Annotated in this window: 56 protein-coding genes (1 of these 56 running past the window's edge); 31 read left to right on the top strand and 25 right to left on the bottom strand. The window is 31.3% G+C overall.

Annotated elements, in window-relative coordinates; genetic code table 11:
* The 9 genes from GN138_RS00275 to miaA all read left to right on the top strand — a co-directional run.
* Positions 1-923, top strand: partial view of a Gfo/Idh/MocA family protein gene (locus tag GN138_RS00275; RefSeq protein ID WP_157361319.1) — the 3' portion only. 37 nt of this gene lie to the left of the window's left edge; 923 of the gene's 960 nt are visible here — the last part of the coding sequence; its start codon lies beyond the left edge, outside the window; its stop codon occupies positions 921-923.
* 213 nt (positions 924-1,136) lie between these two features.
* The gene (locus GN138_RS00270; protein WP_157361318.1) at positions 1,137-2,027 is read left to right on the top strand and encodes a 3-hydroxyacyl-CoA dehydrogenase family protein; all 891 of its coding nucleotides are present in this window, start codon (positions 1,137-1,139) and stop codon (positions 2,025-2,027) included.
* A 59-nt stretch (positions 2,028-2,086) separates the two neighbouring features.
* Positions 2,087-2,731, top strand: a complete 645-nt coding sequence (locus tag GN138_RS00265) for a M23 family metallopeptidase (RefSeq protein WP_157361317.1) — start codon at positions 2,087-2,089, stop codon at positions 2,729-2,731.
* Between the two features lies 1 nt (position 2,732).
* A complete protein-coding gene (locus GN138_RS00260; RefSeq protein WP_317162685.1) occupies positions 2,733-3,971 on the top strand; it encodes a DUF1015 domain-containing protein in 1,239 nt (412 codons plus the stop codon).
* A gap of 55 nt (positions 3,972-4,026) precedes the next feature.
* Positions 4,027-4,689, top strand: coding sequence for a YggS family pyridoxal phosphate-dependent enzyme (locus GN138_RS00255; RefSeq protein WP_157361316.1), 663 nt, complete (start codon positions 4,027-4,029; stop codon positions 4,687-4,689).
* A gap of 58 nt (positions 4,690-4,747) precedes the next feature.
* Entirely contained in the window at positions 4,748-6,118 is a 1,371-nt protein-coding gene (locus GN138_RS00250) for an exonuclease domain-containing protein (protein ID WP_317162702.1), read from the top strand.
* A complete protein-coding gene (locus tag GN138_RS00245; RefSeq protein ID WP_157361315.1) occupies positions 6,118-8,064 on the top strand; it encodes a DUF3857 domain-containing protein in 1,947 nt (648 codons plus the stop codon). Before GN138_RS00250 ends, GN138_RS00245 begins: the two co-directional genes overlap by 1 nt.
* A 24-nt stretch (positions 8,065-8,088) precedes the next feature.
* Positions 8,089-8,964 (top strand): ion transporter, encoded by an 876-nt coding sequence (locus GN138_RS00240; RefSeq protein ID WP_157361314.1) that lies wholly within the window; start codon positions 8,089-8,091, stop codon positions 8,962-8,964.
* Positions 8,957-9,868: a tRNA (adenosine(37)-N6)-dimethylallyltransferase MiaA gene (gene miaA, locus GN138_RS00235; RefSeq protein ID WP_231743007.1), complete on the top strand. Its 912-nt coding sequence runs from the start codon at positions 8,957-8,959 to the stop codon at positions 9,866-9,868. The genes GN138_RS00240 and miaA overlap by 8 nt, the downstream gene beginning before the upstream one ends.
* Here miaA and GN138_RS00230 read toward each other — a convergent pair whose 3' ends face one another.
* The 15 genes from GN138_RS00230 to GN138_RS00160 all read right to left on the bottom strand — a co-directional run bounded on the left by GN138_RS00230 (position 9,869) and on the right by GN138_RS00160 (position 26,826).
* Entirely contained in the window at positions 9,869-10,276 is a 408-nt protein-coding gene (locus GN138_RS00230) for a VanZ family protein (RefSeq protein WP_157361312.1), read from the bottom strand.
* Positions 10,277-10,353: 77 nt separating this feature from the next.
* Positions 10,354-11,061 carry a response regulator transcription factor gene (locus tag GN138_RS00225; RefSeq protein ID WP_157361311.1) on the bottom strand — a complete coding sequence of 236 codons (708 nt, stop codon included), beginning with the start codon at positions 11,059-11,061 and terminating at the stop codon, positions 10,354-10,356.
* A 10-nt stretch (positions 11,062-11,071) separates the two neighbouring features.
* Positions 11,072-12,604 carry a sensor histidine kinase gene (locus GN138_RS00220; protein ID WP_157361310.1) on the bottom strand — a complete coding sequence of 511 codons (1,533 nt, stop codon included), beginning with the start codon at positions 12,602-12,604 and terminating at the stop codon, positions 11,072-11,074.
* A gap of 108 nt (positions 12,605-12,712) precedes the next feature.
* The gene (gene coaE, locus GN138_RS00215) at positions 12,713-13,303 is read right to left on the bottom strand and encodes a dephospho-CoA kinase (RefSeq protein ID WP_157362616.1); all 591 of its coding nucleotides are present in this window, start codon (positions 13,301-13,303) and stop codon (positions 12,713-12,715) included.
* A 1-nt stretch (position 13,304) separates the two neighbouring features.
* On the bottom strand, positions 13,305-14,267 hold the full coding sequence (locus GN138_RS00210; RefSeq protein WP_157361309.1) for a YbbR-like domain-containing protein: 963 nt from the start codon (positions 14,265-14,267) through the stop codon (positions 13,305-13,307).
* 7 nt (positions 14,268-14,274) lie between these two features.
* Positions 14,275-15,276 (bottom strand): glycosyltransferase, encoded by a 1,002-nt coding sequence (locus GN138_RS00205; protein WP_157361308.1) that lies wholly within the window; start codon positions 15,274-15,276, stop codon positions 14,275-14,277.
* Between the two features lie 170 nt (positions 15,277-15,446).
* Positions 15,447-19,181: a fibronectin type III domain-containing protein gene (locus GN138_RS00200; RefSeq protein WP_157361307.1), complete on the bottom strand. Its 3,735-nt coding sequence runs from the start codon at positions 19,179-19,181 to the stop codon at positions 15,447-15,449.
* Positions 19,182-19,448: 267 nt separating this feature from the next.
* Complete coding sequence (locus tag GN138_RS00195; RefSeq protein ID WP_157361306.1) at positions 19,449-20,267, bottom strand: enoyl-ACP reductase FabI; 819 nt, start codon at positions 20,265-20,267, stop codon at positions 19,449-19,451.
* A 42-nt stretch (positions 20,268-20,309) separates the two neighbouring features.
* Positions 20,310-21,962: a DNA repair protein RecN gene (gene recN / locus GN138_RS00190; protein WP_157361305.1), complete on the bottom strand. Its 1,653-nt coding sequence runs from the start codon at positions 21,960-21,962 to the stop codon at positions 20,310-20,312.
* A gap of 116 nt (positions 21,963-22,078) precedes the next feature.
* Positions 22,079-22,966, bottom strand: a complete 888-nt coding sequence (gene porD / locus GN138_RS00185) for a type IX secretion system protein PorD (RefSeq protein WP_157361304.1) — start codon at positions 22,964-22,966, stop codon at positions 22,079-22,081.
* On the bottom strand, positions 22,959-24,170 hold the full coding sequence (gene coaBC, locus GN138_RS00180; protein WP_157361303.1) for a bifunctional phosphopantothenoylcysteine decarboxylase/phosphopantothenate--cysteine ligase CoaBC: 1,212 nt from the start codon (positions 24,168-24,170) through the stop codon (positions 22,959-22,961). The genes porD and coaBC overlap by 8 nt, the downstream gene beginning before the upstream one ends.
* 3 nt (positions 24,171-24,173) lie before the next feature.
* Complete coding sequence (locus GN138_RS00175; RefSeq protein WP_197429314.1) at positions 24,174-24,500, bottom strand: DNA-directed RNA polymerase subunit omega; 327 nt, start codon at positions 24,498-24,500, stop codon at positions 24,174-24,176.
* Positions 24,501-24,514: 14 nt separating this feature from the next.
* Positions 24,515-25,315 carry an outer membrane protein assembly factor BamD gene (locus GN138_RS00170; protein WP_231743006.1) on the bottom strand — a complete coding sequence of 267 codons (801 nt, stop codon included), beginning with the start codon at positions 25,313-25,315 and terminating at the stop codon, positions 24,515-24,517.
* A gap of 108 nt (positions 25,316-25,423) precedes the next feature.
* The gene (dapA, locus tag GN138_RS00165; RefSeq protein WP_157361300.1) at positions 25,424-26,308 is read right to left on the bottom strand and encodes a 4-hydroxy-tetrahydrodipicolinate synthase; all 885 of its coding nucleotides are present in this window, start codon (positions 26,306-26,308) and stop codon (positions 25,424-25,426) included.
* Positions 26,308-26,826: a DUF6913 domain-containing protein gene (locus tag GN138_RS00160; protein ID WP_157361299.1), complete on the bottom strand. Its 519-nt coding sequence runs from the start codon at positions 26,824-26,826 to the stop codon at positions 26,308-26,310. The genes dapA and GN138_RS00160 overlap by 1 nt, the downstream gene beginning before the upstream one ends.
* A gap of 71 nt (positions 26,827-26,897) precedes the next feature.
* On the opposite strand from GN138_RS00160, the gene GN138_RS00155 reads away from it, so the two are divergent.
* Positions 26,898-27,656, top strand: a complete 759-nt coding sequence (locus GN138_RS00155; RefSeq protein ID WP_157361298.1) for a 5'-nucleotidase C-terminal domain-containing protein — start codon at positions 26,898-26,900, stop codon at positions 27,654-27,656.
* Between the two features lie 4 nt (positions 27,657-27,660).
* Positions 27,661-28,572, top strand: coding sequence for a bifunctional metallophosphatase/5'-nucleotidase (locus GN138_RS00150; protein WP_157361297.1), 912 nt, complete (start codon positions 27,661-27,663; stop codon positions 28,570-28,572).
* Positions 28,573-28,592: 20 nt separating this feature from the next.
* Here the strand turns inward: GN138_RS00150 and GN138_RS00145 are convergent, their stop codons facing one another.
* The 4 genes from GN138_RS00145 to GN138_RS00130 form a co-directional block, all read right to left on the bottom strand.
* Entirely contained in the window at positions 28,593-29,339 is a 747-nt protein-coding gene (locus GN138_RS00145) for a hypothetical protein (protein ID WP_157361296.1), read from the bottom strand.
* A gap of 102 nt (positions 29,340-29,441) precedes the next feature.
* Entirely contained in the window at positions 29,442-31,436 is a 1,995-nt protein-coding gene (gene ligA / locus GN138_RS00140; protein WP_157361295.1) for an NAD-dependent DNA ligase LigA, read from the bottom strand.
* A gap of 27 nt (positions 31,437-31,463) precedes the next feature.
* Complete coding sequence (gene prmC, locus GN138_RS00135; protein ID WP_157361294.1) at positions 31,464-32,336, bottom strand: peptide chain release factor N(5)-glutamine methyltransferase; 873 nt, start codon at positions 32,334-32,336, stop codon at positions 31,464-31,466.
* Between the two features lie 3 nt (positions 32,337-32,339).
* Positions 32,340-32,831 carry a GNAT family N-acetyltransferase gene (locus GN138_RS00130; protein ID WP_317162684.1) on the bottom strand — a complete coding sequence of 164 codons (492 nt, stop codon included), beginning with the start codon at positions 32,829-32,831 and terminating at the stop codon, positions 32,340-32,342.
* A gap of 49 nt (positions 32,832-32,880) precedes the next feature.
* Between GN138_RS00130 and GN138_RS00125 the strand changes: the two genes are divergently transcribed.
* Genes GN138_RS00125 through GN138_RS00105 form a run of 5 tightly spaced genes read left to right on the top strand, consistent with a single transcriptional unit; the run spans position 32,881 to position 36,401 of the window.
* A complete protein-coding gene (locus tag GN138_RS00125) occupies positions 32,881-33,339 on the top strand; it encodes a hypothetical protein (protein ID WP_157361293.1) in 459 nt (152 codons plus the stop codon).
* Positions 33,340-34,344: a bifunctional diaminohydroxyphosphoribosylaminopyrimidine deaminase/5-amino-6-(5-phosphoribosylamino)uracil reductase RibD gene (ribD, locus tag GN138_RS00120; RefSeq protein WP_157361292.1), complete on the top strand. Its 1,005-nt coding sequence runs from the start codon at positions 33,340-33,342 to the stop codon at positions 34,342-34,344. It abuts the gene before it with no gap.
* Positions 34,331-34,948 (top strand): HAD family hydrolase, encoded by a 618-nt coding sequence (locus tag GN138_RS00115; protein WP_157361291.1) that lies wholly within the window; start codon positions 34,331-34,333, stop codon positions 34,946-34,948. The genes ribD and GN138_RS00115 overlap by 14 nt, the downstream gene beginning before the upstream one ends.
* Positions 34,945-35,796, top strand: coding sequence for an EamA family transporter (locus tag GN138_RS00110; RefSeq protein WP_157361290.1), 852 nt, complete (start codon positions 34,945-34,947; stop codon positions 35,794-35,796). Before GN138_RS00115 ends, GN138_RS00110 begins: the two co-directional genes overlap by 4 nt.
* Positions 35,796-36,401, top strand: coding sequence for an IMPACT family protein (locus tag GN138_RS00105; protein WP_157361289.1), 606 nt, complete (start codon positions 35,796-35,798; stop codon positions 36,399-36,401). Before GN138_RS00110 ends, GN138_RS00105 begins: the two co-directional genes overlap by 1 nt.
* On the opposite strand, the gene GN138_RS00100 is transcribed toward GN138_RS00105, so the two are convergent.
* The gene (locus tag GN138_RS00100; protein ID WP_157361288.1) at positions 36,396-36,803 is read right to left on the bottom strand and encodes an acyl-CoA thioesterase; all 408 of its coding nucleotides are present in this window, start codon (positions 36,801-36,803) and stop codon (positions 36,396-36,398) included. The two genes, GN138_RS00105 and GN138_RS00100, sit on opposite strands and share 6 nt — an antisense overlap.
* A gap of 199 nt (positions 36,804-37,002) precedes the next feature.
* On the opposite strand from GN138_RS00100, the gene dnaA reads away from it, so the two are divergent.
* From dnaA to GN138_RS00085, 3 genes are all read left to right on the top strand, one after another.
* Entirely contained in the window at positions 37,003-38,430 is a 1,428-nt protein-coding gene (dnaA, locus tag GN138_RS00095) for a chromosomal replication initiator protein DnaA (RefSeq protein WP_157361287.1), read from the top strand.
* 12 nt (positions 38,431-38,442) lie between these two features.
* On the top strand, positions 38,443-38,898 hold the full coding sequence (locus tag GN138_RS00090; RefSeq protein WP_157361286.1) for a low molecular weight protein-tyrosine-phosphatase: 456 nt from the start codon (positions 38,443-38,445) through the stop codon (positions 38,896-38,898).
* A 101-nt stretch (positions 38,899-38,999) separates the two neighbouring features.
* Positions 39,000-39,716, top strand: coding sequence for an SAM-dependent methyltransferase (locus tag GN138_RS00085; protein ID WP_157361285.1), 717 nt, complete (start codon positions 39,000-39,002; stop codon positions 39,714-39,716).
* 17 nt (positions 39,717-39,733) lie between these two features.
* Here the strand turns inward: GN138_RS00085 and GN138_RS00080 are convergent, their stop codons facing one another.
* The 5 genes from GN138_RS00080 to dapF all read right to left on the bottom strand — a co-directional run bounded on the left by GN138_RS00080 (position 39,734) and on the right by dapF (position 43,758).
* A complete protein-coding gene (locus tag GN138_RS00080; protein ID WP_157361284.1) occupies positions 39,734-40,390 on the bottom strand; it encodes a peptidoglycan-binding protein LysM in 657 nt (218 codons plus the stop codon).
* Positions 40,391-40,508: 118 nt separating this feature from the next.
* On the bottom strand, positions 40,509-41,411 hold the full coding sequence (locus tag GN138_RS00075; RefSeq protein WP_157361283.1) for a DUF2279 domain-containing protein: 903 nt from the start codon (positions 41,409-41,411) through the stop codon (positions 40,509-40,511).
* Positions 41,412-41,414: 3 nt separating this feature from the next.
* Positions 41,415-42,458, bottom strand: coding sequence for an endolytic transglycosylase MltG (mltG, locus tag GN138_RS00070; RefSeq protein ID WP_157361282.1), 1,044 nt, complete (start codon positions 42,456-42,458; stop codon positions 41,415-41,417).
* Positions 42,459-42,460: 2 nt separating this feature from the next.
* Positions 42,461-42,985 carry a GNAT family N-acetyltransferase gene (locus tag GN138_RS00065; RefSeq protein WP_157361281.1) on the bottom strand — a complete coding sequence of 175 codons (525 nt, stop codon included), beginning with the start codon at positions 42,983-42,985 and terminating at the stop codon, positions 42,461-42,463.
* Entirely contained in the window at positions 42,979-43,758 is a 780-nt protein-coding gene (dapF, locus tag GN138_RS00060; protein WP_197429293.1) for a diaminopimelate epimerase, read from the bottom strand. Before dapF ends, GN138_RS00065 begins: the two co-directional genes overlap by 7 nt.
* Before the next feature lie 159 nt (positions 43,759-43,917).
* Between dapF and GN138_RS00055 the strand changes: the two genes are divergently transcribed.
* From GN138_RS00055 to GN138_RS16115, 12 genes are all read left to right on the top strand, one after another.
* Positions 43,918-45,327 (top strand): trypsin-like peptidase domain-containing protein, encoded by a 1,410-nt coding sequence (locus GN138_RS00055; RefSeq protein WP_157361279.1) that lies wholly within the window; start codon positions 43,918-43,920, stop codon positions 45,325-45,327.
* A gap of 150 nt (positions 45,328-45,477) precedes the next feature.
* Positions 45,478-46,926, top strand: a complete 1,449-nt coding sequence (locus GN138_RS00050) for a glyceraldehyde-3-phosphate dehydrogenase (protein WP_157361278.1) — start codon at positions 45,478-45,480, stop codon at positions 46,924-46,926.
* A gap of 255 nt (positions 46,927-47,181) precedes the next feature.
* Positions 47,182-47,790, top strand: coding sequence for a tRNA (guanine-N1)-methyltransferase (locus GN138_RS00045; protein ID WP_157361277.1), 609 nt, complete (start codon positions 47,182-47,184; stop codon positions 47,788-47,790).
* 130 nt (positions 47,791-47,920) lie between these two features.
* A complete protein-coding gene (trmD, locus tag GN138_RS00040) occupies positions 47,921-48,601 on the top strand; it encodes a tRNA (guanosine(37)-N1)-methyltransferase TrmD (RefSeq protein ID WP_157361276.1) in 681 nt (226 codons plus the stop codon).
* 6 nt (positions 48,602-48,607) lie between these two features.
* The gene (locus GN138_RS00035) at positions 48,608-48,934 is read left to right on the top strand and encodes a hypothetical protein (RefSeq protein ID WP_157361275.1); all 327 of its coding nucleotides are present in this window, start codon (positions 48,608-48,610) and stop codon (positions 48,932-48,934) included.
* Between the two features lie 138 nt (positions 48,935-49,072).
* Positions 49,073-49,423 carry a 50S ribosomal protein L19 gene (gene rplS / locus GN138_RS00030; protein WP_157361274.1) on the top strand — a complete coding sequence of 117 codons (351 nt, stop codon included), beginning with the start codon at positions 49,073-49,075 and terminating at the stop codon, positions 49,421-49,423.
* Positions 49,424-50,140: 717 nt separating this feature from the next.
* Positions 50,141-50,713, top strand: coding sequence for a pentapeptide repeat-containing protein (locus GN138_RS00025; RefSeq protein WP_157361273.1), 573 nt, complete (start codon positions 50,141-50,143; stop codon positions 50,711-50,713).
* Positions 50,714-50,862: 149 nt separating this feature from the next.
* On the top strand, positions 50,863-53,082 hold the full coding sequence (locus GN138_RS00020; protein WP_157361272.1) for an NADP-dependent isocitrate dehydrogenase: 2,220 nt from the start codon (positions 50,863-50,865) through the stop codon (positions 53,080-53,082).
* 141 nt (positions 53,083-53,223) lie between these two features.
* Positions 53,224-55,599: a TonB-dependent receptor gene (locus GN138_RS00015; RefSeq protein ID WP_157361271.1), complete on the top strand. Its 2,376-nt coding sequence runs from the start codon at positions 53,224-53,226 to the stop codon at positions 55,597-55,599.
* Positions 55,600-55,601: 2 nt separating this feature from the next.
* On the top strand, positions 55,602-56,417 hold the full coding sequence (locus GN138_RS00010; protein WP_157361270.1) for a DUF4249 domain-containing protein: 816 nt from the start codon (positions 55,602-55,604) through the stop codon (positions 56,415-56,417).
* 40 nt (positions 56,418-56,457) lie between these two features.
* Complete coding sequence (gene murQ / locus GN138_RS00005) at positions 56,458-57,270, top strand: N-acetylmuramic acid 6-phosphate etherase (RefSeq protein WP_157361269.1); 813 nt, start codon at positions 56,458-56,460, stop codon at positions 57,268-57,270.
* The gene (locus GN138_RS16115) at positions 57,257-57,490 is read left to right on the top strand and encodes a DUF6095 family protein (protein WP_231743005.1); all 234 of its coding nucleotides are present in this window, start codon (positions 57,257-57,259) and stop codon (positions 57,488-57,490) included. The genes murQ and GN138_RS16115 overlap by 14 nt, the downstream gene beginning before the upstream one ends.
* Positions 57,491-57,671 lie beyond the last annotated feature (181 nt).

The raw sequence follows: 57,671 nt of genomic DNA, 5'->3' as shown, positions 1-57,671 counted from the left end.
GTAAAATTCATTTAAGGTTACTTAACCAATCTAATAAATATGATCTAGTCGGTTTTTACGATGCAGATCCAGAAAACGCAAAACGTGTTGTTGAAGAATTTGGTTATACATACTATGATTCTATAGACGATTTAATTGAAGCTGTAGATGTTGTAGATATTGTTACACCTACCCTTTCTCACTATGATTGTGCTAAACAAGCCATTAAAAAAGGTAAACATATTTTTATTGAAAAGCCAATAACCAATACTGTTGAAGAGGCTGAAACTATTAGGACGTTAGTTGCAGAACATGGTGTTAAAGGACAAGTGGGTCATGTAGAGCGTTTTAATCCTGCTTTTATTGGTGTAAAAGACCAAATTAACAACCCAATGTTTATTGAGTGTCACAGATTGGCCGAGTTTAACCCTCGTGGTACAGATGTGCCTGTAGTTTTAGATTTAATGATTCATGATATTGATATCATTCTTTCTGTTGTACAATCGCCTGTAAAGCATATTTCTGCTAGTGGAGTTTCTGTAGTAAGTGAAACACCAGATATTGCCAATGCTCGTATTGAATTTAAAAATGGCTGTGTTGCCAATCTTACAGCAAGTAGAATTTCATTAAAAAATATGCGTAAAACGCGTTTCTTTCAAAAAGATGCTTACATCTCTGTAGACTTTTTAGAAAAAAAATGTGAAGTTGTTAAAATGAAAGATGCACCAGATAATCCTGGCGATTTTGATATGATACTACAGAATGCAGAAGGCGTAAAAAAACAAATCTACTTTGACAATCCAGAAATAGCCAATAACAACGCTATTTTAGATGAGTTAGAAACTTTTGCAGATGCTATTAGTAACAACACTAAACCTATTGTAACATTGCACGATGGCACTGAGGCTTTGCGTGTGGCTAACATGATTATTAATCAGTTTTAATAGTCCATCTCTAGCCCTTTCAATAAGCAAGTGAAAACGGTTACGGCTAGAAATTAAATTTGAAACCATAAAATTAGTATTAACATAAACGCTTCAGTTTTCCCCTTTGGGGAATTAAAGTGGCTTTTCTTATTCCGCCCAAGTAAGAGTTCCTTCCTAAAGCTTGTGCTGAGCGCAGTCGAAGTAGGAAGGTTAGGATGGGCTTTTTTAATTATGAAAAACATAGCAGTTATAGGTGCAGGAACCATGGGAAATGGCATTGCACACACATTTGCACAATCAGGATTTAATGTTCAACTTATAGATATTAGTGAAGCGTCTTTAAAACGAGGCATGGATACCATTTCTAGAAATTTAGATAGAATGGTCGCCAAAGAAAAGATTACTGAAGTTGAAAAAACTGAAACTTTAGGAAACATTTCTACATTTACCACTACTGAAGATGGTGTAAAAAATGTAGACTTAGTCGTTGAAGCGGCAACCGAAAACCTAGATTTAAAACTTAAGATTTTTAAGCAACTAGACGCTATTTGTGCTGAAAACACTATTCTCGCTACAAACACATCTTCAATTTCTATTACACAAATTGCAGCAGCAACCTCTAGACCAGAAAAAGTTATTGGTATGCACTTTATGAATCCTGTACCAATTATGAAATTAGTAGAAATCATTAGAGGGTACAGTACAAGTAATGATGTAACTTCTACTATAATGAATCTGTCTAAAACTTTAGGTAAAGTACCAACTGAGGTTAACGATTATCCTGGCTTTGTAGCTAACCGTATTTTAATGCCTATGATTAACGAATCTATTGAAACCTTATACAATGGCGTTGCTGGTGTTGCAGAAATTGATACGGTTATTAAATTAGGAATGGCACATCCAATGGGTCCATTACAGTTGGCCGATTTTATTGGTTTAGATGTTTGTTTATCTATTTTAAATGTGATGTATGATGGTTTCAAGAATCCTAAATATGCACCTTGCCCTCTACTTGTTAATATGGTTATGGCTGGAAAATTAGGTGTAAAATCCGGAGAAGGTTTTTACGATTATTCTGAAAGTCGAAAGGCTGAGAAAATTGCGACGCAGTTTATAAAGTAAAAAGTGTAAAGTGTAAAGTGTAAAGTGTAAAGTGTAAAGTGTAAAGAAAGTAATTGAAAATGATAAAATATCAAATAATATACTGTCTTTTCTACATTTTACTTATTTCTTGTAATAATAAAACGAGCAATACACCAAATAGCTATATTGATGTCAATGTCTCAGAGGAACTTAATGATTTAACATCAGAAATCGATTTACAGAAAGATTATAAATCACTAATAGAAAAGGATTCTTCTTTCATATCAAATGGTTTTGATTTCCCTGTTGGTAAACCCAATGGAAGTGGTTATTATAACGCTCAAAAGTTTCAAGAAAACAACCATTTAGGCGACGATTGGAATGGTGTTGGTGGTGGAAATTCAGATTTAGGCGACCCAATTTATGCCATAGCAAATGGATATATAAGTGAAGCTAAAGACTATAAAGGAGGTTGGGGAAATGTAGTAAGAATAGTTCATTTACATAATAATAAATTATACGAATCTCTTTATGCGCATTGCGACTCTATTCTAGTAAAATCAGATAGACTTATTAAAAAAGGAGAACAAATTGCAACAATAGGTAATTGTAACGGTACATATTTTGCACACCTTCATTTTGAAATTAGAAATGACGTAGATTTAGATATTGGAGGAGGTTATTCTAAGGATACTACTGGTTATTTAAATCCTACCGAATTTATTAATAAAAACAGAAACTAGAGTGGTAAATATTATTCCGTTTAAAGCTGTAAAACCAACCAGAGCTATTGTTGGTCTTGTGGCCTCACGACCTTATCAAAGTTATACTTTAGATGAACGCGAATCTCGTATGGCTTATAATCCATATAGTTTTCTTCATGTTATAAATCCTGGTTATAAATATGCCCAAGAAGTAACTGGCGAAGAACGCTATAAACTTGTAAGAAATAGATATTTAGAATTTAAGGAAGATGGTGTTTTTGTACAAGATGAAAAGCCTTCTTTCTATGTTTATAAAATTGTAAATAGACAAGGTCAAGAATTTTGTGGCATCATTGCTGCAACAAGTGCCGAGGATTATGAAAAAAACTTCATTAAAAAACACGAAGACACCATAGCAAAACGCGAAGAAACCTTTAAAAAATATTTACAAACTGTAGGTTTTAATGCAGAACCTGTGCTACTTACCTATCCTGATAATTGCGTTATTGCTGATATAATAACTGAAACTCAAAAAACGTATGCGGAATTTGAGTTTACTATGACCTATAGAGACACACATTATTTATGGAAAGTAGATGATGAAGAAACCATTGCTACAATTCAAACAGAATTTAGTAAAATGGATACGGTTTATATTGCAGATGGCCATCATAGATCGTCATCCTCTTATTTACTTTATAAAGATGAAAAGGCGAAAAACCCAAACCATAATGGTAGCGAGTCTTACAACTATTTTATGTCTTATTTAATTCCGGAATCGGATTTAGTAATTCACGAATTTAATAGACTCATCAAAGATTTAAACGGTTTAACAAAAGAAGAATTTTTAATAAAGCTAGATACTTTTTATCGTATTGAAAACAGAGGCATAATGCCTTATAACCCATCAAAACCACATCATTTTAGTATGTATTTAGATGGCGAATTTTATTCATTATATTTAAGAAAAACAAGCTACGACTTTAAAACAGCATTAGATGAATTAGATGCACAATTATTGTACAAAACTATATTGCAACCTATTTTGGGCATTGAAGATTTACGACAAAATAATCGGATTTCTTATGTTAACGGTAAACACGAAATGATTACCATTAAAAGTAGCGTAGATAGTGGCGAATTTAAAGTTGGTTTTGGTATGTGTCCTTCAAATGTTGAACAAATGAAACAAATTGCAGACGAAGGTTTAACCATGCCACCAAAAAGTACTTATATTTTACCTAAATTACGAAGTGCTATTACTATTTATGAGTATTAAATACTTTTGCATTTCTAAATCTTTAAACAGCGTTAAAATAAAAGCAAGCAGATTAATGAGCATAGAACAAAACCTTCAGCAAATAAAATCAACCATTCCAGAACATGTAACCTTGGTTGCTGTTTCTAAAACAAAACCTGTTTCAGACCTAATGGAAGCCTACAATGCTGGTCAGCGTATTTTTGGAGAAAACAAAATTCAAGAAATGGCAGACAAACATGCAGAAATGCCCAAAGATATTGAGTGGCATATGATTGGTCATGTGCAGCGAAATAAAGTTAAATATATGGCTGAGTTTGTAAATTTAATACATGGTGTAGACAGTTTTAAACTATTAAAAGAAATAAACAAACAAGCCAAAAAATACGATAGAACCATAGATTGTTTACTTCAAATTAAAATTGCTGAAGAAGATAGCAAATTTGGGATGTCTGTAAATGATGCTTCTCAGTTACTTCAATCTGAGGAATTTTCAGAATTAAAAAACATAAAAGTTGTTGGCCTAATGGGAATGGCCACTTTTACCGATAATATGAAACAGGTTGAACAAGAATTTAAATTTCTAAACAACACGTTTTCAGACCTTAAAAACTTCAATCCAGATTTAAAAATTAAAAGCATGGGAATGAGTGGAGATTATCAGTTAGCAATTAACTGCGGAAGTACTATGATTCGCGTAGGAAGTAGTATATTTGGTGTAAGAAATTACAATATTTAGTTGCTATTATAGTTTCAGTACATACAACTAACTTAAAAACTCCAAATACCCTAACACTATATACGCAATTGTAGACATAGAAACCACTGGTGGAAAGTTCAATGAAGAAGGTATCACAGAAATTGCGATTTATCGTTATAATGGTCATGAAATAACAGACCAATTTATTTCTTTAATTAATCCGCAACGCGAAATTCAACCTTTTGTGGTTAATCTTACTGGCATAAATTCTAATATGCTTAGAAATGCGCCTAAATTTTACGAAGTTGCCAAACGTATTGTAGAAATTACAGAAGATTGTATTATAGTCGCTCATAATTCTGCTTTTGACTATAGAATTCTTAAAACCGAATTTAAACGTTTAGGCTTTACATACAAACGGAAAACCATTTGTACGGTTGAATTATCTAAACAATTGATTCCTGATATGGAATCTTACAGTTTGGGTAAATTAACAAAGGCTCTTGGTATACCAATGAGTGATAGACATAGAGCAAGTGGTGATGCTTTAGCTACTGTAAAGCTATTTAAAATGTTGTTGAACAAAGATTTGGACAAAACTATAATTAAAGATGCTGTTAAAATAGAACAGAAATCTAAAATGGCTCCAAATCTTAACAATATAGTAGATGAAATGCCATCAGACACAGGTGTTTATTACATACATAATGCAGATGGTGAAATTATATATATTGGTAAGAGCAAGAATATAAGAAAACGGATTATTCAGCATTTTACTGGAACTAATTCTAAATCTAAGAAAATTCAGAAGTTAGTGAGTACAGTAACTTATGAAAAAACGGGAAGCGAATTGGCTGCATTACTTAAAGAAAGCGCAGAAATAAAAAAGAATAAGCCTATTTTTAATAGAGCTTTGCGTAGAAGTATTTTTACACATGCACTGTATGCTTTTACAGATAGTAAAGGTTATATTAATTTACAAATAGATAAATCGGACCGCGACGATGCACCAATTACCACGTTTACAACCAGAGCTAGTGGTAAACATTTTTTGTTTAAAGCGGTTGAAGATTATAATTTATGCCAAAAACTTACAGGTTTATATAATACCAAAACTAGTTGCTTTAAATATGAAGTTAAAGAATGTGAAGGTGCATGCATTAACAAAGAGTCTGCCGAAGACTATAACAAACGTATAGAGCAGCTAAAGGATAAATATAGTTACGATAATAAAAACATGCTTATTATAGATAAAGGAAGAGAAATAAGCGAAAAGGTAGTATTCTTAATTGAAAATGGGATTTTTAAAGGTATGGGATACTTTAACCTAAACCTTCAAATAAATAATAGCAAAATTTTAAAATCTGTTATTACACCAATGCAAAATGATAGAGATTCTCAACATATTATTCAAAGTTATCTTAGAAGAAATAAACGTTTAAAAGTAATCGATTTATATAAAAACTAATGAAACACCATATACTAATTATAGCTTTAATTAGTTCATTTTTTAGTTTTTCACAAAGCTACGTAGCAGATATGTTAATTAGAAAAAGTGAACTCCAAGCAACAACGTATTCTAAAGATTCTACAGCCAATGCTTTGGTAATTTACGACTATGGAAATAGCTTTGTAAACAAAAAAACATTTTGGTTAAATTCTCAGTTTAAGCAAAAAATAAAAATATTGAAACCCGAAGGTATTGACAGAGGTGAATTTGAAATTATCCTTTACAAAGGAAAATCTACTGAAGAAAAAATTGAAGACATAAAGGGCACAACATACAATTTAGAAAATGGTAAAATTGTAAAAACCCATTTAACAGAAAAAGCCGTTTTTAGAGAAGAAAATGAAAAATTTACACGTGTTAAGTTTGTTTTACCAAATGTAAAAGTAGGCAGTATTATCACTGTTAGTTATGAAAAGCAATCACGTTTTATGGCAAAATACCAACCATGGTATTTTCAGGGGCAAGATCCTGTTTTATACAGTGAATATAATACTAGTATTCCTGGTAATTATATCTATCATATCAAATTGGTAGGAAGTATTCCGTTTACAGATCACAAAACGAGTTTAGAGAAACATTGTTTAGAAACAGGTCGTGGCGCAAGTGCAGATTGTGGTGTTTCTAAATATGTAATGGAAAATATACCTGCATATAAACCCGAAGATTATACAACCACTTCTCTTAATTACACCTCTAGAATAGAATATGAATTAAGTGTTTTTAATGGCTTTGATGGTAGAATTGATAAAATAACCAAAACTTGGAAAGATGCTGATAAAGAATTAAAAGTTGACCCAGATTTCGGTAAACAATTAAGTAAAAATAGCCTTGTAAAAGATGTATTACCAATGTCTATAACTTCTATTACAGATCAACTAAAAAAAGCAAAAGCTATTTATCAATTTGTTTTAGACAACTACATTTGGAATAGGAAAACTGAACGCTATGATGTTTCTGTAAAAAATTTAATAAAAGAAAAAGTAGGCAGTGTATTTGAAATTAATATGTTATTAGAAAACTTACTTACTAGCCAAGGAATTGAGACCTTTCCGGTTTTAATGTCTACAAGAGGAAATGGCTTTGCCACCAAAATTTATCCTGTTCTTACAGACTTTAATTACCTCATTTTAAAAACAACAATAGATCAGAAAAATTACTTTATAGATGCAACAAATAAGTATCATACCTTTGGAGAACTACCCTTTAGAGCACTTAATCAATATGGACGACTAATAGACTTTGAAATTGGTAGTTATTGGGAAGATATTGAGGTTAAACCGTACTCTAGCCAAACCCATAGAGTAGAAATAAATTCGTCTTTAGACAATGAGTTTACAGGGAGAGTGCAAAGCAGATATACTGGCTATCATTCTCATCAGCCAAAACAAGACTATGATGAAAACCCTACAAGTTATTTAAACGATAAAATAAATGATTTAACCGAAATTACTATTGAAGATCATGAAGTCATAGATTTTAAAACCAGTAAATCTAATTTTTCAGAAACCTACAATATAACTATAGAGCCAGAGTTTATTGGAGATAAGATTTACTTAAATCCATTTATAATTAAGTTCTTTGAAGAAAATCCTTTTAAATTACAAGAACGATCATATCCTATTGATTTTGGATATAAAGATATCTATAGTTACAATATGCAAATTAAAATAGATGAGGGATTTAAAATACTAGAAATCCCAGAAAAAATCAACTACTCTTTACCAAATAGCGCAGGTAGTGTTATTTTTAATTTAGAACAAAAAGATAATACGATAATTGTTTATTTTAAAGTTAAGTTTAATTTACCTATCTATGCACCAGATTATTATCCTTATTTAAAACTGTTTATGGATAAAGTAGTAGAGCTTCAAAACAACTCCGTTATTGTATTAGAAAAACAATAATTTTACTTTTCGTATTTTTATACCTTGGAATCAAATCAAAAACATAACTGGAAAACTAAACTCCATGAAATAATCTATGAAGCAGATACACCTTCAGGAAAATTATTTGATGTCTTACTTTTATTTTTCATTTTAATAAGTATTGTTTTAGTAATGCTCGAAAGCGTTTCTAGCATTGATAATAAATATCATGATTTTCTTTATTTCTGTGAATGGATTGTTACCATCTTATTTTCAATAGAATTTATATTACGAATCATTACTGTAAAAAAACCATTTAAATATCTATTTAGTTTTTTTGGTGTTATTGATTTTCTTTCTACCATACCAATGTATCTCACTTTCTTTTTTGGTGGTGCCCAAGCGTTAGTTACTTTGCGAGCATTGAGATTGCTTAGAGTTTTTAGAATTTTAAAGTTAGCGCGCTATTTAGGTGCGTCTAACCAGTTAAAAGATTCTATTATTGCGAGTCGTGTAAAAATTTTAGTCTTCTTATTTGCTGTTATGGTTTCATCTGTTGTGTTTGGTACCATTATGTATTTAGTAGAAGGCGAAGCTAATGGCTTTACAAATATTCCTAAAAGTGTTTATTGGTGTATTGTAACACTTACCACGGTAGGCTTTGGCGATATCGCACCGCAAACACCTTTAGGACAATTTATTACTACTATTATTATGATTTTAGGTTATGGTATTATTGCAGTTCCAACAGGCATTGTATCTGCAGAATACGCAAAAAGCAGTTCTAAATCTAATGAAAGTAATAACAATAATGAGTCTTATTCAACAGAACAAAAATTACATCTTAATTCTCAGTGTTGTATTAATTGTTTAAACACTACGCATCAAGATGGTGCCGAGTATTGTCATAATTGTGGACATAAAATGCATCATGATTAATAAAAAAATTCTCATTTCTATTGTTGGTCCTACAGCAATTGGTAAAACGGCATTGAGTATAAAACTTGCTCAACATTTTAATACCGAAATAATTTCAGCAGATTCTCGTCAGTTTTATAAAGAAATGTCTATTGGTACAGCTGTACCGTTTAAAGAAGAATTAAATGCTGCACCACATCATTTTATTCAAAATAAATCTATTGAAGATTATTATAACGTCGGTGATTTTGAACGAGATGCCATTTCAGAACTTAAACAACTACATAAAAAAAATCCTATAGCCATAATGGTTGGTGGCTCTGGTTTATATGTTAAAGCCGTTACTAAAGGTTTAGATTATTTCCCAGCAGTTGATGACGAAATAAGAACACAACTAAATGAAGAATTAGAAAATAACGGATTAACCAAGTTACAAAACAAGCTTAAAGACTTAGATTCAGAAACTTACAATACAATTGCAATAGACAATCCGCAACGCGTTATAAGAGCATTAGAAATTTGTATTGGCACTGGTAAACCATACTCTTCTTTTCTTACTAATCCTGAAAAAAATAGAGAGTTTAAAACAATTAGTATTGGTCTTAATGCTGAACGTTCTATAATCTATGACAGAATTAATCAGCGGGTAGATTTAATGATGGATAACGGGTTGTTAGATGAAGTAAAGTCTCTTATACCTTATAAGCATCTTAACGCGCTTAATACAGTTGGTTACAAAGAACTATTTAAATATTTTGAAGGTGATTGGACCTTAAATTTTGCCATTTCAGAAATTAAGAAAAACACCAGACGTTTTGCAAAAAGACAACTAACCTGGTTTAGAAAAGATGAAACAATTGAATGGTTCGATTTTAAAACAGATTTTAAAGATATAGTTACATATATCAATTCTCAGATAAATTAATTAAAGTAAATCTTCTGCTTTATTCTGAGTGAAACAACCTTTATTATTAAAATAAATTCCTATTAACGTAAACACTGCAATTCCTAAACTGTCTGCTATTAAATCTACAAAATCTAATGTTCTATTAGGAAAATATGCCTGACTTAATTCTTCTAAAATCAAACAAATTAAAACTAAACATGTGCCTAATGGTATAGATTTAAAATATTTAAATGGTTTAAATTTTAGTGCAATATTAACCACAAGACTAAAAAAACCAAATAGAAAAAAGTGCCCCATTTTATCTCCAAAAGGCAGGTAATTTACAAACTGAAATACTATAATATTGTGTCCTGTATTTGCAGAATACACAATGTACACTATAAATAAGAGAAATATTAATGCCACCCATTTAAACCAATTTTTCATCTATTAAAATGTCTAAATAACAAAATCCAGCTCATATTAAGAACTGGATTTTTTAATATTTATAAACTAAAAAACTACTATTGGTTATTAACGACTAATCTAAAGCCTTCACCATGTATGTTTAATATTTCTACGTTAGTATCTGGTTTTAAATACTTACGCAATTTAGCTATATATACATCCATACTACGTGATGTAAAGTAATTATCGTCTCTCCAAATTTTAGTTAATGCTAATTCTCTTGGCATTAAATCATTTTCGTGTAACGCTAATAAACGTAATAATTCATTCTCTTTTGGTGATAATTTTGTAGGCTCACCTCCATCAAATTTTAAGAATCTAAGTTTAGAGTTTAAATCGAAACGGCCAATTTTAAATTCAAATTGTTTACTATCAGCAACTGTATCTGTTGCTTTACGTTGCATAATCGCTTTAATCTTCATTAATAAAACCTCACTATCAAAAGGTTTATTTAAATAATCGTCTGCGCCTACTTTGTATCCTTTTAACACATCTTCTTTCATTGCTTTTGCAGTTAAGAAAATAATTGGCACTTCCGTGTTTTTTTCACGAATCTCTTTAGCTAATGTAAATCCGTCCTTATATGGCATCATAACATCTAGAATACAAAGATCGTAATCATCTTTTTTGAATTTCTCAAAGCCTTCCATACCGTTTTTAGCATGTACTACATCGTAGTCATTCATCATTAAATAATCCTTTAAAACGGTTCCGAAATTTGGATCGTCTTCAACTAATAGTATTTTTTTATTTTGCTCTTCCATAAGTCGCTTTTTATGATATTAATGGCATCTTTATAATAAAAGTACTGCCTTTCCCCTTTTCACTTTCTACTGATATATGACCATGATGGTCATCTACTATTCTTTTTACATAGGCTAAACCTAGACCATGACCTTTTACATTATGCACATTTCCTGTATGCTCTCTATAAAATTTTTCAAAAACTCGTTTTGCAACTGCTTTAGACATTCCGTTACCTTGATCAGCAATTTTTACAATTATATTATTACCTGCATTTTCACTATAAACATCTATTTTAGGTTCATCATCCGAGTATTTGATAGCATTATCTAAAATATTAACCAACACATTTGTAAAGTGTGTTTCGTTAGCTAAAACCGATGAATGCTCTGCATTTAAATGTGTTTTAACATAACCTTGTCTATCTTCTACTATAAGTTCTACATGTGTAATAGCGTCTTCTATTAAGTCGTGTAACTCATGTCTTTCCTTACTAATATTTAATTCGTTTTTTTCTAATTTAGAAATACGTAATACATTTTCTACTTGCGCATGCATACGTTTATTCTCATCTTTTATCATACCTAAATAACGTAATACCTTTTCTTGATCTGCAATTATTTTAGGATTTTTAATAGAGTCTAATGCCAAATTGATTGTTGCAATTGGTGTTTTAAACTCATGCGTCATATTATTTATAAAATCTGTTTTAATCTGTGATATTTGACGTTGTTTAATTAATTGATAGATAGCACTAGCATATGCAACTATAATAATACTTGTAAATACAATAGAAAGTATAATCATTCCTAAAATGGATCTATACAAGTACTTTTTACGCTCTGGAAATTCTACCCACAGGTTAAAGTCACTTTCATTATTGTTATCCAAAAAAATGGGCACACCTCTCGCTTCATTCATCATTTCAAAATTTGGAGACATTACCTTAGTTGCCAAATCTTGATCGTATATAGCAAACTCAAAATTTAAATCTATTCCTTCTTTTCTAAGCTCTCTTCTCAAAAGTGTTTCTACCTGTTGTACTGTAATTCTTTTATAAACAGGTTTATCTTTTAAGATTGTTTTAATTGATTCTTCATAAACTTGTTTATCTAAATCTCCTAGAGTAGAATATTCTTTTAGACTTGTTTCTGGGTCTGTTCTTTTGATACCATCAATAGTTGTTTTATTGTAGTATTCTGTAACTCGCTCACTATATAGTTTGCTTATATTAAAACTATCTGCATCAATTTCAATGAACATTGAGGGCACTTTGTAAAGCTCTTCAAAAACCGTATTACGATGTATTATAGTCTTATCATTAATATCGTCTTCTGTAGCTATAAATAACTCTTTTATTATTGAAGAACTGGCCTTATTATCATCTTTTAAATAAGGTTTAAGTTTGTTAACGTAATCTCTAAACTCATTTTCTTCAATAGTATTTGATACAAAGCTTAAAGAACGTTTTACACTACGCGAAAAGTTCTTCTTTTCATTTTCTAAACTATTGTTTATAAAATAAGATTGTACAAAAATAATCCCTAAGAGAGATAAACTCATAAGAACTACCAATAAGACGAATAGCTTTTTACCCATCAGCCAAATTTAACATTTTAACATATAGCACTAATTAGGTTTAACCAAACGTTAACATTAGATAAGTAATAATTAACTTTTTATTTTTTGAAGAATTTTTTTATGTACTTTAACTGCCTGTTTTTTAGCGTCATCTAAATCATTATTGATAATTACAAAATCTGACATTTTAACTTTTTCGGCATCCAATAATTGGTTTTTTATTACAGATTTAACCTTTTCTGCAGTTGTTTGGTCACGATTTATTACGCGTTGAATTCTTAAATCTTCATCTGCAACCACTGTGATGATAAAATCATATTGATTTTGAAGCTGATTTTCAAAGATAATAGCCGCTTCTTTTATAACGTAGTCGGCATTTTGTTTTTTTAACCACCTTTTAAAATGAGAGGCTACTTTTGGATGAACTATAGCGTTCATTTTAGATAACAATTCTCTATTATTAAATATTTTTGAAGATAAATAAGGCTTATTCAATCGATTATTTTTATAAGCCTCTTCTCCAAATAAATCAATTAACTTTCGTTTTATAATTTTAGAACGATTCATTAATGCCTTGGCTTCAACATCTGCTATGTAAACCGGTATTCCTAAGGTTTTAAAATATTCTAAAATAGTGGTTTTTCCGCTACCAATGCCTCCTGTGAGTCCAACTACTACCATATTACAATCTAATATAATCAATTCGTTTTTGCCTAATATTTACACGTTTTACAAAAGATGGTTTCTTTACCACTTTTGGTTGTAGATACGTTAGGTTTTTATTTAAATCTTTATAATTACATTCTACTCTAAAATCTTCGGGTTTTACGGCATTGTAATTTTCTAAATCTACATAAAAAGAAACACTAACGGTTTTAGGAAAGTAATTAATATTTACACTCTTAGGCTGATTAGTTATTACAACTGGTATATCTAAAGTACCTTCGGTAAACCTTGTTACTTCACCAGCAACTTTTACTGATTTAGGAAATACTTCAATATCATCAAATTCTGAGATATCTATATCAATTGTCTTATCAATAGATTGGTTAACGTCTGTTAGTTTTAACTCTTTTGTAGATAAAGATGAAATATTATCTACTACTGCAGATGACCCAACGATTTTTACGCTATCTATATTAAATTTAAACGCATCTTTTAAATCATAGCCAACGGCATAAGTAATGTTTTCAACCAATTCTAATGGTACTATTTTAGATGCTCTTTTTGAAAATGAAATTAAAAGTGTGTCTGGTCTAACAGACAACAGTTCATAGGCAGTACCTAATTGGTCCTCTAACAAATACTTTTGTTTTTGAGCATCAAATATAAACTGATTGTCTTTTATGGTTACATCATCCTTAGAGTTTAGTATTAACTCTTTACTATTCTTAAAAAGAAAAGGTACCAAAGCAAAGCCTTTAGCTTTAACATAAGCCTCTATATAATTGGATGAATCATTTTTAATTATAATTTCGTCTTCAACATTTATTAAACTCACTTTCAATTTAATGGTTTCCTTATAATCATTAGAAAGTTTAGAAAAAATAAGCAACACAAATGCTGCAATAAAGAATAAACCAAAACGCTTGTAGTTTTTCTTTTTTACATAGTCAAAAATGTTTGTATTCTTATTTGATTTCATTTGTTAACTAAAAAAACAATTTCGGAAATGCCTCCTTAGGGTTTTCTCTTAAAATTATAATACGAAATGTAGCGACTAAGAACCCAACTCCATATCCAAAAAATTGTATGATTATGGCTAATAATGCTTGTACTGCAATTACAATATTTTTATTTGAAACTAAAGCTAATACAAATGCTAACAAAAAGTACAAACTGTATAAATAGATAGGCAAATAAAAATTCACCAACATTAATAGTAAAGAAACTAATAGACCTAAACTAAATACTGAAGGAAACCAATAAATAATACTCTTAGATTTAGGATGCCATTGATTGAGTATTGGTCTTACCATACCAAATTTATTAACCTGTTTATAAAATTTAGACCAAGACACACGCCTTTTATGATATACGTACGCATCTGCTATTAAAGTTGTTTTAAATCCTAAATTATGCAATCTTAAAGACAAATCTGGATCTTCACCAGGATGAATTTTTCCAAAACCACCAGAAGCTAAAAATGCTTCTTTAGACAAACCCATATTAAAACTTCTTGGTTGAAAATTGTCTATTTGTTGCTTACCTCCTCGTATTCCTCCTGTTGTTATGAAAGAAGTCATAGCAAAATTTATAGCTTTCTGTAAATTTGAAAAGGTATGATGTGCAGCATCTGGACCTCCAAAACAATCAAAATAACTCTTCTGTAAAAAACTCTTTACTTCTTTTAAATAATTTGGAGGCATAATAACATCAGAATCTAAAATAATAAAGTAGTTTCCTTTTGCTTTCTGCATTCCATAATTTCTAGAATCTCCAGGGCCAGAATTTGGCTTAAAATAATAAGAAATATTTAAATTATTTTTAAAATTTTCTACAACATGCTCTGAAGTTTCGGTAGAACCATCTTCAATAATCACAATTTCGAAGAGGTCAGTACCTTCAAAATTTAAAAAACTATTGAGTAGCTCTTCAATTTCTTCAGGTCTGTTGTAAACGGGTATTATAAAAGAAAAATTTATTGCCTTCATAAGTTACAAAGGTAAATAAACCAAAGACAAAAGTTACTTCTTTATTACATCATAAATAAAAATTATAATAGGGCAATATTATGAGTGCAGAACACCGAAATTATACTTAAATTTATAAATGAAAAAAGCCGCTAAATAGCGGCTTTTTAAATAAATATTGGGTTAAGCTATTACTGCTTAATCACTTTAATAGTTTGTATACTATTTGCAATAGTAACTTTTACAAAATATGCTCCACTTTGCAACTGAGACATATCTAATTCGCTATCAATAGCATTAGGTGTAGCTCTTAATACTTCTTGTCCTAGCATATTATACATTGCAACATGCTCTATAGTATTTTGAGCATTTAATGTTAACGTATTTTTAACTGGATTAGGGAAGTATGAGAATGCTGTTTCGTTATCAAAACCTGTAGTACTAAGATCCTGTGAACAAGATACATCAAAATCTAAATTAGTATAACCTTCTGTTCCACAATCTACACTACCATCTGGCGTAATTTGAATAAATAACGATGAACCAGTTGAATTAAAGGTTAAACCAGTTAAATCACCTGAGTTTCCATAACCATTATATAATTCTGTAGCGGTTGCATCTGCACCATCATAAACAATGAATTCATCCCAAGAATTTTCAACTTGACCTGCATTTACTGTAATATTTAATGAACTTACTCCGTCAGCACTCGTAAATAACCATTCTTCGGTGACACCACTTGTATAACAAACACCACTAACATTTGAAGGAGTACCACATGTAACTATTGTAGGGCATAAATTAGGATTTACTAAACCTGTTTCTAATACGTCGCAAACAGAATCATCTGGGTGTACAAGTAATAAATCTACTGCAACATCATTTGTAAATGGACCCACTGTAGTTACGCCTGTAGTTGTAATTGTACCCACGCTTACGCCATCACTTTGTACATCATAAGATGCTCCACTTCCTAAATCTGTTACATCAATATCAACTGAAAAACCTGCTGTACAATCTTCAACAACAGTGAATGTTGCTACTGGAGCATCACAAGTTAAACAATTCACATCAAAATCTAAATTAGTATAACCACTAGTTCCACAATCTACACTACCATCTGGTGTTATTTGAATAAATAACGATGTACCTGTTGAATTAAAGGTTAATCCTGTTAAATCACCTGAGTTTCCATAACCATTATATAATTCTGTAGCTGTTGCATCTGCACCATCATAAACTATAAATTCATCCCAGCCACTTTCAACTTGACCTGCATTAACCGTAATGTTTAATAAACTTACACCATCAGTACTTGTAAATAACCATTCTTCATTTACACCACTTGAGTAACATACTCCATTTATGTTTGATGGTGTTCCACACGTTACATAAATAGGACATATATTAGGATTTACTAAACCAGATTCTGATAAACTACATAGAGTGTCATCTGGATGTACTATTAATAAATCAATCTCAACATCATTTGTAAATGGACCAACCGTAGTTACACCTGTAGCTGTAATTGTTCCAACACTTACACCATCACTTTGTACATCATATGACATACCAGACCCTAAATCCGTAACATCTATATCAACTGAAAATCCTACAGTACAATCTTCAACCACAGTAAATGTTGCAACAGGAGCACTGCACGACGGTAACTCATCAAATGTTACATCATCAATTGCAATATCGTCATCAAAATCTCCTGGAGTAGGCTCAGTTACCGTAAACCTAGCTCTTACATCACCTGTGATTGTAAGACCACTTAAATCAATAATTTGTAATTCCCAACCTGAGGTATTGGTATTATAAATACCTACATTGTTCCATGCCGCACCATCCCAAACTTCTACATCTAATTGAGAATTAGCAGAATCTTCGGCATCACTAATCAAATAAAAAGTTAAAGAAGGAACCATAAGACCTGACACATCAACAAAAGGACTAGTTAAAACTGCATCAGCCTGCGTACCACTTGCATCTACGTATGTATAATAACCTTGTGAAGTAGTTGTACCCGTAATTGTACCATTATTTCCAACATGTCCACCACCATTATCATCATATATCCATGGTTCTGCTCCAGTATCTTCCCAACAATCAGGTATAGAACCACCATTTTCAAAATCTTGAGTATATGGAGCAACAAAAGTACTACAAGTTGTAGTGAATGTGATAGGACCAACCCAACTACTAGCATCACCTCCTCCACAATCTGCTTGAATATAAAATTCGTATTCTGTTAACGACGATAAGTCGCTAATTGTTACAGTGTTAGAAGTTAAACCGGTTCCATTATAGACTAGACTACCTCCAGCTACTTCATATACTTCTACATTCCAAGCGGATGCTCCTGCATTATCAACCCATGATAATACTGCAGAAGTATCAGTAATAGAAGCTGCAGTTAAATCAGATGGAGCAAAACAACTTGGAGCCTCATCAAATGTAACATCATCAATTGCAATATCGTCATCATAATCTGCTGGAGTAGGCTCAGTTACCGTAAACCTAGCTTGTACATATCCTGTAATTGTTAATCCACTTAAATCAATAATTTTAAGTTCCCAACCTGAGGTATTAGTATTATATGTACCTACATTATTCCATGCTGCTCCATCCCATACTTCTACATCTAACTGAGAATTATCAGAATCTTCTGCATCACTAATCAAATAAAAACTTAAAGAAGGAGCACTAAGCGTTGTTATATCTACGAATGGACTATTTAAAATAGCATCAGCATCTGTTCCACTGGCGTTAACAAATGCATAATAACCTCCAGACGCTGTAGAACCGGTAATTGTACCTCCATCTCCAACATGGTCACCACCATCGTTGTCATAATCCCAATCTTCTGCTCCAGTATCTTCCCAGCACGTCGGAAGACTAGCAGTTTCAAAATCTTGCGTATATGGAGCCATAAAAGCGTTACAATCTGTTGTGAAAGTTACTGGTCCTACAGCAACATTGCTACTAGATCCACCACATAAACCAGTTACATAAACATCATAAGCAGTTGTTCCTGTTAATCCCAGAGCCATATCACTACCTGCTGATGCTGAAGGGTTAGAATAAACAGGTGTATCTCCATTAGCAGCACTTTCACCAGCTAAATATACTTCAACTAAGGCAGAATCATTTCCTGTACCAATAGTCCAAGTTATATCTGCTTCTGTAATTGTTATATTTGAAACCATTATAGCTGAAACTTCAGCACAGGATGCTGTTGTTGCAAAACTGATAGGTCCAACTATATTACTATTAGATGTTGCTCCACTACAAGCAGCAGTTATGTATACATCGTAATCTGTAGATTCTGTAAGACCAGATAAAGATAGTGACGTACCTACTACGTTAGAATTTGAAAATACAGGAGTATTTCCTCCTGCAGCACTTTCTCCTAATAGATATACTTCTACATTAAAATCCACAGTAGCAAAACCATTATCATCCCATGATAAATCTGCTGAAGAATCGGTTAAGTTAGATACAGTAACATTAGAAGGTTCAGGGCATGAATTCATCGCTACCGTTGTGTTTTGAACTGTTGTAGTGTGACAAGATGAATCTGTTGTACAAGCCGCATCAATTGTTACATGAAGTCTAACTTCAGTACTCGTTATAGCCGTGACTGTTAAAGGCGACATTCCGTGTGCAATGACACTATCAGCTGCATCAGTTATAGTAACGTAATTATCTACACCTGACAAAGTATTTGTAAAAACATAATCATCACCTACATTAACATTGGTAATTGTATTGTATTCTCCTGCATAAGTACATGTAGAAATACCTGTAACAGAACCATCATTTGGATCAGATTCTGATCCATATGAAGTACCTACAATACATTGCGACCATGAAATGGTAGATACCACCATAGTCAATAATAGCAAAGTAATTTTTCTCATAAAAAATGGATTAAAAGTTAGTAATTTTCTAAAAATATGTTAATTCTTTAGAAGAAGATAAGGTTTAACTTTTGAATCGTTGAAATGTAAAATAACTCGTCAAGAAACATAAATTTTAAAATTTAATAATCCAGACTTAACTTTTTATATTACTTTACTTAACTTGTTATACTATAATGTTACAAAATCGGTAATTTATTGTAACAAAAAAAAGCCGTTTTGTATAATTCAAAAACGGCTTTTTTTAAAATAAAATATAAAAGTTTCCTACTGCTTATCTATAAAAGCTTCCATTACGGCATCGCTCACTCCCATATTGCTAAAACCACCATCGTTATATAGGTTTTGAAGTGTTACACGTTTTGTTAAATCACTGAATAATGTAATTGTATAATTAGCACAATCTATTGCAGATGCGTTACCTAATGGCGACATTTTTTCAGCGTAAGCTATAAAACCATCAAACCCTTTTACACCACTACCAGCTGTAGTTGCTGTAGGCGATTGAGAAATTGTATTAACCCTAACTTTTTTATCTCTTCCAAAGAAATAACCAAAGCTACGGGCTACACTTTCTAAATAGGCTTTGTTATCTGCCATATCATTATAATCTGGGAACACACGTTGTGCCGCCATATAGCTTAATGCTACAATACTGCCCCATTCATTCATTGCATCTGACTTGTATAAAGTTTGCATTACTTTATGAAAAGATATCGCTGAAACATCTGTTCCTTTTTGGGTCCATGCGTAGTTTTGATCCGTATAATGTTTACCTTTTCTAACATTAATAGACATACCTATAGAGTGTAAAACAAAATCAATTTTTCCACCTAAAATCTCCATAGATTTTTCAACAAGATTTTTTAAATCATCTTCTGATGTTGCATCTGCAGGTATCACCTCAGAACCTGTAATTTTTGCTAATTGATCTATTTGGCCCATTCTTATAGAAACTGGCGCATTTGTTAAAACAAATGCACCTCCTTCTTCATGTGCACGAATAGCAGTTTTCCATGCTATAGAATTTTCATCTAATGCTCCAAATATGATTCCTCGTTTTCCTTTTAGTAAATTGTATGACATGTTGTTTTATTTATGTTGGTTCGTTTTTCTTAAACTAATTACTTAATTCAATAATTGTTTTGCATGTGCCAATGCAGAATCTGTAACATTTAGGCCTCCTAACATTTGTGCAATTTCTAAAATGCGCTCTTCTTCTTCAAGCTTTTTAAGTTGTGTATGTGTAGTATTATCTATATCTGTTTTAAAAACTTTATAATGCGCATCTCCTTTAGCCGCAATTTGAGGTAAATGTGTAATAGTGAAGACTTGCATTTTACAACTCATTTTCTTCATAATTTCTCCCATTTTGTTTGAAATTTCACCTGAAACACCTGTATCAATTTCATCAAACATTATGGATGGCAACTGAATGTACTCTGCCAATATAGATTTAATCGCCAACATTATACGAGATAATTCACCACCTGATGCTGATTTTTTTAGCTCATTGAAACTAGAGCCTTTGTTTGCCATAAACAAAAATTGTAAATTATCTTTTCCTTTTTTGGTAAATTTCGCTAACGTTTCAAGCTCTACTTTAAATTTAGCATTTGGCATTCCTAGCTCAGATAAAATAGCCTCTAATTTTGAAACAAATACAGGAATAACTTTCTTTCGTTTTTTGTGAATCTTTATTGCAATTTCATTTAACTTTTCATTTTGCTTTAATATGGCTTCTTCTTTAAGCTGTATAGATGCATCTAAACTTTCGGTATTATTAATTTTAGACTGCAAGTCATTTTTAATTTCTTTTAAGTCTTCTATTTCCTTAACCGAATGTTTTTGAAATAAATTATTTATAATTTGAAGTGTATTGCTCACACGTTCTAATGCTTCTGGATCTGATGATAAATTTTCTTCTAAATCATCTAATTCTGTTAAGATATCATCAATTTCAATTCCTATACTAGTAATTCGTTCTCTTAACGTTTCATAGGTTTTACCAAAACTAGTAATTTTAGATAGTTCTTGTTTAACCGTATTAATTTGATCGGAAACTCCTAACGATTCTGAACTTAAAATTGATTTTGCACTACTCAACTTCTCTCCTATCACTTCTACATTGTTAAGCTCTTCATATTGTGCTTCTAATTCTTCAAGATTAATTTTTTCTAAATTGATTTCATTGAGTTCATTAGATAAAAAGAGATTATAGTCGTATTCCTTAATTAATTCCGCTTTAGATACTTTTAATTCATCTAAATCCTTTTGAAGTTTTTTATACTCTAACAGTCGTTTTGAAAACTCTTGTAAATATTCTTTATTATCAGCTAATGCATCAATAACATTAAATTGGTAATCGTCTTGTGTTAGCTGTTGTGTTTGATGTTGTGAATGAATGTCTATTAAATAACTACTTAAAGAAGCTAAACTTTCTAAGTTTACGGGTGTATCATTTATAAAGGCTCTAGATTTACCAGAGGGTAAAATTTCTCGTCTAATTATGGTGTGCACTTCATAATCTAAATCTAACGTTTGAAACAAGGCTTGTAGCTCATAATTTGATATATCAAAAACGGCTTCTATTATACATTTTTGATCAGCTGTTTTTACCTGACTTAAATCTGCTCGTTTTCCTAAAACAAGAGATAAACCTCCTAATAATATAGATTTCCCTGCACCTGTTTCTCCTGTTATAATAGAGAGTCCGTTATTAAATGAAACATTTAATTCGTCTATAAGTGCGTAATTTTTTATGTAAAGTGATGTTAACAACGACTTAGTTTTAGATACGACAAAATTAAGGATTAAGTATTTATAATTATGAAGTACAAGAAAAATAAAAAAGGAATTTTAATTTTCTTAAAACAATGGGTTTCCTAATTAAAGTATTAACGTTTAATATTTCTCCACTTCTGAGAATACATTGGCGCAATTCTATTTAAAGTGTCTATAGCGTCAGCAGTATTTAAGGTTGGTCCACCAGAAAGTATATCAGTCATTTCATCTGCTTTAGCATCAAAAAACACGCGCATTAAATACGAGTTAGGTCTAACAGAATGTACTTTTTTTAACTCGTCTAAAACCAAAATAATTTGGTTTTTACCTTCCTTTTGGTTTTCGTTCATAATATCTAATCCTTCTATATGATATTTATACATTGCAGAACGCATACCACTGTACGAAGGCGACATTAAATTATCTATTAAAGCAAAACGAGATTGTAATCCATCTTCTAATTTCCAACCTTGCCCACTAAGTTGCTGAGAATAACCTGCAATTGTTTGGGCTTGTTTAAAATAATCATCTCCTCCCTTTAACTCAAATGAATCTGCATCCATACCTAAAATCATATACACATGAAATGATAAAACGGAGACTAAATTAGATTCGAACTGATTTTCGTTAAATACTAAATTCTGAAATTCTAAATATTGAAAATTAAAATCCTTGTCATTATAGTTATAAATAGGAGAACTATAAGTAGAATTAAATACAGGACGTGATGAAGACACCTGAAGTGTAGCCGAAAACGTATCATTATTGTTTTCTGTAACATTAATAAGCATACTACAATTAATACGCTCATTAGGTTTAAATACTTTATTGGTCCACTTTGTATTATTTATAAACTCTGTTAATTGTTTTTCTAAAGTTTTAAAAACCAAATCATTCTCATTACCTGTTAACTGAGCGATAACGCTTACCGAACAATTTAATTCTTGAGCAAACGAAATAGTTGATGCTAATAAAGTAAATAAAAGAAATATTTTACGCATGAGTTTGTTTTAATATATGTTGCATTAAATCTTTAGCCACATCTGCCTTAGATTTTAATTCATTTTCAATAATAAGGTTAGCAGATGTTATAAATGTAACTTTATTTGTTGATACTCCAAAACCAGCACCTTTATCTCGTAACGAATTTAAAACAATTAGGTCTAAATTTTTAGATTTTAATTTTCCTTGAGCATGCTCTAACTCGTTATTAGTTTCTAACGCAAAACCAACTAAATATTGTTTTTCTTTAATCTCTCCAAGAGATTTTAATATATCCTTTGTCTTTTCTAACTCTATAGTAAACGTAGAATCTTTCTTTTTTATTTTCTCACTAGCAACATTCTTTGGCTTATAATCAGCTACCGCAGCAGAAAGTATAGCAATATCACTAATTGCAAAATGTTTATGCACTTCATTATACATATCTTCTGCACTAACAACGTGTTTAACAGTTATGAAACTACTTGTAACCGTTTGATGTGTTGGACCTGTAACCAAAATCACCTCAGCACCTAAGTTTGAAGCTGCCTTGGCTATTTCAAATCCCATTTTACCACTAGAATGGTTACCTATAAAACGTACTGGGTCTATAGCTTCATAAGTTGGGCCAGCTGTAATCAATACGCGTTTCCCTCTTAATGGCAATTGATCTAATATATCTTTTTCTATAAAAGACACAATATCTTCTGGCTCTGCCATACGCCCTTCTCCTACTAAACCACTAGCAAGTTCTCCTGTTCCTGCAGGTATTAGTTTGTTTCCAAAAGATGTTAATTTATTAAATGAGACTTGAGTTGTTTCGTGTTTATACATATCCAAGTCCATTGCAGGCGCAAAATATACAGAACATTTTGCAGAGAGATATACAGCTAATAAAAGGTTATCGCAAACACCATTCGCCATTTTTGCCATAGTATTGGCGGTTGCAGGTGCAACAACCATAAGGTCAGCCCATAATCCTAAATCTACATGATTGTTCCATACCTCATTGTCATCATCTTCATCTACAAATGAAGAATAAACTGGGTTTTTAGATAAAGTAGAAAGTGTGAGGGGTGTTACAAAATCCTTAGAAGCAGGTGTCATAACGACCTTCACGTTGGCACCTGCTTTTATGAATAATCTTACTAAACTAGCAGATTTATAGGCGGCAATACCTGCGGTAATGCCTAAAAGAATATTTTTGTCTTTTAAAATAGACATTTATTACGACTGAGAATCGTCAGTATTTCTATGATAGATTTTATCATCTAACCACTCTTTTACCGCTAAAGCGTGTGGCTTAGGTAATTTTTCGTAAAACTTAGAAACTTCAATTTGTTCTTTGTTTTCAAAAATCTCTTCTAAACTATCGTTATATGTTGCAAACTCTTCTAGTTTGTCTATTAACTCACGTCTAATATCTGTATTAATTTGTTCTGCACGTTTAGCTATAACAGAAATTGCTTCATATATATTATCTGTTGGAGCATCTAATTCATTTCTGTTGTAAGTTACAGTACTTACTGGTGCATCTGTTTTTTTTAAATCCATCATTATATAATGTTTTAACTTTTAGTCGTTAATATCTTTAATTCTTCTTGTAATTTTTCATACATTAAAGTAGCACTCTCTAAATTTTCATAATTAGGATATGTTTTCTTCAATGTGTTATAATATTCTATAGCTTCATTAATTCGTTCTTCTTTTAAATAATCTACACTTAAAATGGCTAAATTATAGGCAGCATCTAATCTGTAGTAGTAGGCCTCACTTCTTAAAGACGTACCAGGAAACTCTAATAAAAAGTTATTGAATGATTTAATTGAAGCTTTAAAATCCCTGATTAAATCATATTGTTTTGCAATTTCAAAAGCCTTTTTTTCTAATTTAAAATCTAATTCTTTTACTAAAGTGTTAGCTTCTTCTAAATATTGTGAATTAGGATATGCATTTACAAACAATTGTAATTTCTCAATGGCTTCTACAGTTTCCTTTTGCTCTTTAGAATATACTGGTGAGTTATGATAATACCCTTTAGCAGACAAAAAAGAAGCTTGTTCCGTTTTTTCACTTTGAGGATAAATATCTGTAAACTTTGATAAATGATAACTAGCAATGTAGTAATCACCTAGGTTATAAGAACACATGGCATGCATAAATGTAAGCTTTTCTGCTTGCGGTTTTCCTCTATATTTCTGAAGAATTTGATCCAACAATCTATATGATTTTGCCCATTTTCCAGCGTCGTATAGTTCTTCTGCCATTTCATACTTCGCAGCAGTATCTTCAGACTTTAATGTTTTCTGAAAATCACTACAAGAAATAAATAAGACACTTAATAAGAGTATGTATAAACCTTTCTTCATAAATTTTAAACAGGATGCAAAAGTAAACATTATTAACGGAATTTAAAAACAATTATTATTAGCTAAATTAAACGTTGTTTATAGGCTAAAATGTTATTTATATAAAGTTTAACTTTTACCTAATGCTTTTAATTCATTTTTAATGCTTGTTTTTAAACCTTCTGTTGCTTCTACTAATGGCAAACGCACATGAGATTTTGAAATATTTAAACCTTCTAAAACTGCTTTTATTCCAGACGGGTTATTTTCAGAAAAAATCATCGCTGTAATTGGCATTAATTTAAAATGAATATCATAAGCTTCTTTGGCTTTACGGGCTATACCAAGACGTATCATTTCTGAAAATTCTTTTGGTAAGGCCTGCCCTATTACAGATATTACACCAGAGCCACCTGCTAGTGCAACGCCTAAGGCTAAATCGTCATCACCAGATAATACTAAAAAGTCTTTTGGTTTTGTCCTTAATAACTCTAAATATTGATGTACATTATTACCTGCTTCTTTTACAGCTACAATGTTATCAAAATCTTTAGCAAGTCTTAGGGTTGTTTCTGGAGCCATGTTAGACGATGTTCTACCAGGAACATTATACAATATTATTGGTTTTGGAGATACCTCAGCTATAGCTTTAAAATGCTGATATATGCCTTCTTGCGTTGGTTTACTATAATAAGGTGAAACTGACAGTATACCATCAATGCTAGTAAAATCGGTGTTCTTTATTTCATTTATAACGCTAGCAGTATTATTTCCTCCAATACCTAATACTAAAGGTAATCTTCCATTATTCACTTTAGATATAAAAGCAATCAGTTCCGTTTTTTCATCTGCAGTAACGGTAACACTCTCGCCAGTAGTACCACTAATTACCAAATAATCAGTTCCATTTTCTATATTATATTCAACAAGACGCTCTAAAGCATCAAAATCGATACTTAAATCTGCGTTAAATGGTGTTATTAATGCTACACCAGTCCCTATAAACTTGGTCATTATAATTTTTTTAGTATGTTTAAATATTTCTTCAGTTCTTGTTTAAAAATATTGATATCCTTTAATTCTACATCAATTATTAAATCGTAAATTCTTTCATCTACATTAGATATTCCTACTTTAAAAAGGGCTTTAGATGCTGCAGCAATTTGATCTATTTGTAAAACCGAATTTTTATAAAAACAAATCATCATATCAAATGGTTCATTTATAAAATCTTCTAAATCCGGATTTTTAATCTTACCCTTCCAACCAAAATCTTTAGGACTATAATGGGCATTCCATTGGTTATGCTCTAATTTATCATCCATTGTAAATGCTACTATTTTGTGCTTTGGAGAAGTTAAACCTAATGACTTAAAATAAACTCTAAACACCTCAAACTCATGAAACTCACTTGCATTTAAAAGCACAGCTACTGTCTTAATTTTTTCATTATTCACAGTAGGTTTACGTTCTGCCAACAATTTGTTGACATATTTTCGATTTGATTTTTCTTTAAATGCTTTTAAAATCATTTATCTTTAGCCTTTGTGCAAATTTAATAAAAGCACTCACATTTTATTATAAACTTTACAGAAGTTATTCAATGACTATTAAACACACATTAAAACTTTGTCTTTTGTTGCTCATTTTTACATGTGCATCACCAAAAATATCAAAAATTGAAGGTAAACGACTCAATATAGACCAAGACCTAAAGCCTAATGAAGCTGTTGACGCTTTTATTAAACCATATAGAGAACACGTTAATAAAGACATGGAGAATGTTATCTCTTATGCTTCTCAAACATATACCAAAAGAGATGGACAATACAATACAGCAATTGGTAATTTAATGGCAGATGCCGTTTTTAGTGAAAGCAACCCTGTTTTTAATAAACGAACAGGCAAAGATATCGACTTTGTTTTACTTAATCATGGTGGTATTCGCTCTATCTTATCTCAAGGAAATGTAACCACGAGAACTGCTTATGAAATTATGCCTTTTGAAAACTCTGTAGTTGTAGCAGAATTAAAAGGTGAACAGGTTAACGAAATGATGCAATATTTATCTAAAGCAAAACGCGCACATCCTGTTTCTAAACAATTACAGTTAACTTTAGGTAAAGATGGTAACATTATTTCTGCAACAATACATGGCGAACCTATAGATACTTCTAAAACTTATAATGTAGCCACAAATGACTACCTATACAATGGAGGTGACGGGATGGTTTTTTTTAGTAAAAATGAAGGACTACATGTTCTAAATTATAAAATAAGAGATGTCTTAATAGATAATTTTAAAAAGAAGGACACTTTAAACCCTAAACAAGACAACCGATTTATTCAGCTTAACGATTAAAAACATGAAAAGAAGACAATTTATACAAAAATCTACAGCTGCAACAGTTTTAGCAGGTATTGGTGGACTTAGCTTACAATCTTTTGGCTCTAAAGCAAAGAAAATAACTATTTTACACACCAATGATGTGCATAGCCATATAGATCCTTTTGGACCAGAAGATGGTAGAAATGCCAATAAAGGTGGTGTTGCTAGGCGTGCCACTTTAGTGGAAGCGATTAGACAAGAAAATCCTAATACCCTGTTATTGGATGCAGGTGATATTTTTCAGGGCACACCATATTTTAATTATTATGGTGGCGAATTAGAATTTAAACTAATGAGCATGCTTAAATACGATGTTGCAACTATAGGTAATCACGATTTTGATAATGGTATTGACGGACTATATGCGCAAATTCCACACGCTGATTTTGAGTTTGTTTCTGCCAATTATGATTTCTCTAAGACAGTAATGGACACACATGTTAAACCTTACAAAATCATTATAAAAGACGGTATTAAAATAGGCATATTTGGATTAGGTATTAAATTAGAAGGTTTAGTAGATAAAAACATGTACAAAGAAACGGTTTATCACAACCCAATTGAAAAAGCTCAAGACATGTCTAGAATTCTAAAAGAAGATGAAAAATGTGATTTAATTATATGTCTTTCTCATATAGGATATGAATATAAAAATAAACCAGACAAGGTTAGCGATATTAAGCTCGCTAGAGCAACAAAGGATATAGATCTAATAATAGGTGGCCATACACATACATTTTTACCCGAACCTACAATAGAAACAAATAGCGTAGGCAAGAATGTATTAGTGAATCAGGTAGGGTGTTACGGCTTATACTTAGGTAAAGTAGATTTTTACTTTAGCCATGGCAAACAAGTAGGCTCTAATGGAGCTTCAATAGTAGTGTAGTAAAAATATAATAGGATAGTTTAGGTCTTTTCAATTTTAAATGCTTCATCTTCATAAGCTAATTCTGGTTCAGTAACTTTATATTGTGATTGCATGTAAAAAAAGAAGAAGGCCACAACTAAGAAAAAAGAATAAACAAAACCTAAATTATCATCAGTTAATATGTAAAAATAAGCAAGCTGAATAATTTCTGAAAAGGTCATAAAAATACAACCTAATAAAAACAACATTGACTTTGAATTGTTTCTGTACATATAGTCAATTAAAGCAAAAGATAATAACGCCATAACAACAGCATTGTAAATATATTCTAGTAGATACTGTTGGTATGTTAACGTTTCTACTGTTGTACTAGATATTAGAGATACACAAAAAATATCTAAGGCAATAAGAACTATAATAGGAATAGTTAATTCAGAAAATACAACTTTTAAATTGAGTTGTCTAATCATTTTATATATTAACACCAAATAAGAAATGATAAAAAGTATATTAGATATATAATACAAATAGTCTATTTTATTATCATCTACAGCAGGTAAAAACCAATAAACGGCATTTATACTCTCAGCTAATGTAAAAATAACTAAAAAGGATAGAAAAAATTTTGAAATATATTTAGTGCTTTTACTGTAAAATAAGGTAAGCAATACTAAGGTCACTGTAGCTATAACAGCACCTTGTAACTCCATTCCAAAGCCTTGAAGCAAAATGTAGACTAACCCTAAAAGAAAGAGTGTAATCTTATAAATTTTATTTACCAACATTAATTAATCCCTTATTAACGAGGCCAAACATAATCATTTTTCAACACTTTAACGAATAAAAATTACATTTTATCGTGTAAATAATTAAATTATCGTAAGAATTTACTTCAATTTATCTAAAAATTCTAATTCATTCAGTATTTCAATTTCCAATTTTTCAGCTTTGGTACGCTTACTTGGCCCCATTTTATCGCCTGCAACGAGATAAGATGTTTTAGAAGAAATAGATGATGATACCTTTCCGCCATTATCTTCTATGAGTTTTTTAAGCTCATTTCTAGATATTGTTTCAAAAACACCAGAAACTACTATAGATAATCCTTTTAATTTATCAGTTTGGTTTTCTAACTGGTCTGCAGAGATTTCTAATTGCACACCAAAACTTTTTAAGCGCTCTATAATGAGTTTATTTTCTTCCTTAGAGAAAAACTCCACCACACTCTGTGCAATACGCTCACCAATTTCATCTACCGTGACTAAATCTAAAACCGTAGCCAACATTAAAGCATCAATAGATTTATAGTGTTTGGCCAATTTTTTAGCTACTGTCTCCCCTACATAACGAATGCCTAAAGCAAATAGCACACGCTCAAACGGAATTTGTTTAGAAGCTTCAATACCATTAATTAAGTTTACAGCACTTTTTTCTGCCATTCGCTCTAGCGGAATCACTTGTTCAACCGTTAACTCATATAAATCAGAATAATTATGAATCAAACCTTCCTTTACCAACAAAGCAACTGTCTCACCTCCTAGACCATCAATATCCATGGCTTTTCTAGAAATGTAATGCTGAATTCTCCCAACTACTTGTGGCGGACATGCCATATAATTAGGACAATAATGTTTGGCTTCGCCTTCTAATCTTACTAACTCAGTACCACATTCTGGGCAATGCGTAATATATGTTGTGGGAACCGAATCCGCAGGACGCTTGCTTAAGTCTACCGCGATTATCTTCGGAATAATTTCACCGCCTTTTTCTACAAACACCTCATCTCCTACTCTAATATCTAATTTTTCAATTTGGTCTGCATTATGAAGCGATGCACGTTTAACCGTTGTACCAGCCAGTTCTACAGGTTCTAAATTGGCTACTGGTGTAATAGCTCCTGTTCTACCAACTTGATAGGTAATTTCATTTAAACGTGTAGACACCTGTTCTGCTTTAAACTTATAAGCCATAGCCCAACGTGGTGCTTTGGCCGTAAAGCCTAATTCATCTTGATGATATAAACTATTTACTTTAACCACAACACCATCTATCTCGTATGGTAAATTGTGTCTGTTTTTATCCCAATAATCCACATATTCTAAAACCTCATCAATAGATTTCACCAATTTTGCTTCTTTTGGCACTTTAAATCCCCAAGCTCTAGCTTTTTCTAAACCTTCATATTGCGACGTGATATTTAGATTATTTCCTACTATACTATATAATAAACATTCTAAAGGACGTTTTGCTACTTCCGAACTATCTTGAAGTTTTAAACTTCCTGAAGCTGTATTTCGTGGGTTCTTATAAGGTTCTTCTTCGTTTTCTATACGTTCGGCATTCATTTTTAAGAAACCTTCTATAGGTAAAACAATTTCTCCTCGTATATCAAAACGCTCAGGATAATCGCCCTTTAACTGTAAAGGCACTGTATTTATGGTTTTAATGTTTGCAGTGACTTCATCGCCTTGCACACCATCGCCTCGAGTGACTGCCCTTAATAGTTTACCATTCTCATAAGTAAGACTAATAGAAGCACCATCATACTTTAATTCGCAAGTGTAGTATACGTCGCCATCAACCATTTTTTTAATTCGGGTTTCCCAATCCAATAAATCTTCTTTAGAATAAGAATTATCTAAAGAGTACATTCTATAATCGTGAACGGTTGTTTTAAAGTTTTTAGTCACAGCACCACCAACACGTTGTGTAGGCGAATTGGCATCAAAAAACTCAGGATGTTTTTCTTCAAGAGCTTGAAGTTCTTTTAATTTGATATCAAATTCGTAATCACTTATGGTAGCATCATCTAAAATGTAATAATTGTAGTTATGCTGACGCAATTCTTCTCTAAGTGCTTCTAATTGGTCTTTTATGTTCATATAATAAAGTATGTAAACAATTCTTTTTTAAATTCTAGTTCCCTTCAACATTCTATCATTTCCATTTAAGTCTTTCAATAACTCAATAGCTTCAAATTCAACATTAGTTAATAAAGCCTTTGTTTCTTCTCCAAGATATTGATTAATTTCAAAATAGAGTTGCCCTTTTGGTTTTAAGTTATTTATAGCGAATTCTGTTATGGCTTTATAGAAAATCAACGGATTATCATCTTCTACAAACAAAGCCAAATGCGGTTCGTTGTCTAAAACATTAGGTTTAATTTCTACTTTTTCTAAGTTTCTAACGTATGGTGGATTGGAAACGATGATGTCAAAATTAGATTCCGCATCAAGTGCGGAATGACAAGTCTGGTCTAAAATATTTGCTTCGATAAAATTAATATCAACATTGTTTAGTTCCGCATTTTGTTTTGCAACCTTTAAAGCCTCCGGACTGACATCTAATGCATAAACTTCAGCATTCGGAATATGTTTAGCTAATGAAATCGCTATGCAACCCGAACCTGTACCAATGTCCAAAATCTTTAAGGACGATTGCACTGAACGCGATTCTAAAGCTCGGATAATCATATCGACCAACTCTTCTGTTTCAGGTCGTGGAATCAATACGTTTTCATTCACTTTAAAGGGCAATCCAAAAAATTCGGTTTCACCCAATAAATACTGAATTGGTTTTTGTTGTTTTAAATGTTCTAATGCTTTAAAAAAGGATTCTGTTTCCGGTTTTGTAATGGCTAATTCTGGTTCTAACGTTAATTGAATTCTTGGTACATTTAAATAATGTTCTGTACACAAATAGAAAAAACTATTCACTTCATGGTTTCCATAAATAGCATCTAATTCAATATGAAATATATTCTGAAGTTCTTTTAAAACCATAACCTACAAATCTTTAAGCATCCAAACCGTACACGAGTAATGACCAGTGTTTCCTAATGGTTTATCAATGGACTTAAATCCTACTTTTCGGTATAATTTACGCGCATCATCCATATAAGGCAAGGTTTCTAAATAACATTGCTTAAAACCTGCTTGCTTGGCAAAATTGAGACATTTCTGCATCATTTCTGAGCCCAAACCTTTACCTCTAGCTTCTGGCATAAAATACATTTTTTGTAATTCGCAGATGTTACCTTCGTAATTATCTAACGGCGAAATTCCTGCTCCACCAATAATCGCGTCGCCATCAACTACTACAAAATAGGATTTATTTGGTGCATCATACGTTTCGGTCATACAATCTAAAGCCACATCTTCATAGGCTGTACCAACTTTAGGCACACCCATTTCTATTAAAACATTACGAATAGCCTTAGCAATTTTAGGATTATCCTTAGCTTCAATTTCTCGAATAACAATAGTATCTTTACGCACTTAATAGTTAGATTTTAGCAATTTCAAAAATACGTATAAAAACACTTTTATGTTTATAAGACGCTTAATGTTTTTACTGACTTTTACATTACTTTTCAACTGTGCAATTACAAAAAAGCCAGAATTTGTAAGACTCGACAACGTTGAAATAGTAGACTCTAGTTCTAAATCCATTACTTTAAAAGTAGATGCTTTGTTTCTAAACAAAAATCATGTTGGTGGCACATTAAAAACGGACGATTTTAGAGTTTATATCAATGAAATTGAAGTCGCTAAAATTGTATCGGATGAATTTGACGTTCCTAAACGCGAAAAATTCACCATCCCATTAACCGTTGCGGTTGATACCGAGAAACTAGTTGACAAAAGTAGTTTAGGTGGCTTATTGGGAAGCCTTATTTCTCAAAATTTAAAAGTGCAATACAAAGGCGATATTAAATATAAAATTATGGGCTATTCGTCTACTTACGCTGTAGATGAAATCCAAGATGTAAAAATTAAACTTTAGTTGACTGCTCACGAAACCTATATAAAACGCTGTTTGCAAATTGCCAAAAACGGATTAGGAACCACAAGGCCTAACCCAATGGTTGGTGCTGTGATTGTTTATAACAATCAAATTATTGCAGAAGGATTTACAAACCCTTATGGCGGACCACATGCCGAAGTTAATGCCATTAATGCCGTAAAAGACCAATCGCTATTAGCTAAAAGCACCATTTATGTTACACTAGAACCATGCAGCCATTTTGGGAAAACACCACCTTGTAGCGATTTAATTATAAGACATAACATACCCAATGTGGTTATTGGTTGCATTGATGATAATCCGGAAGTGGCAGGCAAAGGCATTGCAAAACTAAGAGCTTCTGGTTGTAATGTTATTGTAGGTGTTTTAGAAGCCGAATGCAAAACGCATCACCAACGATTTTTTACATTTCATAATAAAAAGCGTCCTTATATTATTTTAAAATGGGCAGAAACGGCTGATGGTTTTATTGCACCTTTAAAAAAGGATAAACAAAAACCTGTTTGGATTACCAACCAGTATTCACGCCAATTAGTCCATAAATGGCGTGCTAAAGAACAAGCCATTTTAGTAGGAACCAATACGGTTATTGCCGACAATCCGAGTTTAACCGTTAGAGATTGGTCTGGCGAAAACCCCATTAGAGTGGTTTTAGATAGCACTTCAAAATTAGATACTGATTATGCTATTTTTAATGAGGACGCAAAAACCATTAGAATTACGTCTGAAACTATTGATTTTAAAAAACCGATAGCCATTCAAATTGCAACATTATTATACAACGACAATATAAACTCTGTAATTATTGAAGGTGGCTCGCAAACGCTTCAAACATTTATAGACGAAAATCTTTGGGATGAAGCCAGAGTTTTTATTGGGAAAACCGAATTTAAATCAGGTATTAAAGCACCACAATTTAGCGGGAATTTAATATCTGAAACCACTATTAAAAATGATACTTTAAAACTATATGCAAAAAATTAAAACTTTAATTTTCGATTTTGGTGATGTATTCATCAACCTTGATAAGCAAGGTGCTATGCAGCATGCCTTAGATTTATTCAACTTAGAAACTTTTGAAGTTGACATGATTGGAATCAACGAATTATATGAAGTCGGAAAGATTACGACTTCAGAATTTATTACATTCTACAAATCGAAATTTCCACATATTAGCGACATAGAACTTATTAAGGCTTGGAATTGTATCATTAAAGATTTCCCAGAGCATCGCTTAGCGTTTATTAAAAACTTAGCGCTTCATAAAGAATACAAACTCATATTACTGAGTAATACAAATGATATGCATATTGATTATGTAAAGGAAACAGTGCCGTTTTTTGAAGAATTTAAGTCGTGTTTTGATGCCTTTTATTTATCACAGCAAATTCATTTTAGAAAACCAAATAAAGATATTTTTGATTTTGTGTTAAATGAAAATAAACTTAACGCGAATGAATGTCTATTTATAGACGACACTAAAGAAAACACCGCTACAGCAGACCAAATGGGATTCCATACTTGGAATATTGATGAAACCACTGAAGATGTGGTAACACTTTTTGAAACTAAAAAAGAACTCTTTTGATATATTTATTTTTAAGCGTATTATCCTCTACGGCTATATTTGTTTTGTTTAAACTATTTAGCAAATACAATGTAGATACATTACAAGCTATTGTGGTTAACTACGCTACAGCCTTTGTTTGTGGATATATTTTATATGACGGCGACATTTCACCTACTCAAATTATTGAAACCAATTGGTTTATTGCTGCCATAGGCTTAGGTTTTCTGTTTATTGCAATATTTAACGTTATGGCGCTCACAGCGCAAAAAAATGGACTCTCCGTAGTTTCGGTGGCTAGTAAAATGAGTTTAGTAATTCCGGTAATTTTTGGAATATACGTGCACAACGAAAGTACAGAAGCTCAAAAATTAATTGGAATTGCTCTAGCTTTAGTTGCTGTTTATTTAACCTCTATTAAGAAAAAAGAAACAACCGTATTAACAAAATCAATCTATTTACCAATAATTCTTTTTATAGGTTCTGGCATTATAGATACCTCTGTAAATCATTTTGCACCTGAAGGAAATTTTTCTATGTTCTTATCTACCATATTTGGAATTGCTGGTCTAATGGGATTCTTTTTATTGATATACAAATCAATTAACACAAAGAAGGCATTGCAAGTAAAAAGTGTACCTTTTGGTTTTATATTAGGTTTAGTTAACTACTGCTCCATGTACTTTTTAATATTAGCTCTACAAGTAGAAAATACAGAAAGCTCAACTATATTTACCATTAATAATATAGGTATTTTAGCTTTATCAACTTTATTAGGATTGGCATTATTTAAAGAAAAATTATCCCATAAAAACTGGATTGGTATTGGACTAGCTTTTATTGCTATACTATTAGTTACACTTGCGTAATGGAAAACGATATATACAAAACTATTACCGAACCAGCCGAGGGCGAATTGTTTAAAGATAAGAATAGTAAGTTCTATGGCTTTACTTTCCCAGTTACTAATGAAGACCAAGTAAAGCAACATATTGAAGCTATAAAGAAAACACATTATTCCGCCAGACATTGGTGTTATGCCTATCAAATAGGCATAGAAACCAAAAAATACAGGGCTAACGATGATGGTGAGCCTAGCAACTCAGCAGGTATGCCTATTTTTGGACAAATTCAATCTTTTGATGTCACCAATATATTAATAGTTGTTGTTAGATATTATGGAGGTGTTAAATTGGGAGTTAGCGGATTAATTAACGCCTACAGAACTGGAGCACAATTAGCTATGGAAGCCTCAAAAATAGTAGAACGAACTATTAATAAAGAATTTCAACTCAAATTTGAGTACAAAAACATGAGTAAAGTAATGCGGTTGATAAAAGAGAATGACGTTAAAATCATAGATCAATCTATGGAATTAACTTGCCTGTTAGAAATATCTGTCAGAAAAAGTAACAGTTCTAAAATTTATGAAATTTTCAAGCAATTTTACGGTGTTGAAATCGTACAATTATAACGAATAATTTTGCAGTTTATCTAAAAGATATTTCGGACACCGAGTAGGTCTATTTTTTTCGACGTCTATAAACGCTAAAATTGTATTGCCAGTTGCTAATAAAATATCCGATTCATTTCTTAATTCATATTCAAATTCTATAGATGCTGTAGGCATTTTTTTTAGTGTAGTTTTTACTTTAACAACATCATCATAACGTGCTGAATTTTTGTAATTTACAGTTAACGAAACAACAGGAAGCATAATACCTTCAGCTTCCATTTCCCTGTAACTCAATCCAAACTCTCGTAACCATTCAGTTCTACCTACTTCAAAATACACAGCGTAGTTAGCGTGGTACACAACACCCATTTGGTCAGTTTCGCCGTAACGTACAGTTAATTTAGTTTCATTATAAATCAATACTATTAAATTTAATTACGAATTATTTTGTAAATTTATTTCCGTTTTAAACATGAGGAAAAATTTCTAAATATTCAAAACTTTTTAATTTTTTTATTAAGAATTTTGTTCACATATTTGCCTCGTTCAAAACTATTAGAGAATTCTACTTCTCTTTTTTTTTGCTAATAAATCTAACAACAAAAATTCAACTCAACGCATGGAGAACACAGCGCAATCTGTATGGAGTAATTGTCTCGCTTTTATAAAGGATAATATACAACCACAAGCCTATAAAACTTGGTTTGAACCTATAGATGCTGTTAAACTTTCTGGTAACGCATTGAGTATTCAGGTGCCTAGTAAGTTTTTCTACGAGTGGTTAGAAGAACATTATGTTAAAATTCTTAAAGTTGCACTTACCAAAGAACTCGGAGAAGATGCTAAATTGGTTTACGTTATTAAAATGGAAAACACCTATGGTAATAGACAACCTTTTACTGAGAAGATTCCTAGTTCTAATCGTTCTGCCGTAAAATCGCAAGATGTAGACGTTCCTTTTAATAATAAAAGTCCAGAATTAAGAAATCCATTTATTATACCTGGAATTAGAAACGTAAAAATTGAATCGCAACTAAATCCGAGTTATAGTTTTGAAAATTTTCTTGAAGGTGACTCTAATCGTTTAGCTAGAAATGCCGGAATTGCTGTTGCTAACAAACCTGGAGGAACATCTTTTAACCCACTTTTAATTTTTGGAGGTGTAGGTTTAGGAAAAACACACTTGGCACACGCTATTGGTGTTGACATTAAAGATAAGTATCCTGAGAAAACAGTGTTATATATTTCCGCTGAAAAATTCACACAACAATATATAGATTCAGTTAAGAAGAATAATAGAAACGATTTTATTCACTTCTATCAAATTATAGATGTTTTAATTATTGATGATGTACAGTTCTTATCTGGTAAAACAGGTACTCAAGATGTATTCTTTCATATATTTAATCACTTACATCAAAACGGAAAGCAAGTTATTTTAACAAGTGATAAAGCACCTGTAGACATGCAAGATATTGAGCAACGCTTATTATCTCGTTTTAAATGGGGACTTTCTGCTGAATTGCAATCTCCAGATTTTGAAACTAGAGTTTCTATTTTAAAGAATAAGCTTTACAGAGATGGTGTTGAAATGCCAAATGATATTATAGAATATGTCGCTAAGCATATTAAAACTAATGTTAGAGAACTAGAAGGCGCTATCATTTCTTTAATTGCACAGTCTTCTTTTAACAAAAAGGAAATTACTATAAATCTTGCAAAAGACATTGTTGAGAAGTTTGTTAAGAATACAAAACGTGAAGTTTCTATTGATTATATACAGAAAGTAGTTTCTGATTATTTCCAAATGGATGTCAATACACTTCAATCTAAGACACGAAAACGTCATATTGTACAAGCACGTCAATTAGCCATGTTTTTTGCTAAAAAATACACTAAAGCATCTTTAGCAAGTATAGGTTCTCAAATTGGTCAGCGTGATCATGCTACAGTTTTACATGCCTGTAAAACCGTAGATAATTTATCTTCAACAGATAAGCAATTTAGAAAATACGTTGAAGATTTATCTAAAAAGTTAGCCCTTTAATTACCTTTTATTATGACTCGTATTTTAATGGTTTGCTTGGGGAATATTTGTCGTTCACCATTGGCACATGGTATTATGCAGTCTAAACTTCCTGAAGACCTTTTTTATGTAGATTCTGCCGGAACAGCCGCTTATCATGTTGGTAACATGCCTGATAGACGCTCTATTGCAGTAGCCAGAAAATACGGATTAGATATTAGCACACAAAGTGCAAGACAGTTTACTGTTGCTGACTTTGATGCATTTGATTACATCTATGCTATGGACTCGTCAAATTATAGAAATATAATTAACTTAGCCAGAAACCAAAAAGACATTGACAAAGTAAAGTTGTTTTTGGAAGCGAATCCATCAATTCAGAATAAAAATATGCCAGACCCTTATTATGGCGAAAAAGATGGCTTTGAATACGTTTACAACTTAGTAATTGAAACCTGTGATATTTTGGTTACCGAATTATATAAGTAAACGTTACATTTTAAGAGTATCAACTCTTTTTTGTAATTTAGAGACTTTATCCTCATAAACTATACATAGCTAAAACTATACCTTAAACTAACTAAACACTAATGAGTAATTCAAAAGGGATTTTATATCTTATACCAACACGATTAGGTGATAATCCACCATTAGAAGTTTTACCTATTGCAATAAAAAAAACAATAGAAGAGTTAGATTATTATATTGTTGAAAATGAAAAAACTGCACGTCGTTTTATTAAACGTGTATCACCAAGTAAATCTCAACCTTCTTTAAAGCTACAAGTTTTAAATAAATATACTACAGAACAAGAGCGAAATACATTTTTAGATAGTTGCTTAGAAGGTAATTCTATAGGACTGTTATCTGAAGCTGGATGTCCTGCAATTGCAGATCCTGGATCCGACATTGTGGCTTTAGCGCATCAAATGGATATAAAAGTAGTACCTTTAGTTGGACCATCTTCAATAGTATTAGCTTTAATGGGATCTGGCATGAATGGCCAAAGCTTTACATTTAATGGCTATTTACCAATAGATAAAAGCGAAAGAAAAGCTAAATTAAAAACACTAGAGCGTATATCTTTTGAACAAAATCAATCTCAAATTTTTATTGAAACGCCCTATAGAAATATGAGGATGCTTGAAGATTTAGCAAACACTCTACACCCTAACACACACATTTGTGTTGCCTGTGATTTAACCTTACCTTCAGAGTATATTAAAACAAAAACAGCTAAGGACTGGAAACACAATAAAGAGGATTTTCACAAAAGACCAGCGATTTTTATTATCCAAAAAAGTTAATAATAAGAACGTAGATTTTATAATGTAACTTTTGCTTTCTTGTCTGGAGTTATTATAGATGTATCATACCCTGAAAACTTTTTCATGTATGCTTTTACTGTAGAACCGTAAGCATCTGCAACATTGTTTGCACCGTAACTACGCAAAAATTTCTTTACACTTCCAGGACCCGCTAAATGTGCTGCAGCTAATATACCAGACTCGGTAACTTTAATACCTGCAATTTTTCTACCTTCAAATCGTTTAATGTCTTTTCTTAACACCCATTTATTACGTTGAGCATTAGCTATAAATGCTTTTTCTTGTAATTCAGGATTATATAAAAACTGGTTTGGTGTGTATATACCAAGTAATTTTAAGGTTTCTTTTCCAAATTGATATTTCCCTAAATAACCTAATGTATTTACAGTAAAATAATCACCTTGAGATTCTTTAAACGCTATAGCCTCTTTAAACCCTTCAAAAGACTTCCCTAAATGTGGTGAGAATGTATTAGATTTAGATTCATCTTGGATTTCTACCATTGCTAAATCTTCAGAAAAATTATAATTTAGCTCTAATCCTTCTGTAGAATATGTATCAGGATTTAAACTGGTATCAGGATACAAAGCCAACGCTAAAAGCAAACAAACTGTAAATGGTACAACAAAGTTCTTAACACTATTTTTAGTCATAACAGCTAAATTTTTACTGTGAAAAAGTTTCCCCAAACCGTCTCACAAAATTCGCGTGCAAACATACAACATTTTTTCAATTACTGAAAATCAAGCTTTTAAGTGTTAAAATTTTAACTTAATAGTAGATATAATGCCATTTTACACGTCCATTGTCATTTATCTGAAATGTTGGGAAAGGCACCTTTATAACATTAAAAACATCAAAAATGGTTTTTAAGACGTGAGAATTTGTCTTAATTCTGGTTAAATCAATATCTAAACTTAGGTAAAATTGACGCCTTCTATTCTGATTTAAAAATAGAGAATCATTATTATCTCCTGTTAACATTCCTTCAGCTCCATAACCAAAAGCTAGGTTTAACCAATTAGGAATTTTTTCTGTTTTTAAAAACGAATTAATATTAACGCTTAGCCAATAGGTTTGTCCGTTATAATCTTTTAAAAACTCTTCAGGCCAACCATCTCCTAATTTATTTGGTCGTTGTTGGGCATATTTAGTTCTATGGAATGAATATTTTAAAACCATACGCTGTTCTTTCCATAGTAATTCTTGACCAACATATAAACCTGTACCTGCTGTATTAGCTGCCATATCTGTCCATGAAAACCCCCATTCTTCTGAGAAACCATCTAAAACTTCAACTGCAGTAAGAAACCCTAAACCTAATGTAGAACCATATATTATTTGGTCTTTTTTACTAACACCAGACCAGTTTAATGTATTAGCTCCTAACCTACCTAATTGATAAGAAGAGAACATATGTCCCATTTTATCCATCTGTAGCCATTCTCCACTATCGTTTATAGTTTTAAAACTAGAACGTGGATAATCTGCATACCATAACTGGTTAAGACCAATTAAAGTTGCAGAAGCTAATACAGATTCTGAAATTACAACAGCATTACGACGTTTCGTATTTAAAGAATCACTGGGTTTTAAAAACTGATTACTTTTAGATTGTGAAAAAAGTATTCCACTTGCCAAAAAGAAAATAATTAGCCCAATTGATTGCTTCATAAATTACTTGTTAATACCTTGAGAGGTTAAGTAACTGTGATATTGCCTTGCATTATTATTATGTTGCCCTAAAGTTTTGGCAAATTTATGATATCCAATTCGCTTTGCATCTGCTGCAAAATACAAGTAATTATGCCTTTCTGGATTTAAAACCGCTTTTATTGCTGATAAATCTGGCATAGCAATTAAACCAGGCGGTAAACCTAAATATTTATAAGTATTGTAAGGTGACTCTATCTCTTTATGAATATTTAAAACACGCCTAATAATAGTGTTTTCATATTGAGGTAATTGATAAGCGGCATATTTTAAAGTTGGGTCTGCTTGCAAAGGCATTTTAATTTTTAATCGGTTTAGATAAACACCAGCAACTCTAGGTTGTTCATCGGCTTGCTTAGATTCTTCATGTACAATAGAAGCTAAAGTAATCACTTCATTAGGTGTTAAATTTAGTTTCTTAGCTTTTGCTTTTCTGGCGTCTGTCCAAAAACGTTTATACTCAGTTAACATCCTATCTCTAAAGGTTTCTGCTGATGTATTCCAAAAGAATTCATAGCTATTAGGCAAATACATTCCTAATGCTGTAGCCGAATTAAAATCATTTTTTGCTAAAAATGCCTCATCTGTCATTGCATTAATTAAAGACAAACTATCTGCTTCAATCTGCGTACTAATTCTGCCTGCTAAATCTTCTAAACTATGTTGGTTGTTAAAGGCTATTTTTATTGGCAGGTTTTTACTTCTAATGGAGTTGATAATCTCATTATTATTCATGCCTTTGTTTATAGCAAAACGTCCAGCTTTTAAATTGGTATTATATTTTTTCTGGTTTGCTAAAGCATCAAACGTATTTATATCTTTTAACAAGGGCTCTAATTGGGCACGTACTTCTGGATACGTAGCATTTGTAGGCACCAAAATATAAGCCGTTTCATTATTAAAATTTGTATTTGGCATAAACATGGCTCCGTAAATATAATACGCAAAATAGCCGCAAATTACTAAGCCTATAAGAGCAATTGCCCAAAGAATTTTTTTAAAATACATAGTTATTTATTAATTCGTTGTAGTAGGAATTCGTTAGTGTATGTTTCACCATTAAAGCTCCAATCTTTTTTTAATCCTATCTTAATAAATCCATTTCCTTCAAATAGATTTAAACTTGCTGTATTATCTTCTGAAATATTAGCATAAACCTGATGTAAATGTAAAGACTTAAAACAATAATTTACCAATAATTCTAATGCCTCTTTACCAAATCCTTGATGTCTATTTTCTTTATTTTGAATTAAGATGCCAATACCTGCGCGTTTATTTTTTATATCAAAATCAAATACATCAATTAAACCAATAGTTTCGTTTTTGGTACTACAAATAGCTAACCGTAATTGTTTGGCTGTAAAGATGTCTTGCTGTGCATTTTCGAGATATTGTTTAATTAAAAATCTAGAGTATGGTGTTTGTGTATCACTTAAGTACCACAAATCAGTATCGTTTTCTATAGCATAAACAAACTCTAAATCTTCTGGCTCTAAAGCTCTTAAATGTATATATTCTCCTCTGAGACTTACCATTCTATCTCACCTTTAAACACATAGTCTGCAGCACCAACTAACCAAATATTATTATAACCTCCGTTAGAACTATTAAAGGTAACTTTTAACTGTCCGCCTTGAGTGTTTAGGTTAATTTGATTACTCTCTGTTTTACCTGTCTTATGCATGGCAATAGCAACTGCTGTAACTCCTGTTCCACAAGATAAAGTTTCATCTTCTACACCTCTTTCGTAGGTTCTTACTGCAAAATTATCGTTAGACAATTGCTCTACAAAATTAACGTTGCTTCCGGCCTCATTATAAGGCTCATTATATCTAATTTTTTCCCCATTAGATTTCACTTCATAATTAGAAATATTAGAAACCATTTCTACATGATGTGGAGACCCTGTATCTAAAAATTGATGCGTATCAAACAGTTCTATTTTAGAAACATCTTGCATTTGTAGATGAACAATTCCATCTTCAACTTTAGCATTATGCAAGCCATCTATGGCAATAAACTCTGTTTCATTTTCAATAATCCCTAAGAATTTAGCAAAAGCAACAATGCAACGTCCTCCATTACCACACATGGTACTTTCATTTCCGTCTGCATTATAATATACCATTTTAAAGTCTGATTTTTCATCATTCTCTAATAATATAAATCCGTCTGCTCCAATGCCAAAACGTCTATCGCATAACCGTTCTATTCCTTTTATATTAGTCTTATCTATAATTTGTAAACGATTATCAACCATAATGAAATCGTTTCCTGTGCCTTGATATTTGTAAAAAGTCATATTCATAATTAAAGGCAAATATAAGAATAATAGCGATTAAAAACAGTTGTTAAACACGCGTTAAAGTTGAAGTTAAAAACACGTTAAATTGAAATTTGAATTCAATATTTATCTAATTTTAATCGTTAGAAAGAAAAATATAATTAAACTTAAATCTGAAAAATTATGAAGAAGATTATAACATTAGTATTTGTTTCGGCATTAGGTGGACTTTTAACCTTAGGTGGTTACAAAATTTTTATTGAACAAGAATCACAATCAGTAGCTGTTGAAGCGTCCTCTGACCTTCCGGTATTTGTACCAGCATCTACACATAACACATTAAACACTAATAACGTCATTGCTCCTAATTTTATTGACGCTGCAGACAAATCTTTAGACGCTGTTGTGCATGTTAAAAACACATCTATTGTTACTGCACCAACCTCTATGCGAGATTTATTTTATGGTCGACAATCTCAACGCGCCCAAGTAGGTACAGGAAGTGGTGTAATTATTTCGCCAACGGGTTATATTGTTACCAATAACCATGTTATTAAAAATGCGAATGAAATTAGTATTACCTTAAATAATAATAAAGCGTATATGGCCGAATTAATTGGTACAGACGAAACTACTGATATTGCTTTATTAAAAATTGATACTGATGAAGACCTACCGTTTATGGCTTTTGGCGATTCTGATAACGCAAAAGTTGGTGAATGGGTTTTAGCGGTTGGTAATCCGTTTAATCTTAATTCTACGGTCACTGCAGGTATTATAAGTGCAAAGTCTAGAGATTTATCTGGTAATCATTCGCAATCATTTATACAAACTGATGCTGCCGTAAACCCTGGGAATTCAGGTGGTGCTTTAGTTAACACAAATGGTGATTTAATTGGTATAAATACTGCTATTTCATCACAAACAGGTTCTTACATCGGTTATTCATTTGCTGTACCAAGCAATATTGCACGTAAAATTGTAAATGACATTATGGAATATGGCAACGTACAAAACGGTATTTTAGGGGTTGTTGGTGGTGCTTTAAATAGTGAAGCCGCTGAAGAATTAGGAACTGACACTACAGAAGGTTTCTATGTAAGCGAAGTACAAGAAGATACAGGAGCAGAAAAGGCTGGTATACAATCTGGTGATATTATTAGTAAGATAGATAATGTTAAGATTCATAAATTTTCTGACCTAACAGGTTATTTAAAAACTAAAAGCCCAAATGATGTTGTTAATGTTACATTATTAAGAGATGGTGATGAAGAAACGTTACCCGTAACCCTATTAAAACCATCAACATTTATATTACCAACTATTGGTCTTATAAAAAATGCTACTAAACAAGACCTTAAAAAGTATAATGCAGATTCTGGTGTAAAGATTTCTAAATTTGATAAAAACTATGAGGCCTATTGGCACAAAAATGGTATTCAAGAAGGCTCTATTATTTCAAAAATTAATGGAAAAGAATTAAAAACTATTGAAGATGCCGAGAATGCATATAAAACAAAGCAAATAAATGAGCCATTACAAATAGAGGTTATTAACAATAGAGGTGAAAAAGTAGTCTACAATTTTAGTTAGAATACAACAAATATTAGGTTAAAAGAGCCCTTCAAAGTATTATTCTTTGAGGGGTTTTTATTTTCGACAAAATGTATTACGAAAACGTTTGAAATAAAGTACTTTTGCAAAATAAATAAACAACAATTTAATCTCTTAACCAATTAAAATATGGGTTTTAATGCCACTTACGAAAAGGAGTTAGCGTTTCAGGCTGATCGCAGAAGAGCTACAGTAGAATTTATAAAAATTATAAGTGATTTATGGTACGATAAATCTATTGAGCTTGTTCTGTTTAGAAATCAATTAATAGACAGAAATGTGAGCGAAATTTTAAATCTGCATGAATATGCAGGTGAATTTGTTCAAAAACCAATTTCAATTTTCGATTCTGTAGAAATTGCACAAGCCATTAGTGCTTTAAATTTTCCACCAGCTAAGTTAGACATCGGAAAACTAACTTACGAGTTTCATTTAGAAGACCAAAAGTATAGCAATGCAACAGCCTTTGTTGCCGCAAAGCTAGGTGAAGCTAAAGACATCAAAAATATTGAACCTAAAGATGTCGTTCTTTACGGTTTTGGTAGAATTGGCCGTTTAGTTGCACGTGAGTTAATGACGCGCACTGGTAAAGGTAATCAATTAAGATTAAGAGCCATTGTTACAAGAGGAGACATTAATGAAAGCGTTTTAGAAAAACGAGCTTCTTTATTAAGAAACGATTCTGTACATGGCGATTTTTCTGGTATGGTTGGAGTTGATGCAAAAAACGCTGCTTTAATTATTAACGGAACAACAGTAAAAATAATATCTGCTAATAAGCCAGAAGACATAGATTATACTAAACATGGAATAACTAAAGCTTTAATAATTGATAACACAGGTGCATTTAGAGATAAAGAAGCGCTGAGCAGACATCTTAAAGCAAAAGGTGTTGACAAAGTTTTATTAACAGCACCAGGAAAAGGGATTCCAAATATTGTACATGGTGTAAACCATACTGAACACAATCCAGATAAAGTAAAAATCTTTTCTGCCGCGTCTTGTACAACCAATGCCATAACACCAATTTTAAAAGCCGTAGAAGATTCTTTTGGTATAGCAACAGGGCATTTAGAAACTATCCATGCGTATACCAATGATCAAAATTTAGTAGATAATTTTCATGGTAAATATAGACGCGGACGAGCTGCGGCATTAAATATGGTAATTACAGAAACAGGTGCTGGCAAAGCCGTAAGTAAAGCATTACCATCTTTAGAAGGAAAATTAACATCTAATGCTATTAGAGTACCTGTGCCAAATGGTTCTTTAGCTATTTTAAATTTAGAATTAAAAAACGAAACTTCTTTAGATAGTTTAAATACTATAATGAAGAAATATGCACTAGAAGGTGATTTGGTAGAACAAATTAAATATGAAATGAGTGACGAATTAGTTTCTAGTGATATTGTTGGTAGTTCTGCGCCTTCTATTTATGATAGTAAAGCCACAATAGTTAGAAAAGACGGAAAAAATGCTATACTATATATATGGTATGATAATGAGTATGGCTATAGCCATCAAGTAATACGTTTAGCAAAATATATTTCTAAAGTAAGACGATTTACGTATTATTAGAAGATATGAATAAGAAAATAGAAAAAATCTTGTCTTTTGGCAAGATTTTTTTGTTTAAAAATACTTGAACATTAATACTTTAGCTCTTCAATTTTAAAGACCTTATTAGTATTAACTTGCACTAAGATCTAAACTCTAAAACTATTCGTATATAAAATGCTTTGCTCAATTAGGAAGCTAATTGTTTAATAAATCTTCATAAAATTATTATCTTGGCAAACGTTTAATCCATTAAAATAAAAAACCAAACCTTAGATGAAATTCCTAACCAAAGTCTCTGTTATTCTTTTAGTTACACTTAGTTTTCAATCCATTAAAGCTCAAACTGAAACAGAAACAGAAGAGAAATTATCTCTTAACAGTGGTACAATAGATAATCAGTTTGAATATTTAATTCAGAAGTCTGGTAAGTATCAAGATTATAAAGTTGTAAAGAGAACATGGTTATATACATTAAAAGCTCATGTGGCAGATACCCTAAAAGCTGTGCATAAAGATTTATCAGACACACAAGCGGTTGTTAAAAAACAAGCTGATGAAATTGAAAGCTTAAAATCTAATTTAGAAAATACAAAATCTGCATTAAACGCAACAAATGATGAGAAAGATAATATTTCGTTATTTGGCGTTCAAACTAGTAAGGCTAGTTATAAAGTTTTAATGTGGAGTATTATTGGAGCGATAACAATATTATTATTGTTTTTTATTTATAAATTTAAGAATAGTAATTCACTTACTAAACAAGCAAAATTTAAGTTAGAAGAAGTAGAAACAGAGTATGAAGAACATAGACGTACTGCCTTAGAACGCGAGCAGAAAGTTAGACGTCAACTTCAAGATGAGATAAATAAACAAAAGTCTTAAGCTAACAGTATCTAATTTAAACTTAATCCGTAATGTATGATTATGTTTTTTTAATAAAAAAACAGCACCTTAATTACCTGTAATAACTTACCTCAATTAACCCTATCTTTGCTAACTATATAAAATACCTATGCGCATAGATATAATTACTGTTTTACCAGAACTTTTAAAAAGCCCGTTTGAAGCCTCAATTTTAAAACGTGCTATAGAAGCAGGATTAGTAGAAGTACACTTTCATAATTTAAGAGATTATGCAACGGGCAACTATAAATCTGTAGACGACACTCAGTTTGGAGGTGGTGCAGGTATGGTAATGTCTATTGCTCCCATTGATAAATGCATTTCTAAGTTACAAGAAGAACGTAATTATGACGAAATTATATACATGACACCAGATGGTGAGCAATTAAATCAAAGCATTGCCAACCAAACATCTTTAAAAGAAAATATTATTATTCTTTGCGGACATTATAAAGGTGTAGACCAACGTGTTAGAGATAAATTTATCACACGCGAAATATCAATAGGCGATTATGTGCTCTCTGGAGGTGAATTAGGAGCTGCAGTTCTATGCGACGCAGTAATAAGATTAATTCCAGGAGTTTTAGGAAATGAAACCTCTGCCTTAACCGATTCGTTTCAAGATAACTTATTAGCACCTCCTATTTATACAAAACCTAGAGAATATGATGGCATGAAGGTTCCTGAAGTTTTGTTTAGCGGAAATTTTGCAAAGATTGAAAAATGGCGAGAAGAACAAGCTTATAAAAGAACACTAGAAAGACGGCCTGACCTTTTAGAAGATAAATAATACGCTATGAATAATTCAACAGAAATTTTATTTTCAATAGGTCAGTCAATGTATGGTTTTACAATGTTAATAATATTAACTGCTACAATTATACTTTTTATAAAAAAAAGAACGCCAGCAACATGGATGATATTAATTGGTTATTTATTAGTTTGTATTTCTTATTTAACAAGTCTTATAATAATAACCATTGCAGGTAGAAGTAGCATGGATACAATGTTACAAATTCAAGGTATTTCTTCTATAGTTAAGAGTTTATCGTATTTAATTTTTGCAATAGGGTTAATAATGTTAGCGATAACAGAATTTTCAAAAAAAGAATTTAGACCATAAATAAATTTCATAATTAAAAATAATACTCTAAAGCATTGCATATTTTATAAAAAGCATTACTTTTGCAAACCAATTTAGACTAACCTCTGGCGAAAATCGTGAATGTTGCTTTAAATCAACTTTTATAAATAAAACAAAATGAATTCTTTAGTAAAATTTGTACAAGACGAATTTGTAACTCGTAAAGACTTACCAGAATTTGGAGCTGGTGATACAATCACAGTATTCTATGAAATAAAAGAAGGAAGTAAAACACGTACACAGTTCTTTAAAGGTGTAGTATTACAACGTAAAGGAGCTGGTTCTTCTGAAACGTTTACAATTCGTAAAATGTCTGGTACTATTGGAGTAGAGCGTATCTTCCCGGTTAACTTACCAGCCTTACAAAAAATTGAAGTTAATAAACGTGGTAAAGTACGTAGAGCTAGAATATACTACTTTAGAGGTCTTACTGGTAAAAAAGCAAGAATCAAAGAAGTTAGAAGATAATTCAAACTTATATTTTATAATTAAAAGCCTTCTTTTTAGAAGGCTTTTTTTGATTACAAACATTTGTTAATAACTCTAGTTTATAAATTGTTGATATCTAAATTGTTAAAATTTACAGATATTCATAAAAAACACATACTTTTACAAAACAATTAACAAAAGGATTTGAATTATTTTACAAATCAGCGTTAATTATTATAGAGACACGTTCTTTATGTATTAAGGTTGTTTTTTGAGATTGTAAAGCAACTTGTTTAACAAGTGTTTGTGTAGCAATCATAAACAAAAGATATAATAAAGTACATATGTAGTTTATTATATTAACGTTTAAAGCTTAAAAAAGTAATGGAAACGAAAGTTAATATGAAAAAAATGAGCAATGTTAATATCTAATTGTTGTGAATTCAATTAATTAGAAAAACATCAAAAAAAAACAAACCTTAGAAACAGAGTAATATCAGGTCAATACATTTTGAAAGATATAAAATGTTTCGAATTTTGAAACATAAAACCTTTTTCTAAATTAAAGCGATTGCGTTTTAATTGCATAAGCGAAAGCTAATAGATAAAGTTAGTATTGTTTCTAAGAAAGCCATATCAACACAGATTATTCTGAGTGATATGGCTTTTTGCTTTTTATAATATATTCTATTTCATTCTTCATTCTAAATACACTTTTATTTTTAATTACAGTTAATTCTTTTGTATTCTTGCAAAATGAACTTACCATTAATAGATAATAAGTATTTCAACTCAAAAGATTTTACTACTAACCTACTCACTAAAGCAGAATATTTAGATTGTACATTTACTAATTGTAATTTTGAAAACTCAGATATTTCTAATATCAATTTTATGCAATGTGATTTTGTAGACTGTAATTTTAGTAACGTAAATGTTATGCATACCGTTTTTAACGATGCTAATTTTACCGGTTGTAAAATTATAGGTGTATTATTTCAAAATTGTAATTCATTTTTACAATCCTTTAATTTCAAAAATTGCAATTTAAATTTAAGTAGCTTCTATCAACTAAAAATTAACAAAACAAAGTTTGACAATTGTACCATGCACCAAGTAGATTTTACAGAAACTGAAGCCAAACAAGTAAACTTTAATAACTGTGATTTAAACAAATCTATTTTTGAAAAAACTAACCTAGAACACGCTAATTTTACTACTGCTGTTAATTTCAACATCAATCCATCATACAACCAAATTAAAAATGCGTTATTTTCAAAAAACAACCTTTCAGGACTTTTAAAAAGCTTTAATATTAAGATAAAATAATAAATTGGTGGTATTAACTAATAAATTATTAATTCCTTAAATAATGGTGTGCTTTACTATTAATCTAGCAACTGTAAAAATCAAACGTTTTCGTATATTTGCTCTGCTTAATTTTAAGCAACATTTTACACTAAATATTTTCAAGACTTATGACAAAAACAGCAAAGATTGTTTATACAAAAACGGATGAAGCACCTGCTTTAGCAACACGTTCATTTTTACCAATTGTTAAAGCATTTACAAAGTCTTCTGGCATTACTATTGAAACAAAAGATATATCATTAGCTGCTAGAATTTTAGCTGCTTTTCCAGATTTTTTAACGGAAGACCAAAAAGTAGCAGATGCTTTAGCTGAATTAGGTGAATTAGCAAAAAAACCAGAAGCTAACATTATTAAGTTACCTAATATTAGTGCTTCGGTTCCACAACTTACTGCTGCTATAGAAGAGCTTCAGGCTAAAGGTTATAAACTTCCCGATTATCCAGAAGAACCAGAAAGCGATACAGAGAAAGAAATTAAATCTCGATACGATAAAATTAAAGGTAGTGCTGTTAATCCGGTTCTTAGAGAAGGAAATTCAGACAGACGCGCACCAAAAGCCGTTAAAAACTATGCCAAGAAAAACCCTCATAGTATGGGAGCTTGGACAGCAGATTCTAAAAGCCATGTAGCAACAATGTCTAGCGGAGATTTTGCTCATAATGAAAAATCAGTAACATTACCTGAAGCAACATCTGTAAATATTATCCATACAGACTCTAAAGGAAAAACTACTACTTTAAAAGAAGGTTTAGCCCTTTTAAAAGGAGAAATTATTGATGCTTCTGTAATGAGTAAAAAAGCGCTTTTAGAATTTTTAGAAGAACAAGTAGAGGATGCTTTAGATAAGAGTGTTTTGTTTTCACTACATATGAAAGCAACTATGATGAAAGTTTCTGATCCAATTATTTTTGGTCATGCTGTACGTGTTTTCTTTAAAGGTTTATTTGAAAAACATGGTAAAACATTCGATAAAATTGGTGTTGACGTTAACAACGGATTTGGTAACTTATTAGAAAAATTAAACGAATTACCTGAGGATAAACGCGATGAAATCCGAGATGATATTAGATTTGCTCTAGATCATAGCGCTGATTTGGCTATGGTAAATTCTGATCGTGGAATTACTAACTTACATGTTCCTAGTGATGTCATTATTGATGCTTCTATGCCTGCAATGATTAGAACATCTGGACAAATGTGGAATGCCGAAGGTAAACAACAAGATACAAAAGCAGTTATACCAGATAGTAGTTATGCAGGTGTTTACAGTGCAACTATTGATTTTTGTAAAAAACATGGTGCATTTGATCCTACAACAATGGGTACTGTTCCTAATGTTGGTTTAATGGCTCAAAAAGCTGAAGAATATGGCTCCCACGATAAAACTTTTGAAATTGTCGCAGACGGAAAAGTTGAAGTAATAGACGCAAATGGTAACACATTATTATCTCATAACGTTGAAGCTGGTGACATTTGGAGAATGTGCCAAGTTAAAGATGCACCAATCCAAGATTGGGTAAAATTAGCGGTAACAAGAGCAAGAGCTTCTCAAACTCCTGCTGTTTTCTGGTTAGATGAAAAAAGAGCTCATGACGCTGAATTAATTAAAAAAGTAAACACATACTTAAAAGACCATGATACAGAAGGTTTAGATATTAGAATTTTATCGCTCGTTGACGCTACTAAATTTACGTTAGAAAGAATTAAAGAAGGTAAAGACACTATCTCCGTTACAGGAAACGTATTGAGAGATTATTTAACTGATTTATTTCCAATATTAGAAGTAGGTACAAGTGCAAAAATGTTATCTATTGTTCCTTTAATGAATGGAGGCGGATTATTTGAAACAGGAGCTGGTGGATCAGCACCAAAACATGTGCAACAATTTGTTGAAGAAGACCATTTACGTTGGGATTCCTTAGGTGAGTTTTTAGCGTTAGCAGTTTCTTTAGAGCACTTTGCTGAAGTAAATAGTAACACAAAAGCTAGTATATTAGGTGCTGCCTTAGATGATGCCTCAGACAAATTGTTAGAAAACAGAAAAGGACCATCGAGAAAAGTAAATGAATTAGATAATAGAGGTAGTCACTTTTATTTAGCATTATATTGGGCTGAGGCATTAGCAAACCAAGATAATGATGCAGACTTAAAAGCTGAATTTACAGAAATTTATAAAGCATTATCTTATAATGAAGAGACTATTGTAAAAGAGTTGATTGATTGCCAAGGTAATTCTGTAAATATTGAAGGATATTATTTACCAAATGAAGATTTAGTGTCTAATGCAATGCGTCCAAGTAAAGCATTTAATTCAATTATAAATTAATAGTTGTTAGATTAATATTATGTTAAAAAGCTTCTTTCGAGAAGCTTTTTTTATGCTTTTAATTTATTTTTAGTGTAACATCAATAGCAGTTAGTCGTTGTATTATAAAAACGATATCAATCTATTCAATATTCATCACATATGAAATTATTTTTCAGAGGTCTTTTACTCTGTTTCTCATTAAGTAGCTTTAATGTAAAAGCTCAAGAAAAATTTACCATAAGTGGTACCATAACCGATAAACTTAGTAACGAGACTCTAATTGGTGTTAATATTATAATACCAGAATTACAAACAGGAACCATGACTAATGAATATGGTTTCTATTCAATTACATTACCTTCCGGTACGTATGATATTCAAATAAGTTATCTTGGTTTTAAAACATTAACAAAGAACGTAGAACTAACGTCTAACCAATCTTTCAGTTTTAAACTTGAAGAATCTGCAGAAAATTTAGACGAAGTTGTTATTACAGAAAATATTGAAAAACTTAATATTAAAAAACCTCAAATGAGTGTTAATTCTTTATCCATTAAAACCATAAAGAATATGCCAGTTGTTTTAGGTGAAGTAGATGTTATAAAATCTATAACACTGCTACCAGGAGTTACCAATGCTGGCGAAGGAGCCTCTGGTTTTAACGTAAGAGGTGGAGCTGCCGATCAAAATTTAATCTTATTAGACGAAGCTACAATTTTTAATTCGTCACATTTATTTGGTTTCTTTTCTGTATTTAATCCAGATGCTATTAAAGATTTAAAATTGTATAAAGGCGGAATTCCTGCTAAATACGGTGGACGAGTATCGTCTGTTTTAGATATTTATCAGAAAGAAGGGAATAGTAATTCTTTTCATATGAATGGCGGAATTGGCCTAATATCCAGTAGACTATTAGCAGAAGGGCCTATTAAAAAAGAAAAAGGGTCTTTTTTAATTGGAGGAAGAAGCAGTTATGCACATTTATTTCTTCCTCTGTTTGATATAGATAGTAAAGCACTATTTTATGATCTAAACACTAAATTAAGTTACAACCTTAACAATAATAATAACGTTTATTTATCTGGTTATTTTGGGCGCGATGTCTTTGAAATTTCAGATAGTTTCCAAAATACTTTTGGTAATACGGTATTAAACTTTAGATGGAACCATTTATTTTCAGATAAACTGTTTTCTAACTTATCACTAATATATTCAGATTATTATTACGGTTTAGAATTGAGTTTCGTTGAATTTGATTGGGTTTCTGGTATAAAAAATTTCAACCTTAAATACGATTTTAAACATTACATAAATAATAATTTTAAACTCGAATATGGGTTAAACAGTATGTACAACGATTTTAATCCAGGTGAAATTAATCCAACTACAGAAACATCTGGAATTAACCCTTATAAACTAATAGATAAATACGCATTAGAAAATGCAATATATATAGATGCAGAGCAGAACATAAGTGATAAACTATCTATTAGTTATGGCACTAGGCTTAGTATGTTTCATCGACTTGGCCAAAATGAACTCAATATATATGAAGATGATTTAGCCGTAACTTTTAACGAAGAAATTGGTATATATGAAAAAGGTGAACCTATAGGTACCGAAACCTACAATAGAAGTGATGTCATTGAATCTTTCACAAATTTAGAACCAAGGTTTGCAATTGCTTACCAATTAAACAATGTTTCTTCAGTTAAGGCTAGCTATAATAGAATGAGTCAATATTTACATTTATTATCTAACACTAATTCGCCTACACCTTTAGATGTATGGACTCCAAGTGGAAAATACACTAAACCACAATTGTTAGATCAAGTAGCAATTGGGTATTTTAAAACATTTAAAAATAGCGCCTACTCTTTAGAGGTTGAAAGTTTCTATAAAACCATAAAAAATAGAATCGATTATATTGATGGCGCAAATTTAACTGCAAATGATGCCATAGAACAAATTATTTTGAACGGAAAAGCGAGAGCCTATGGCTTAGAAGTTTTACTGAGAAAAAATGAAGGTAAATTTACTGGTTGGTTAGCATATACGCTTTCAAAATCTGAACAAAAGACTCCAGGAAGAACGCCTATAGAAACCGGAATTAATAATGGAGAATGGTATAATACAGCATATGATAAAACTCATGATATTTCTTTAACAGCAAGTTATGAACTTAATAAAAAGTGGTCATTAAGTTCCAATTTCATATTTCAAACAGGTCAACCAACAACCTATCCAAATAGTCAATATGAATATAATGGGATTATTATTCCAAATTATGAGGCTAGAAATTCAAGCAGATTACCATCTTATCATCGCTTAGATATTTCTGCAACTTATAACGCAAAACCAGAAAGTAAAAGCAATTTTAAAGGTGAATGGGTTTTCGGAATTTACAATATCTATGGACGTAAAAATGCTGCAAGTATTTCGTTTAGAGAAAATAGCGATACTGGCCGTAACGAAGCTGTTAAATTAGCTATTTTTGGAATGGTACCTTCTATATCTTATAATTTTAAATTTTAATCATGAAAAAAAATATAGTCATAATCATATTTCTTTCTTTGTGCTTTACATGTGAAGATGTCATTGATGTAAATCTAAACGAAGTAGAGCCAAGACTAGTGATTGAAGCCTCTATAAACTGGTATAAAAATACAACTGGGAATGAACAGAGTGTAAAATTATCTCTTTCTGCTCCTTTTTATGATGAAACAATTCCTCCAGCAAATAATGCTATTGTTCAAATTATAGATAATAATGGAACTACATTCAATTTTATAGAAGAAAATAACTCTGGTATCTATAGAAATTTTGATTTTATTCCTGTTATCGATGCAGAATATCAATTATTTATAAATTATGAAGATGAAGTTTATACGGCCACAGAAACTTTAAAATCAGTTGTCCCTATAGACTACATTGAGCAGAATAATGATGGAGGGTTTACAGGTGATGAGATTGAAGTAAAAGTATATTTTACAGATCCGCTAAACATAGATAATTATTACTTTTTTGAATATTCCACCAATATTTCAAATCCACCTTCCTTAGATGTAGCCGAAGACGAATTTATAGATGGTAATCAAATATTTGGATTTTATTCAGATGAAGACTTAGAATCTGGAGACGAACTCACAATTAAACATTTTGGTATTTCAAATCAATTTTATGAGTATATGTATCTATTATTACAGCAAGGAAGCGATGATGGAGGCGGTCCATTTGAAACTCAACCTGCAACAGTAAGAGGAAATTGTGTAAACATAACCAATGAAGATAACTACCCTTTTGGCTATTTCAGATTATCAGAAGTAGTAGAAGAAAATTATATTATTGAATAATTCAACCAACAGTAATACATCCTATATAATTATCCTACATATGTCATTTACAAAAACAACAGAGCAAGATTCTAAATATAATAATTTGGAAGATATGTCTATTAATGAGATTATAACCTCAATTAATAATGAAGACAAGTTAGTACCATTAGCTGTAGAAAAATCATTACCTCAAATAGAAAAAGTAATCGCCCAAGTTGTTTTAAAATTAAAAAAGGGAGGAAGATTATTTTATCTAGGAGCAGGTACAAGTGGAAGGCTCGGGATTTTAGATGCATCTGAATGCCCTCCTACATTTGGAGTCTCACAAGATTTAGTTATTGGATTAATAGCAGGTGGTGATAAAGCAATTAGAAAAGCTGTGGAAAATGCAGAAGATTCAATCAAACAGGGCTGGCAAGATTTGGTTGACTATAATATATCACAGAATGATATTGTTATTGGTATTGCAGCTTCAGGAACAACACCTTATGTTATTCATGCATTAGAAATGTGTAATAAAAATAACATAACTACATCATGTATTACATGTAATAAAAACAGTCCATTATCAGAAACGTCAAACTTTCCAATTGAAATAATAGTTGGTCCTGAATTCGTTACTGGAAGTTCCAGAATGAAAGCTGGTACAGCACAAAAACTAGTCTTAAATATGATTACAACAGCTAGTATGATTCAATTGGGCAAAGTCAAAGGAAATAAAATGGTAGATATGCAATTAAGCAATAATAAATTGGTGAAACGTGGAATTAAAATGATAATGACAGAATTAAATATCAACGAAACTAAGGCTCAAGAATTATTATTTAAATATAAATCCGTAAGACAAAGTATCATTAATGGAAGACAATAAAACAGATAAAGAAATATTAACAAAAGGCTTAAAACAACTAGCTATTTGTTTGGTATTAATGTTTTTGGGGCCAATTATGCTCCATATAAGCTTTAGTAATAAAGATAAGCCCTTGTACATTTTACTCCTCATCATATCCATTGTACTATGTGTTCTTGCTATTTCATTTCTAGCAATTGGCATAAATACCATTATGACAAGTATGTTTAAAAAGAAGTAATAACTGATTTATTTTCAGATTTAAATCATACAATAATTTAATTCAAAAAAAACCATTCACCAAAAACGGTATAAAAACGAAAAAACCCTTACTAGTTGTCTAGTAAGGGTTTAATTTAAATCGAATAAATCGATAAAAAAGGCGGCGACCTACTCTTCCACAGTCAAGCAGTACCATCGGC

Origin of the sequence: Winogradskyella endarachnes (assembly GCF_009741275.1) — a bacterium.
Lineage (GTDB): Bacteria > Bacteroidota > Bacteroidia > Flavobacteriales > Flavobacteriaceae > Winogradskyella > Winogradskyella endarachnes.
Note: the sequence above shows the minus strand (reverse complement) of the source record. Positions and strands in the feature narration are given on the sequence as shown.

Coding starts and splice junctions, on each gene's coding strand:
- GN138_RS00145 (WP_157361296.1), bottom strand. CDS start 29,339: ATGTTGGTAAATAAAATTTATAAGATTACACTCTTTCTTTTAGGGTTA.
- GN138_RS00065 (WP_157361281.1), bottom strand. CDS start 42,985: ATGGTAAGTCTCAGAGGAGAATATATACATTTAAGAGCTTTAGAGCCA.
- miaA (WP_231743007.1), top strand. CDS start 8,957: ATGATTAATAAAAAAATTCTCATTTCTATTGTTGGTCCTACAGCAATT.
- GN138_RS00255 (WP_157361316.1), top strand. CDS start 4,027: ATGAGCATAGAACAAAACCTTCAGCAAATAAAATCAACCATTCCAGAA.
- prmC (WP_157361294.1), bottom strand. CDS start 32,336: ATGGTTTTAAAAGAACTTCAGAATATATTTCATATTGAATTAGATGCT.
- GN138_RS00160 (WP_157361299.1), bottom strand. CDS start 26,826: ATGATTTTAAAAGCATTTAAAGAAAAATCAAATCGAAAATATGTCAAC.
- ligA (WP_157361295.1), bottom strand. CDS start 31,436: ATGAACATAAAAGACCAATTAGAAGCACTTAGAGAAGAATTGCGTCAG.
- coaBC (WP_157361303.1), bottom strand. CDS start 24,170: ATGTCTATTTTAAAAGACAAAAATATTCTTTTAGGCATTACCGCAGGT.
- GN138_RS00220 (WP_157361310.1), bottom strand. CDS start 12,604: ATGAGTTTATCTCTCTTAGGGATTATTTTTGTACAATCTTATTTTATA.
- GN138_RS00015 (WP_157361271.1), top strand. CDS start 53,224: ATGAAATTATTTTTCAGAGGTCTTTTACTCTGTTTCTCATTAAGTAGC.
- GN138_RS00225 (WP_157361311.1), bottom strand. CDS start 11,061: ATGGAAGAGCAAAATAAAAAAATACTATTAGTTGAAGACGATCCAAAT.
- GN138_RS00045 (WP_157361277.1), top strand. CDS start 47,182: ATGAAATTCCTAACCAAAGTCTCTGTTATTCTTTTAGTTACACTTAGT.
- GN138_RS00055 (WP_157361279.1), top strand. CDS start 43,918: ATGAAGAAGATTATAACATTAGTATTTGTTTCGGCATTAGGTGGACTT.
- GN138_RS00210 (WP_157361309.1), bottom strand. CDS start 14,267: ATGAAATCAAATAAGAATACAAACATTTTTGACTATGTAAAAAAGAAA.
- GN138_RS00270 (WP_157361318.1), top strand. CDS start 1,137: ATGAAAAACATAGCAGTTATAGGTGCAGGAACCATGGGAAATGGCATT.
- GN138_RS00265 (WP_157361317.1), top strand. CDS start 2,087: ATGATAAAATATCAAATAATATACTGTCTTTTCTACATTTTACTTATT.
- rplS (WP_157361274.1), top strand. CDS start 49,073: ATGAATTCTTTAGTAAAATTTGTACAAGACGAATTTGTAACTCGTAAA.
- GN138_RS00020 (WP_157361272.1), top strand. CDS start 50,863: ATGACAAAAACAGCAAAGATTGTTTATACAAAAACGGATGAAGCACCT.
- GN138_RS00155 (WP_157361298.1), top strand. CDS start 26,898: ATGACTATTAAACACACATTAAAACTTTGTCTTTTGTTGCTCATTTTT.
- dapA (WP_157361300.1), bottom strand. CDS start 26,308: ATGACCAAGTTTATAGGGACTGGTGTAGCATTAATAACACCATTTAAC.
- GN138_RS00125 (WP_157361293.1), top strand. CDS start 32,881: ATGTTTATAAGACGCTTAATGTTTTTACTGACTTTTACATTACTTTTC.
- dnaA (WP_157361287.1), top strand. CDS start 37,003: ATGGAGAACACAGCGCAATCTGTATGGAGTAATTGTCTCGCTTTTATA.
- trmD (WP_157361276.1), top strand. CDS start 47,921: ATGCGCATAGATATAATTACTGTTTTACCAGAACTTTTAAAAAGCCCG.
- GN138_RS00025 (WP_157361273.1), top strand. CDS start 50,141: ATGAACTTACCATTAATAGATAATAAGTATTTCAACTCAAAAGATTTT.
- GN138_RS00105 (WP_157361289.1), top strand. CDS start 35,796: ATGGAAAACGATATATACAAAACTATTACCGAACCAGCCGAGGGCGAA.
- GN138_RS00090 (WP_157361286.1), top strand. CDS start 38,443: ATGACTCGTATTTTAATGGTTTGCTTGGGGAATATTTGTCGTTCACCA.
- GN138_RS00170 (WP_231743006.1), bottom strand. CDS start 25,315: ATGAAGAAAGGTTTATACATACTCTTATTAAGTGTCTTATTTATTTCT.
- GN138_RS00245 (WP_157361315.1), top strand. CDS start 6,118: ATGAAACACCATATACTAATTATAGCTTTAATTAGTTCATTTTTTAGT.
- GN138_RS00175 (WP_197429314.1), bottom strand. CDS start 24,500: ATGGATTTAAAAAAAACAGATGCACCAGTAAGTACTGTAACTTACAAC.
- GN138_RS00150 (WP_157361297.1), top strand. CDS start 27,661: ATGAAAAGAAGACAATTTATACAAAAATCTACAGCTGCAACAGTTTTA.
- GN138_RS00205 (WP_157361308.1), bottom strand. CDS start 15,276: ATGAAGGCAATAAATTTTTCTTTTATAATACCCGTTTACAACAGACCT.
- GN138_RS00010 (WP_157361270.1), top strand. CDS start 55,602: ATGAAAAAAAATATAGTCATAATCATATTTCTTTCTTTGTGCTTTACA.
- GN138_RS00035 (WP_157361275.1), top strand. CDS start 48,608: ATGAATAATTCAACAGAAATTTTATTTTCAATAGGTCAGTCAATGTAT.
- GN138_RS00050 (WP_157361278.1), top strand. CDS start 45,478: ATGGGTTTTAATGCCACTTACGAAAAGGAGTTAGCGTTTCAGGCTGAT.
- GN138_RS16115 (WP_231743005.1), top strand. CDS start 57,257: ATGGAAGACAATAAAACAGATAAAGAAATATTAACAAAAGGCTTAAAA.
- GN138_RS00200 (WP_157361307.1), bottom strand. CDS start 19,181: ATGAGAAAAATTACTTTGCTATTATTGACTATGGTGGTATCTACCATT.
- GN138_RS00075 (WP_157361283.1), bottom strand. CDS start 41,411: ATGAAGCAATCAATTGGGCTAATTATTTTCTTTTTGGCAAGTGGAATA.
- GN138_RS00085 (WP_157361285.1), top strand. CDS start 39,000: ATGAGTAATTCAAAAGGGATTTTATATCTTATACCAACACGATTAGGT.
- coaE (WP_157362616.1), bottom strand. CDS start 13,303: ATGGTAGTAGTTGGACTCACAGGAGGCATTGGTAGCGGAAAAACCACT.
- GN138_RS00230 (WP_157361312.1), bottom strand. CDS start 10,276: ATGAAAAATTGGTTTAAATGGGTGGCATTAATATTTCTCTTATTTATA.
- mltG (WP_157361282.1), bottom strand. CDS start 42,458: ATGTATTTTAAAAAAATTCTTTGGGCAATTGCTCTTATAGGCTTAGTA.
- murQ (WP_157361269.1), top strand. CDS start 56,458: ATGTCATTTACAAAAACAACAGAGCAAGATTCTAAATATAATAATTTG.
- GN138_RS00195 (WP_157361306.1), bottom strand. CDS start 20,267: ATGTCATACAATTTACTAAAAGGAAAACGAGGAATCATATTTGGAGCA.
- GN138_RS00115 (WP_157361291.1), top strand. CDS start 34,331: ATGCAAAAAATTAAAACTTTAATTTTCGATTTTGGTGATGTATTCATC.
- porD (WP_157361304.1), bottom strand. CDS start 22,966: ATGCGTAAAATATTTCTTTTATTTACTTTATTAGCATCAACTATTTCG.
- GN138_RS00080 (WP_157361284.1), bottom strand. CDS start 40,390: ATGACTAAAAATAGTGTTAAGAACTTTGTTGTACCATTTACAGTTTGT.
- dapF (WP_197429293.1), bottom strand. CDS start 43,758: ATGAATATGACTTTTTACAAATATCAAGGCACAGGAAACGATTTCATT.